Here is a 57,671-nt window from a genome sequence, read left to right as displayed (position 1 = left end):
AGATTTCTGCCAGCGGTTTTTCAAAAATCGGTTCACACACCGTACGGATAGCAAATTCAAAATCTTCCACATTGGTATCCGGCGGCACCCATCCGGAATCCACATGCAACTCAGCCACTTTACGGTAATCACGGTTAAAGAAGGCAATAAAGTTTTCCGCGAGATATCGCTTATCTTCTTTATTCAGTGAACCGACAATACCGCAGTCGATACCGATATACTGAGGATCGTCCGGATGCTCACGGCTGACAAAAATATTACCCGGATGCATATCCGCATGGAAGAAACTGTCGCGGAAAACCTGCGTAAAGAAGACCTGAACGCCACGCTCAGCTAACAGCTTCATATTAGTGCCCTGCTCATGCAGAGCCGCAATATCAGAAACAGGAATGCCGTAGATACGCTCCATGATCAGCACATTTTCACGGCAGAGATCCGGATAAACCTCCGGCACATAGAGCATCGGGCTGTTTTCAAAATTACGCCGCAGCTGAATGGCATTAGCCGCTTCGCGTTGCAGATTCAGCTCATCCAGCAGTGTTTTTTCATACTCACGGACAACTTCTTTCGGCCGCAGTCGTCTGCCGTCCGGTAACAGGGGAACCATGTTCGCCAGGCGGTACATCAGATGAATATCGGCCTGAATCACCGGCAGGATATCCGGACGGATCACTTTTAGTACCACCGCCTGTCCGTTTTCTCTCAGAACCGCAGTGTGCACCTGAGCAATCGAGGCGGATGCCAGCGGTGTGATGTCAAAATCATCAAACCAGGTTTCCACCGGCCCTTCCAGGGCATCTTCAATGGTTTTTTTTGCCAGATTGCCGTCAAATGATGAAACGCGATCCTGCAGCAGCGCCAGCTGGTCAGCAATGGCCGGCGGGAACAGATCCCGGCGGGTGGAAAGCATCTGCCCGAACTTTATCCATACCGGTCCCAGCTCCTGAAGCGCCAGACGCAGACGCTCACCCAGCACTTTGTCTTTATGCTTGTTCGGCATCCAGAACAGTGAACGGCGCCAGAGGCGGATAGCCCAGCTCAGGCGGTTTTTGGGGATCAGCTCATCCAGCCCGTAGTTCAGGAGGGTACGGATGATAAAATAGAGGCGTTTTATTTCACTCGGTCTCATACCCGCTCCCTGTTCTTTTTTCCAGACGGGCAAGGCGCGCCTCAAGTTCATCTGCGGTTTGTGCGGCATCCGCAACTTCATCACAGAAATGAGCGGCTTCCAGCGCGGAAGGAGCAAGCGCCCACTCACGGGTGACCGCACCGGTCAGATATTCCTGCTGGCGGCATACCGCCCGACGGATAAACTGCCCGCCTTTTACGGCAATCTGAGTCAGTGTCTGCGCGGCAATATCACCGGTATACGGTGCCAGATAATGTGCCGGATCCCATTCCGCCATATCCAGCAGCGCTGAAAAGTGCTGAATGACCTGCATATCGCCGTCAATAATGACATCACCCTGCCGGATAAGTGCAGAAAGCTGTTGTTTATCCTTCAGTTTCAGCAGAGTGAGAAAACGGGTTTGCAGCACACAGTCCGCCGGGTCTTCCCAGCGGGAAATCACATCCAGCTGCTTTTCACTGAAGATCAGCGTGAACTGCATATCCGGCTCTGTCAGCCGGAGAGTCAGTGTTTTGCCGGTCAGACGGGCGCGGGCCGGTTTCAGTACCGTTTCGCTGTACAGCAGCCGGTTGAGTACCGTTTCCAGAAATCCGGCAACCACAGGATAAAGTGCCTGCGGACTGACAGGAGACGGGATATTTTCTGCAAACGTATCGGCCATATCAGAATTTGAATCCTTTATGCAGCGCCACAATGCCGCCGGTCATATTGGTATAGGAAACATGCTCAAATCCGGCATTTTCCATCATGCCTTTCAGGGTTTCCTGATCCGGATGCATACGGATAGATTCGGCAAGATAGCGGTAGCTGTCCGCATCATTCACAACCGCCTGCCCGATACGCGGCAGCACGTGGAAGGAGTATGCGTCATATACTTTACTCAGCGGTTCAATCACCGGTTTGGAGAATTCCAGCACCAGCAGACGACCGCCCGGTTTTAACACACGGAACATGGAGCGGAGTGCTTTGTCTTTATCAGTGACATTACGCAGCCCGAAAGAGATGATGATGCAGTTGAAGTAATCATCCGGGAACGGCAGTTCTTCGGCATTCGCCTGAACATAATTCACATTGCCGACAACCCCGTGGTTACGCAGCTTTTCCCGGCCCATTTTCAGCATGGAGTCGTTAATATCCGCAAGGATCACTTGCCCGTTTTCGCCGACCATACGGGAGAATTTTGCAGTGAAATCACCGGTTCCGCCGGCAAGATCCAGCACCCGCTGACCACGGCGGACACCACTGGCATCAATAGTAAAACGTTTCCAGACACGATGGATGCCGAAAGACATCAGGTCATTCATCAGATCGTATTTTGCGGCAACAGAATGAAAGACGTTTGCCACCATACCTGCTTTTTCGTTTCTGTTTACAGTGCGAAAACCAAAATCGATTGTATCCCGGGATTGCTCTTCCATTCTCTTCTTGCCTGTTTTGCCTGTGTGCATGAATTAGTGATCGGAAAAGTGTATCAGCCTTTACCGCAAAACCCTATGCCCATTGTGTTGTTCTGCGAAATTAGCCGCCACCTCCGGCGGTTCATCCCCAGCGGTATCCTGCTGTTCACTGAGACGGGCTTTCTGCACCAGAATTTCATCCAGCGGGCGTTTTACCTCAACGCCCAGCTCACGGAAGCTTTCTGCCTGTGACAACAGATTTCCGCGGCCGGTGGTCAGTTTTTTCATCGCCCCGTGGTACGTGCTCTGGGCTTTATCCAGCGCCTGGCCGATGCCGTCCATTTCCTCGGTAAACAGGCGAAGTTTGTCATACAGACGGGCGGCACGCTGTGCGATCGCCTGACTGTTTTCATGCTGATGTTCATAACGCCAGAGATTGGCGATTGTCCGCAACGCCACCAGCAATGTTGACGGGCTGACCAGCATGATATTGCTTCTGAGGGCTTCGTCCAGTAACACACTTTCCTGCCCGACCGCTGCCAGAAATGCCGGTTCGACAGGGATAAACATCAGTACATAATCCAGCGAGTTAATCCCGCTGAGATCCTGATATTCTTTGCGGCTCAGGCCGCGGATATGCTGACGCACAGAGTTGATATGTTCCGTCAGTGCCGCCTGGCGGGTTTCCGGAGTGTCGCTGTTGAAATAACGTTCATAAGCCACCAGCGACACCTTGGCATCCACAATCACCTGTTTGTTCTGCGGCAGGTAAATCACCACATCGGGCTGATAACGGCTTTGTTGTTCATTTTTCAGACTGACCTGGGTGGCAAATTCATGGCCCTCGCGCAGACCGGAGGCTTCAAGAATACGGGCAAGGATGGTTTCCCCCCAGTTACCCTGCATTTTATTGTCGCCTTTCAGGGCATTGGTGAGATTGACTGCTTCCTGCGCCATCCGCAGATTAAGCTGTTGCAGGCGCTGAATTTCATGTGTCAGGGTGTGGCGTTCGCGGCTTTCCTGGCTGTAACTTTCCTGTACCTGCCGGTTAAAGTTATCCAGCTGTTCACGGAAGGGACGCAGCAGCATGGACAGACTCTGGCGGTTGAGTTCATCTGTCCGGCGGCCGCTCTGTTCAAAAATACGGGCGGCCAGGTTTTCAAACTGAGTATTCAGCCGCTGCTCACTGTTAAGCAGCAGCCGCTGTTTTTCTTCGGCGGCCAGGCGGCTTTCTTCCAGCCGGGTGGCCAGCTCACGGATTTCCGCTTCCTGCTGTGCGCTGATATGACGGGCATTTTCCAGTGACTGCTCACTCTGCTCCCTGGCCTGCTGCCAGTATGCAGCCTGACGCCGGGTTTCATCCAGCAGAGCCAGTTGCGCAATATTATCCTGTAACAGCCGGTTTTTGTCCGCCAGCCGCTGTTGCAGACTGAACCAGACCACACCGCCGCCCAGCAGAATACCGCTCAGAATGCCGATAAAACCATAAAGCCACTGAATATCCACGATGGCCGTCTCCTCCGCGAGTCACTTACGCCGCTTACGGTAAAATAGCACTGTACAGATGTCCACTGTCTTTTTACTGTCCGCCGTTTTTTTCGGCGCGTCACGCAAAAATCAATGTAATCCGGTGAAAATGCGGCGCTATCCGCCCATCAGTCCGGCCATCCATTTCAGCCCGAACGCGCCGGGGGCCAGCAGGCCGAATGCCCAGATCACGGCAGAAGACAAGTTCGCCAGCTGAAAATGACGCTGCGGCATCGCGCAGATCCCGGCCACCAGCGGTACCACGGCACGGAACGGCCCGAAGAAGCGCCCGAAGAAGACACCCCATATTCCCCATTTTTCAAAGAACTGATGCCCTCTGACCAGGGTTTGCGGGGAGCGTGAAATCGGCCACATATGACGGACATTGTCCTTGTAGTAGTAGCCGATGTAATAGGAGATCCAGTCGCCGAAAAAGCCACCGGTGGCCGCCGCGAGGAAGACCGGCAGAAAATTCAGCCCGCCTTCCCCGATCAGTGCCCCGACCCCGAGCAGAATCACCGTTGCCGGAAACAACAGGGAAAGAAATGCGAGAGATTCACCGAATGCCAGCACGAAAACAATCGGCAGTGCCCAGAACTCATGTTCACGGACAAACGCGGTGACGGTGGTGATAATATCTGCCGGTGCCAGAAAATCCCCCTTACTGTCTGATCTTATTCAAGGAAATGGTTGCGGATTTTGTCGCGGACTGCTGTTGTCAGCCCGATATCTTTCGCCAGCCAGGTATCAATACTGCCATAATGCGAATGAATGCTTTTCAGTGCAGTATTCAGGAAATCAGGCTGTACGGAGTAAACATAGGCGAATTTCTCCACCACCGCTTCCGGCATATTTTTCGCGTGTTCCGCCAGAAGTTCATGGCGGTAAGGTGCCAGTGTGTCATTGGTCAGCAGGTAATCTTCCATCACCATATCGGTATCCGCGCCGAGTGCAAACAGCACCAGTGCCGAGCCCACACCTGTCCGGTCTTTGCCGACCGCACAGTGCTGCACAATGCCGCCTTTTTCCGGGTTGCGCAGCATATCACCGAGTGCATGATACGCCGGGTTGCCCAGCGGCAGCAGTTCATAGAGGCGCAGCATAAAGGCTTTCGGGTCAAACTCCGTCAGCGCTTCATTGCCGAGCTTCTCAAGGTTAGCATCCACTTCCTTTGACATCGGATTTGCCGGTGCGTTCGTGTACAGAGCGCCATTCCACAGACGGTCCGGTTTATCAGCAATTTCACCACTGTCGCGGTAATCCAGGATCTGAAACAGATTCTGCTCTGTCAACCGGGTTAAGTCGTTGTCGCTCAGGCGATCCAACGCCCCGGCACGGAACAGAAGGCCGGGTTTGATTTTACTGCCGTCCGGCAGCACTTTGTTTCCCAGGTCACGGAAATTGATCCCGCCGTCGAGCGGCAGTACGGAAGGATGCGGTAATGGCTGTCTGGTCATTGATACCTCTTTATCATTATTATCAGTATGTTCGGCACGATCACTGTATCAGATTTACAGAATGAATGATTAAAAAAAAGCCGCACCACCGGAAAACCCGGCGATACGGCTTGATTCATGAAACCGGTAACGATCAGATGAGATGACGGGCGGCTTCCACCACAATATCCAGGGTATTGGATTCGGTTTTCTTCATCTTCGCTTCGTCAGGAATTTCCTGCTGGGTACGGTTAACGATAACGCCCGCAACCATCCCGGCACGCAGTCCCTGGCTGGCGCACATGGTCAGCAGTGTGGCGGATTCCATTTCAAAGTTCATCACGCCCATTTCCTGCCACTCTTTCATTGATCCTTTGAACCGGCGGGTCACACGGCCGCTGAAGGTATCATAACGCTCCTGGCCCGGATAGAAAGTATCAGAAGAAGCGGTCACACCAATATGAACTGTTGCTTTGGCTGCTTTCGCTGCATTTACCAGCGCGGTGGTGCATTCAAAGTCAGCCACGGCCGGGAATTCCATCGGCGCAAAGTGCAGGCTTGCACCATCCAGGCGCACGGCAGCCGTGGTCACAAGGACATCCCCGACATTAATGTTTTCCTGAATTGCACCGGTGGTACCGATACGCAGGAATGTGCGGATCCCCAGCTGTGCCAGCTCTTCCACCGCGATAGAGGTAGACGGACCGCCGATACCGGTTGAGCAGACGATGACCGCTTTGCCGTCCAGTTCGCCGCGCCATGAGGTGAATTCACGCAGAGACGCGAGATGAACAGGGTTGTCCATCAGGCGGGCAATTTTTTCGACCCGGTTCGGATCGCCCGGTACGATAGCCAGCGTCGCACCCTGTAAATCTGCTTTAGTCAAACCTAAATGAAATACATCAGCCATCCTGAACTCCTTAGCGAAAAAATGATTATTGAGGACACTGTAGCGTGTCACCACACAAAATTTAGTGATTATTATCACTTCATTGATACGCAACGATGAATCAATTACATAAAAATGCAATTCACATCACACAAACAGCGGTTTATGCTGAAAATGTCGCCGGACTGCTCTGTGAAAAAGAAAAACACAGGTTGATTTTTTATCCGCCTCACTCTACTATCCGCACCATTCCGGTACGCGATGCGTGCTGACCTGTCACTTTCAGAACGTAAGGAGGTTCATATGACAACATTACTGTGCACTCTTTGCGGGCTCTTGCAGAACTGATTATCACACCGGTATTACAACGTTATTTCCCCGTATTACCCGTCCCTGTTACCTCTCTGTTTCTTCCTGACTGCCCGCCATAAACCAGAATTTTCACTATTTTCCGGAATGGATTATGGGCAATTATATGCATTTTGTCGCGCCGGGCGTCTCTTATATCGCCTCTGATGCGACGTGGATCGAAAGTAACGCGATTCAACAACTGATCACCACCGCACAATTACCGGGTATGACGGCGGTTGCCGGTATGCCGGATCTGCATCCCGGCAGAGGCTATCCGGTGGGTGCGGCATTTTTCTCTGAAGGCCGTTTTTATCCCGCACTGGTCGGTAACGACATCGGCTGCGGTATGGCGCTGTATCAGACTGAGCTGAAAATCAGCAAACTCAACGCGGACAAAGCCGAAAAGCAACTGCGCAGCATGCATGACCATGCAGATGCAGACTGGCTGGCAGAGCATGTGAGCGATCACTTCGCTTCACATCCGTTTGCCGCCTCTCTGTCTTCTGTCGGCGGCGGAAATCATTTTGCTGAGTTTCAGCAAATCGATAAAGTCTGTGATGACGGGCTGTTTGCTGCGTCCGGGCTGGATAAACAGCGTGTGATACTGCTGGTTCACAGCGGTTCACGCGGGCTGGGGCAGATGGTTCTGCGTCATCATGTTGAGCAGTTCAGTCACGACGGGCTGACAGAGAACACGCCGGAAGCGGCGGAATATCTGGCCGCACATCAGCAGGCGCTGGATTTTGCACAACACAACCGGGCGCTGATTGCGCTGCGGATGATGCAGCAGCTGCGTACCAACGGTGAGGTGGTACTCGATATCAATCACAACCTGGTGGAAGCCTGCACGGTGAACGGCCGTGACGGCTGGCTGCACCGGAAAGGGGCCACCCCGGTGGCTCATGATTATGTGGTGATCCCCGGCTCGCGCGGTGATTACAGTTATCTGGTGAAACCACAGGCAACCGCTGACAGCCTTTACTCTCTCGCGCACGGCGCGGGACGTAAATGGATGCGCACCGAGTGCAAAGGACGCCTTTCTCACCGCTATACCCCGGCACAGTTATCCCGCACCGATCTCGGCAGCCGGGTGATCTGTGCCAGTAAGCAGCTGATTTATGAGGAAGCACCGCAGTCCTATAAATCCATTGAAACAGTGATTGAAAGCCTGTCAGGTGCCGGGCTGATTACCGTGGTGGCACGGCTGAAACCACTGCTGACCTACAAAACGAGCGGAGAGTGCTGCTGATGTTATTACAGTTTTCTGCCGCTCACGGCCCTGAGGAGTGCTGTCTGGCGGTGAAGCACGCTCTGCGTCTCTTTTTGCAGGAGGCCGCACAGTCATCGGTCACCGTGACCATTGCGGAGGAAATGCCGTCACCGCACGGCCTGCATTCCGCCCTGCTGTCACTGGACGGAGAGCATGCGGATACTCTGGCGGATCGCTGGTGCGGGACATTGCAGTGGCAGTGTGCCAGCCCGTTCCGCCCGAAACACCGGCGTAAAAACTGGTTTATCGGCATCCGCCGTTTTACTGCGCCGCAGGCGGTATCAGACAGTGAAATCATCTTTGAACGTCTGAAATCACAGGGACCGGGCGGTCAGCATGTGAATAAGACTGAATCCGCTGTCCGGGCCACGCACATTGCCACCGGTATTACGGTTAAAGTGCAGTCTGAACGCAGCCAGCACGCCAACAAAAAACTGGCCTGCCGCCTGATTGAATGGCATCTCAGCCAGTATCAGCAACAGCAGTCCGCATCACTGAACGGCGAGCGTCACCGGTCACATCACCAGATCGAACGCGGCCGGGCAACACGCTGTTTCAGCGGGCCGGATTTCCGTCCGCTCCGCTGACAGTACGTAACACAAAGCCGGTCATCACTGACCGGCTTTTTTCTTCTTTTATATAAATAAACTCAGCGGGATGTCAGCGGATTTTCCCGCAGACGGCGTGCCGCTTCCACCATGTTCGCCAGGGCTTTGCGGGTTTCATCCCAGCCGCGCGTTTTCAGGCCGCAGTCCGGATTGACCCACAGACGCTCCACGGCAATCTTATCCGCCGCTTTGCGCAGCAGGGCTTCAATCCACTCTACTTCCGGCACATTCGGCGAGTGAATATCATAAACACCCGGCCCGATTTCATTCGGATAATCGAAATCTTCAAATGCTTCCAGCAGTTCCATATCCGAGCGTGATGTTTCAATGGTGATCACATCCGCATCCAGCGCCGCAATAGAATCCATGATGTCATTGAATTCGCAGTAACACATATGGGTGTGGATCTGAGTGTCATTCTCCGCGACTGCGGCATTCAGCCTGAAGGCATCCACCGCCCAGGTGAGATACTCCGCCCATTCTGCCCGGCGCAGCGGCAGCCCTTCGCGCAGTGCCGGCTCATCGATCTGGATAATACCAATTCCGGCTTTCTGCAAATCATCCACTTCATCACGCAGCGCCAGAGCAATCTGTTTGGCAATGGTTTCACGGCTGACATCCTCGCGCGGGAATGACCAGCAGAGAATGGTCACCGGCCCGGTCAGCATGCCTTTCACCGGCTTGCTGGTAAGGGATTGCGCGTAAGTCGCCCAGTCAACGGTGATCGGTTCCGGACGGCTGATATCCCCGATAATGACCGGTGGTTTCACACAACGCGAGCCGTAGCTCTGCACCCAGCCATTCTGCGTAAAGACGTAGCCGTCGAGATGCTCGCCGAAATATTCCACCATGTCATTACGTTCCGCTTCACCGTGAACCAGCACATCCAGTCCGAGCCGTTCCTGCTCATTAATTGCCTGCTTAATATGCTCAGAGATATTAGTGCGATAGAACGCTTTATCGATATTCCCTTTTTTGAAATTCAGACGCAGCCCGCGGATTTCCGTGGTTTGCGGGAAAGATCCGATTGTGGTGGTCGGCCACAGCGGCAGATTAAAACGGCGGCGCTGTTCCTCTGCACGTTCGGCATACGGCGCGGCGCGTTCGCTGTCGCGGGCGGTTATCGCAGCCAGCCGGGCAGCCACCGCCGCATTGTGAACACGGGAAGAATCGCGGCGGCGGGTAATCGGGGCACTGTATTCCGCCAGCGCGGCAATATCATCTGCCGAGCCGCTGTTGACCGCACGGGTCAGCAATGCCAGTTCCTCACATTTCTGCTGTGCGAAAGCAAACCAGCTTTTGACTTCTTCATCCAGTTTGGTTTCATCCCGCAGATCAATCGGGCTGTGCAGCAATGAGCAGGATGTACCGATCCACAGGTCGCGTTTTCCGGCCAGCGGGGCGATTACATCATATTTTTGCCGCAGGTCGGCACGCCAGACATTGCGCCCGTTAATCAGACCGGCAGAGAGCAGCCAGTCCGCCGGTAATGCATCGTGGATAGCCTGAATATCATCACCGCCCGCGACGAAATCGACGTGCAGCCCCTGCACCGGCAACTCACGGATCAGCGGTAAGTGATGACTCACTCCGTCAAAATAGGTGGTCAGCAGCAGTTTTGCATGTCCCTGCAAAGCATCATATGCCGTGCGGTAAGCATCCTGCCACTCCGGCGGCAGATCCAGCACCAGCGCCGGTTCATCAATCTGAATCCACTCGATACCGCGCTGCGCCAGTTTTTCCAGCACAGTTTTATAGGCTTCTAACAGTGACGGCAGTAATGATAAGCGGTCAAACTGAGCACCTTTCACTTTACCGAGCCACAGATAGGTCACCGGGCCGAGCAGCACCGGTTTCACCGCAAAGCCCTGCTCCAGTGCCTCATCCACTTCATCAAACAGCTGCGGCCAGCTCACGGTGAAGGTTTGCCCGCGCTGAAACTCCGGCACAATGTAGTGATAGTTGGTGTTAAACCATTTGGTCATTTCTGCCGCAGCCGCCGGTTCACCGGAAGGCGCACGGCCGCGGGCGATACGGAACAGGGTATCGAGGTCAATGTTCCCGTCTGCACCGGCATGACGCGGCGGCACATTGCCGAACAGCAGGCTGGTGCCGAGAACATGATCGTACCAGGCGAAATCCCCGGCCGGTAACAATTCAACCCCGGCCTCTTTTTGCAGCTGCCAGTGACGGCGGCGTAACTCACGACCGGTATCGCGCAGCTCATCCTGTGAAATCTGCCCTGCCCAGTAACCTTCAAGCGCTTTTTTCAGTTCTCTTTTCAGACCGATACGCGGAAAACCCAGAGTGTGATTATGTGTCGTCATAAAAAATCCTATCATTTAGCCATCCAGATGTTTACACATCCATAATCAACGGGTACTGTATAAGAAACAAGCGCAAATTCTTCATCGCTAACCTGAAGGTTCCTCATGATAGAAATAAAACATTTAAAAACGATTCAGGCACTGAATCAGTCAGGGTCGCTCGCGGGAGCAGCAGGTGCGTTGCATCAGACACAATCCGCCCTTTCCCATCAGTTCAGTGAGCTGGAACACCGGCTCGGCTACCGGATTTTTATCCGCAAAACCCAGCCGCTGCAATTTACCCCGCAGGGACAGGTACTGTTACAGCTGGCGGAGCAGGTACTGCCGCTGGTGAAAGATGCTATCCGTGAATGTAATGAGCCGGGACTGACAGCGCTGCGCGTGGCGATTGAGTGCCACAGCTGCATTCAGTGGCTGACCCCCGCTCTGGCGCATTTCCGCGAGAGCTGGCCGCAGATTAATGTCGATTTCACTTCCGGGGTCAGTTTTGATCCGCAGCCGGAATTGCTGAAACGCGAACTCGATGTGGTGCTGACATCCGATATTGATGAGCAGCACAACGGGAAGCTGACATACACGCCGCTGTTTGATTATGAGGTGAAGCTGGTGGTGGCACCGGATCATCCGCTGGCCCGCCGTCTGCATATCCAGCCGCAGGATCTGACAGCAGAAACCCTGCTGATTTATCCGGTGCAGCGTCAGCGCTTTGATATCTGGCGGCGTTTCCTGCAACCTGCCGGTATTTCCCCGCAGATAAAAACCGTGGATAACACCCTGCTGATGATCCAGATGGTGGCCGCCCGTATGGGGATCGCCGCCCTGCCGCACTGGGCGGTGGAGAATTTTGAAAGACAGGGGATGGTGGTGACCAAAACCTTAGGGGACGGATTGTGGAGCCGGCTGTATGCCGCAAACCGCAGCGGGGAGCAGCGTCAGCCGGCTGTTGAGTCGTTTATTCGTGAGACGCGTCAGCACGCGGTGGACAATCTGCCTTTTGTAAAGACGGCTTCAGTATCCACACCCGGTGTACCCACAGGGATGCCACAATCAGGGTTGCGCCAATGCTGAACGTGAGCCAGTTTGGATGCTGCTGCCAGATGGCAAAGTTCACCAGTAACCCCGCCGGAACCATCATGTTGTTCATGATCGCGAGTGTTCCGGCGTCCACCTGCGTGGCACCGTAGTTCCACATAAAGTAACCGATCCCGGATGCCCCGATCCCCAGCCACAGCAGGACACCCCATTGTAACTGCGTGGACGGCATTTTGGCGAAATTACCGAACAGCAGCCAGCCCGCCAGCGCCACCACACAGGCACCGAGGTAGAACCAGGAAAACGCCGTGCGCTGCACCAGCGGATGCACTTCCATCAGCCGCTTGTAACCGACCTGGCCGATGGCAAAGAAGATATTCGCCAGCTGCACCAGAATCAGCCCTGTCCAGAAAGAATCACTGAGATGGTCATAGCGGATCACCGCCGCACCAATCACCGCCAGCAGCGAACTGAACACATAACCCCAGCGCAGCCCGCGCCGCTCCAGCAGATCATAAATCAGCGTCACATACAGGGGTGTCAGCACGGTAAACAGCAGGAATTCCGCGACTGTCAGGTAGTTGTAGGCATGAAAAACAAAGAGATACATAATACCAAGCTGACAGGCACCCACCGCCATATACATCAGAATGACTTTCGGGGCGATCCCGCGCCAGCGCAGAAACGGCAGAAAAACCAGTGCCGCCAGCGACACACGGACTAACACAGAGAACCAGCTGTCCACCTGACCGGCGAGATACTCGCCAATCAGGCTGAACGATGCGGCCCACAGGATCGTGGTAATAATCAGTAACGGCATCGGTTATGTTTCTTTCTCAACCAGCAGGGCTTCCAGCAGATCCAGGTCATGCAGCAGCAGTTGCAGGGTTTCATTGCTGATATTACGGGTCGCACGCTGGTGATACAGCTCCCCGCGCTCGGCACGCAGTGCGGTCAGACGGAAACGGCGCTCCAGATCTTCCACCTGGAGATTATATTCCATCTCATCATCACCGGCAGTACGCCGCCTGAGATGCCCGGCCACCCTGGAGGCCACTTCACTGATGGCTTCCGCATCCAGAGCCTCGTCCGAACTGGCGGACAGACGCTCTTCCATCTTGCCGATACTGACAATCGCCACTTCCGCCATCGCTGCTTTCGCCGCGCGGATTTCATTGGCATCCGCCTGTTTATCACCGACATGCATCCCTTTGAGCAGGAACGGCAGCGATACCACCCCCATAAAGAGCGAGAAGATAATCACCCCGGCGGCGATAAACACCATCTGATAACGCGCTGGGAACGGTGTGCCGTCCGGCAGGAACAGCGGGATAGAGAGCACACCCGCCAGCGTTATCGCCCCGCGTACCCCGGCGAATGATGCCAGCCACAGTTCACGGGTGGTGTAGAAAGTGAAATCCAGCGGCTTGCGTTTTAAGGTCAGGCGGCTGACGGTTTTCATCATCCACAGCCAGCAGAAACGCAGTACCAGCAGGGCAAAATAGATAACGATAACCGCGGTAAACAGCATCCAGGTTTCCACGGTCGGATCCAGTTCTGCCTCAATGACCGACACCTGCCAGATCCCCGGCAATTGCAGGCCGAGCATAATAAAGACCAGGCCGTTAAAGACGAACTCCAGCATCCCCCAGACATTATCCGCACGCAGACGCATCGCCAGCGGCGCATTGCGGATCACGCCGGATTTGCTGATGGTCATCCCCGCCGCCACGGCGGCCAGGATACCGGACACACCAATGTGTTCCGCAATCAGATAAGAGGCAAACGGCAGGAGCAACATAAAGACGATTTGTGTGGCCGGGTCATCCCCGCTCCAGCGGCTCATCAGACGCAGCGATTTACTGTACAGCCAGGTGACAGCCACCCCGGCCAGCAGACCGCCGATAGCGACTTTGAAGAATTCCAGCGTGACCCCGGTAACCGAGAAAATCATCGTGCCCATGACAATCGCCACGGCAAATTTCAGCGCGACCAGGCCGGAGGCGTCGTTCATCAGCGCCTCCCCTTCAAGAATGCCCATCATCTGTTTCGGAATACGCCCTTTACCGACAATCGACGACAGCGCCACAGCATCTGTCGGAGACAGCACTGCCGCAAGGGCAAAGGCCGGGATCAGCTCAATCCCCGGCATCAGCCAGTAGATCAGATACCCGATGCCTATAACAGTGACCAGCACCAGGAACAGCACCAGGATGAAGATTTCCCGCCCTTTCTGCATAAATTCCCGGGTCGGGGTTTTCCAGCCGTCAACAAACAGCAACGGCGGTATCAGCAGGACGAGAAACAGTTCAGGGTCGAACGTGACATGCAGACCAAACTGCGGGAAGGCAAGCAGAGCCCCCATCGCGATCTGAATGATGGGTAACGGAATACGATACGGGATCATTTTGGTGAGAACACCGGACACCGACACGACCAGAATCAAAATAAGAATCGTAAAGAATATTTCCATATTACCCTTACTGAACTTAGGGCTTCATCAGCCCGCTGACAAAAAGATACTGTTAATAACGGCAAAAAAACCGCAATAAGAGCCCGGAGGAGAAAAAATTACCGCCGGTTGCCACTATCATACAAAAAAAGCAGTGGCGGATGCGTTATCCGCCACTGCTATTTTATCTTCTCAGGCCATTAATTCGGGCAATTAATTAGTATTTTGAGACAAATCGTATAAATAAAGCGTATCGTCACCACCAGCTTCCGTTACGTGGTGATTTATCACTTAAATTGCCCAGCCACCAGCATAAAACGCCACCAATGCAGCTGCGATAAGAACAGTGCCGATATTCAGCTTACGCCATTCTCCCCCGGCGATACGGCCGATAACCAGTGAGGCGAAACCGAGCATAATCCCGGTCACAATGTTACCGGTCAGCACAATAAACACCGCACACAGTAAACCGGACATAGAGCCGACAAAGTCACCGAAATCCAGTTTGCTGACATTGCTCAGCATCAGCAGGCCGACATACATCAGTGCCGGTGCTGTGGCATAGGCAGGAACCAGATAAGAGAGCGGAGAGAGGAACAGGATCAGCAGGAACAGCACACCGACTACCGTCGCGGTCAGACCGGTACGCCCGCCCGCAGCGGCACCAGCCGCAGATTCGATATACACCGCCGCAGGAGCCGCGCCGACAACACCGGCCACAATGCTGCTGACTGAGTCAGTTGTCAGTGCTTTGCCGCCATTAATGATCTGATTATCTTTATCCAGCAGATTTGCCTGACCGGCAACCGCGCGGATCGTACCTGTCGCATCAAACACCGCCGTCATCACCAGTGCCAGAACTGTCGGCAACACCAGCGGCTTCAGTGCGCCCATGATATCCATACTGAAGAAGAGTGACAGCCCGTCATCACCAAGAGACGGTAATTTGAAAAAGCCCTGATATTTCACATTCGGGTCAAAAATCAGCCCGATAACGGAAATGGCGATAATAACCAGCAGTACCGCACCCGGGACTTTCAGACGCTCCAGGCCGAAAATCACCGCCAGACCGGCCAGTGCAATCATTACAGGGAAAGAGGTGAAATCCCCCAGCACCACCGGCATACCCGCGTTCGGGTTTTTGACCACAAGGTCAATATTGGTGGCGGCGATCAGCAGCAGGAACAGGCCGATACCAATCCCCGTGCCGTGGGCAATACCCATCGGAATATTGCGCAGGATCCACGTGCGGATACCGGTGACAGAGATCAGAGTAAACAGCACCCCCATCAGGAACACCGCCCCCAGCACAACCGGGATCGGGATATTCTGACCAAGTACCATACTGAATGCGGTAAAGGCGGTCAGGGAAATCGCACAGCCGATAGCCATCGGCAGGTTCGCCCACAACCCCATCAGCAGGGAGCCGAATCCGGCCACCAGACAGGTGGCGATAAAGACCGCCGTATGCGGGAAACCCGCCTGGCCGAGCATACCCGGCACAACAATCACCGAGTACACCATCGCCAGGAATGTGGTCAGCCCGGCCAGAACTTCACGGCGGACAGTAGTGCCGCGCTCAGTCAGTTTAAAAAATTGGTCTAATTTGCACCCGCTTTGCGGCTGTGTCGCAGACATGTCATCACCTGTGTTAATGAATTTTGTGTCACATCACGTAAACGATTGCGTTTTCAGAAAAAATCCGCCGGTTTCCGGATAAAAAAACCGGACACACATAACGCAAACGTTTGGCTTTTTACAGAGAAAAGATGTGATTTTTTGAGGCAAACGATTATCTTAGGAAAAATCCTGATAATCAAGGCCAAATCCGGGAATTTTTTCACCTCTGTGCCGCTGACGGGTTATCATCATCCGTCCCGGTACCTGATGACGGAATATATGATGAAACTGACTGCTTTTTTCCTCCCTGTGAGCCTGTTCTGTTCTGCATTACCGGCAGCACAGGCGGCGATCACTCCGCTCAGCCCCGACACCTGCCGTGCCATGACCGCACTTGGTATGATCACAGCAGAAAACCCGGTGCCCTGCGAACGGCTGGTCAATGTGGACGTCCGGTTTATCACCTTTGAGGGCGAAACCCGCACCGGTACAATTACTGTCGCCGATATTATCGCCCCTGAAACGGAAGCGCTGTTTGATGAGTTGTACCGGCAGAAATTCCCGCTGCACAGTGTGCTGCCGATAGAAGCCTTCGGCGGGGATGATGAGTCATCCATGGCTGCCAATAATACGTCGGCATTTAACGGCCGCCGTCAGGCAAGTCAGAAAGCCTGGTCAAAACACGCTTACGGCATGGCGATCGACATTAATCCGCAGCAAAACCCTTACCGCTTCCGCGAGAAAAACGGGCGTGTGACCATCAGTCCGCCGCAATCCGCCGCAGCGCTGACCAACAGAGAAAATATCCGTGACGGAAAAATAGAAACGGTGCTGCCGCTGGTCTTCAGCCACGGTTTTCTCCGCTGGGGCGGGGAGTGGAAAAACCCGGTGGATTATCAGCATGCGGAGGTCGGCAGTTTTACTTTTATCAATCACCTGCTGTCCCTGCCGCTGCCGGAGGCGCAGGCGCAATACAGTGCCTATGCCGCCCGTTACCGTGATTGTTTCAGTAAAAGCAAAACCCCGGACGAACAGCTGCGCGCCCGGCAATGTGCTAAAAAAGTGCTGCGCTGACGGCTGTCAGTGCACCAGATTGCTGATAAGCAACGTCAGCCCGGCCAGCAGGATCACTATATTCAGAAAACGGAAAAATGCCTCTTTCGGGATGCGCATGGTGATATGCCGCCCGAGGACAATTCCTGCCACCATCGCAGGCAGGAACAACAGCGCGGTAATGGCGATTTCGCTGCTCCAATAGATGCCCATGATCAGAAAAATAATCACCCGGGTTAATGTACTGAAACCAATCAGAGTGGTCTGCGTGATACGAAAACGGTTTTTATCCTCAATCCGCCCGGCAAAATAGATGGCATAAACAAACCCGCCCGCCCCGAACAGCGCACTCAGAATACCGCCGCCGATCCCGAACGGAATAATGTATTTCTGCGGGTAATGCCGCACAGCCTTCTTAATAAAGAGGGAATAGAGTGCATAGAGAACAATAAAAGCCCCGAGGAACACCGCCAGCAGATCCGGATGCGTTTTCAGCAGGATCGCAGCACCAATCAGACTGCCGCTTATCATCAGCGGCACCATCCATTTCAGCTCGGCAAAATCGGCTTTGCGCCCGTCGCGGGTGACATTAATCACCGCCGCGCCCAGATCCATCAGCGCCAGCATCGGCACAATATGTGAGACAGGAATAAAGAAGGCCAGTACCGGGCCTGAGATCAGCGCAGAGCCAAAGCCGACCATACCGAAGACCAGGTAACCGAAGAAGAGAACCGTAAAACAGATGAAAAAATCTGCCCATGGCAGGGTATAGATCATGGTGAGCACCCGTTTAATGACATATGTTAATTATCACCATGCCGGACGCTTTCATCTGATAGTATCACCTGTCAGACCTGTTTTTCCGGAAAATCACGGCTTACCGTTGTACAACAAGTGTGCAATACTAACAGGCTTTCCCTGCAAATTTCATTGGTATCAATTACATTATGCTAAAAACCAGTGCCCACATCGGCCAGAAGGTCAAACTGCTGCGTCAGGCGCGTAACCTGTCGCTCAATGATCTTTCAAAACTCTCCGGCATCTCGAAAGCCGCGCTCTCCAAACTGGAATCCGGTGATTCCAATCCGCGTATCGATACACTGGAGGCCATTGCCGTCGCACTGCGTTTTCCGCTGGGGGATCTGTTTACCGCCAGTAATGAAGGTTATCCCCGTTACGAAAAAAATAAAGTCTTTAAAGGGGAATATGCGGAAGATTTTAAATTCCGTGTCGGCATGGGGAATATTTCGGAGATCTGGCACCTGAAGATGATCCGCGGTGCGATTATTAACAGCCCCGCGCACAGCACCGGCACCCATGAGCATATTCTTATCCATCAGGGTACGCTGATGATGCGCTTTAATGACGATCAGACTGTGCTGCTGGAACCGGGGGATTTCTATGCGTTCTCCTGTGATATTCCCCACTCTTATATCTGCATGGAAGGCGAGCTGAGCGGCACACTGATTATGTCCTATTCCCATATCGGCCAGACATCGCCGTAACCGCAGACAAAAAACCGGGCTTATCTGCCCGGTTTTATCACTCTACTGAATGTATTTATTCAGTTGCTCAAAGATACTGATATCTTCGTTGTATTTCACGTCCTGCACGTCTTCCAGTTTTTCCACCTGACTGACCATCTGGCTTAGCCGGTCATCCGATTTCACCAGCAGCCAGATATGGCTGTGATCCTGTCCCGGCAGCGGCAGACACAGAATACCGTCCACGTTAAACGCCCTGCGGGCAAACAGACCGCAAATGTGTGTCATAACACCGGGGTGGTTGCGGACAACCAGTTCCAGAGCGATAGGCTGATTATTTTTTTCCATGATTCTGTTCTCCGTCATCACGCTGAGACCATATCGATATTGGCATCACCCGGCAATACCATCGGCCACACTTTTTCACTGACATCGATTAATGCGTGGATCAGACACGGCCCGGGGCGATCAATCGCCGCCTGCAATGCAGCATGCGGATCACTCTCTTTATTCAGATCACAGGTGTGTAATCCGAAGCCTTTGGCAATTGTCACAAAATCAGTCTGATACGGATAGGCAGATGCCACAATATGCTCGTTGAACATCAGCGTCTGCTGCTGGTGAACCATCCCCAGCGCCTGGTTGTTCATCAGAATAATTTTGATATCCAGGTTATGCTCGGCGGCGGTCGCCATCTCCTGAATATTCATCATGATACTGCCGTCCCCGGTGAAGCAGACGATCTTGCGTGACGGCTCTGCCAGTGCAGCTCCAATCGCCGCCGGTAAACCAAAGCCCATTGTTCCGAGTCCGCCGGAGGTCAGCCACTGACGCGGACGGCATAACGGATACGCCTGCGCCACCCACATCTGGTGCTGACCGACATCAGTGGTGATGATGGCATCATTATCCACCGCATCCGCCACAGCAGCGATCAATCCGAAATGACTTAACGGATCGGATTTATTAATCTGCTCCAGCGGAAATTCCTGTTTGATCTGCGTGATATGATCATTCCACGCCTGACGGGTATTCACCTCAATCTGCGGCAGCAGCATGGCGAGAACCTGTCCGGCATCCGCGTTGATCGCGATATCCGGTTGTTTGATCTTGCTGATCTCCGCACGGTCGATATCCACATGGATAATTTTGGCATCCGGGCAGAACTGTTCGGCCTTGCCGATCGCGCGGTCATCAAAGCGCGCCCCGACCACAATCAGCAAATCCGATTCCTGCAAAATCATATTGGTATAACGCGCGCCGTGCATCCCCAGCATTCCCAGATAGAGCGGATGCTGCTGCGGGATGGTGCCCAGTCCCATCAGTGTCATGGTGGTCGGCAACCCTGCACGCTCGGCGAAGCTCTGCACCAGCTGCTGGGACTGCGAAGCGACAATACCGCCGCCGATATACAGAATCGGGCGTTTTGCCTGATTAATCATCGCGGCAGCTTCAGTGACTTTTTCCGCATCAAACAGCGGCAACGGATCTTTCGGCATGATTGGCGGCAATTCATCAATCTCAATGATGGCGGCCTGAACATCTTTCGGCACATCCACCCATACCGGGCCCGGACGGCCGGATTCCGCAATACGGAATGCATCGGCGATAATGCCCGGCAGATCCTGAACATTGCGCACCAGGTAGTTGTGTTTGGTGATAGGGATAGACATGCCGTAAGTGTCCACTTCCTGGAAGGCATCGGTACCGATCATCGGCGAGGACACCTGCGCGGTGATACAGACCAGCGGAACAGAATCCAGTTTGGCATCCGCAATAGCGGTCATCAGGTTGGTCGCGCCCGGCCCGCTGGAGGAGATACACACCGCCGCTTTGCCGGTGGTGCGGGCGATACCCTGTGCGATAAACCCGGCGCCCTGCTCATGACGGGCGAGGATATGCCGGATCCGGCTGTTACCCAGTGCATCATACAGCGGCAGCGCCGCGCCGCCCGGAATACCGGATACAGAGGTGATCCCGTGCTGTTCTAACATGCGGATAATTAATTCCGCCCCCGTCCTCCGGGTTTTTGCCTGAGTCTGCTGTGAAGCTCCCATAACATCATCCTTTTCTTAACAACCGGTTCAGTTTCGCGGAGCCTGACATAAAAAAACCCCGCTCGGTTTACGCCGGCGGGGTTAGTGATCCTGTTGCTGATCCCAGCCCGTTACGGCGCGCTGCCGACGACCACCACCACCACTACCACACGCACGACGACAACCGCGTCTGATAGCGCGGTTGTTAGTAGTACGTTTTGCGGACGGGTGAATGGTTTCACGGGATATCTCTCAACAGTAAATTGTGTATGAATAAATTCGGTTCGTACTTTAAAAAAACATAAGAATGAAATCTGTACAAGCCTTTTTTCATTTATTTTTTATTCAGCCGCTGAATTGTGATCACCATCACTGATAAATCACTGGCATAAAAACAAAAAACAACTAACCAATTGATTTGTCACAATATATTAAAATAATCAATTTACTGCAGCAGTGTGAAATAGCACTATTTCACAAGGGAAACAGCGATAAAAAAGGGGTGGCATGGCATTATCCGGAGCTATAAAACTCAATTTCAGGAAATTGCAGCGGAATATATTGCTGTGAAATAACCTGAAGCAGCTTGTGTTCACATTATCGCTGCCAGTCACTAAAAATCGTTTCTTTATCTGTTTTATTGCTCAATGGGGCAAAAACAGGCTTTACTCATCCGGCCAGTCAGGAAACAGAACATCATTTTAATGTGAATTATTTGTTACAAATTGACTTTTAAATTACATTGAAATTACAAAACAGGCTAAAATAACCGTTTTTATGTGATATAAATCACATATAATTACTGTCGTGATTGTCACGTTTCAGGTTTACCGATAAAACGTAATCCGACACATGCTCTTTAAGCCTCTTATCATATTTTAATAAAAATTGAGTATATAACTTATTGATACCCAATGATTCTATTGGGTTTTTCTTTAATAAGCGCAAACATACATCCGATTACGACAGACACTTATAATAAAAATACCCGTTATGATGAAAAATCAGACGAACAGGACAAAAACAGGACTTATAAAAACATAAGCTACACTGCCTGTTAACCCCGGGCAATCTCATGTGTTCATCCAACGGCATGAGACATCACCCCTTACTGTCACCGACATAAGGGGTATTTTTTTGTCTGTTCCGGGCCGGATTCAAAAACTCCGGGCAAAAAAATACCCCGCAGATACAGGGTACTTTCAGCGGATCCGGATCAGAACGGAATATCGTCATCGAAATCCATTGGTGGTTCATTGCTTTGCGGCGCTGCTGCTGCCGGCTGCTGTGCCGGGCGCGGGTTACCGCCGCCGCTGAACTGCTGGCCTTGTTGTGGCTGCTGTGGCTGACCCCAGCCGCCGCCCTGAGACATATTGTCGCCACCGCCGCTGCGGCCGCCCAGCATCTGCATGCTGCCGCCGATATTCACCACGACTTCTGTGGTGTAACGCTCCTGGCCGCTCTGATCCTGCCATTTGCGGGTCTGGAGTGAACCTTCGATATAAACCTGTGAACCTTTTTTCAGATATTCACCGGCAATTTCTGCCAGTTTGCCGAAGATCACCACACGGTGCCACTCGGTCTTCTCTTTCATTTCGCCGGTTTGTTTATCACGCCATGATTCTGATGTCGCCAGTGTGATGTTGGTAACCGCACCGCCGTTAGGCATGTAACGCACTTCCGGATCCTGACCCAGGTTCCCGATAAGAATGACTTTGTTGACGCCTCTGCTGGCCATGAAATGCTCCCGATGAAATTTGTCTGTAACAATATAAGGATCTAGTCTAACACGTCCGGATAATTTTTATGAAGTCGATCTGTCCGCAACATATTTCCTTTTCAGATTTGCGTGTCTTCTCTAAAATCTGCTGCGCAAAATGCAATCAGCTGTCAGGCAAACGCTGCTGACATTATACACAGATTTCTTCTGGTACTGGATATCCATTCAGTAAATTATGTGCAATAATATCAGGCTGAATAAATTGTTCGCTATCTGAAACTCCCGGGAAGTGGTACATGGATAATATCGATATACGGGGCGCCCGTACCCACAATCTGAAGAATATCAACCTCATTATTCCGCGTGATAAACTGATTGTTATCACGGGGTTATCCGGCTCCGGGAAGTCGTCCCTTGCCTTTGATACCTTGTATGCCGAAGGGCAGCGCCGCTATGTGGAATCTCTGTCCGCCTATGCACGTCAGTTCCTGTCGCTGATGGAAAAACCGGATGTGGATCATATTGAAGGGCTTTCCCCGGCAATTTCCATCGAGCAGAAATCCACTTCCCATAACCCGCGTTCCACCGTGGGGACTATCACCGAGATCCATGACTATCTGCGTCTGCTGTTTGCCCGTGTGGGCGAGCCGCGCTGTCCGGATCACGATATTCCGCTGACAGCACAAACGGTCAGTCAGATGGTGGACAATGTGCTGACCCTGCCGGAAGGCAAGCGCCTGATGCTGCTGGCGCCGGTCGTCAAAGAACGCAAAGGCGAACACACCAAACTGCTCGATAGCCTGGCGGCGCAGGGCTATATCCGTGCGCGGATCGACGGGGAAATCTGTGATCTCTCCGATCCGCCGAAACTGGAACTGCAGATCAAACACACCATCGAAGTGGTGGTTGACCGTTTCAAAGTCCGGGATGATCTGACACAGCGCCTGGCGGAATCCTTTGAAACGGCACTGACACTGTCCGGCGGTACGGCTATTATCGCCGATATGGAAGATAACAGCGCCGAAGAACTGGTATTTTCGGCGAATTTCGCTTGCCCGGTCTGCGGATACAGCATGAGTGAGCTGGAGCCGCGCCTGTTCTCCTTCAACAACCCGGCGGGTGCCTGCCCGACCTGTGACGGTCTGGGTGTTCAGCAGTTTTTCGATCCGGATCGCGTGGTGCAGAACCCGAATCTGTCACTCGGCGGCGGGGCTATCCGCGGCTGGGATCGCCGTAATTTTTATTATTATCAGATGCTGATGTCTCTGGCGGATCATTATAAGTTTGATATTGAATCCCCGTATTCAGAGTTACCGGCCAAAATTCAGAAAGTGATCCTCAATGGTTCAGGTCGTGAATCCATTGAGTTTAAATATTCCAATGACCGGGGTGATGTGACAGTCCGTCATCATCCGTTCGAAGGTGTGCTGCACAATATGGAGCGCCGTTATAAAGAGACGGAATCCATGGCCGTGCGCGAGGAACTGGCCAAATATATCAGCAACCGTCCGTGTATTTCCTGCGGCGGCACCCGTCTGAAAAAAGAAGCCCGCTTTGTGTTTGTCGATAACACCACACTGCCGCAGATTTCTGATTTCAGTATCGGGCATGCGATGGATTTCTTTAATAACCTGAAATTCAGCGGCCAGCGCGCGAAAATCGCCGAAAAAGTGCTGAAAGAGATTCAGGATCGCCTGAAATTCCTGGTTAACGTCGGTCTGAATTACCTGACCCTCTCCCGCTCCGCAGAAACCCTGTCCGGCGGCGAGGCACAGCGTATCCGTCTGGCCAGTCAGATCGGTGCCGGTCTGGTCGGCGTGATGTATGTGCTGGATGAGCCGTCAATCGGCCTGCATCAGCGTGATAATGACCGCCTGCTGGAAACCCTGATTCATCTGCGCAATCTCGGGAATACCGTGATTGTGGTGGAGCATGATGAGGATGCTATCCGCGCCGCTGATCATATTATCGATATCGGCCCGGGCGCGGGTGTTCACGGCGGGGAGATTGTGGCTCAGGGATCGCTGGAGGATATTATCGGCACGCCGGATTCCCTGACCGGGAAGTTCCTCAGCGGTGAGCGCCGGATCACCATCCCGGAAAAACGCAATGCGGCAGATCCGGCCAAAATGCTGACTATCACCGGTGCCAGCGGCAACAACCTGAAAAATGTGACCCTGAATCTGCCGGTCGGGCTGTTTACCTGTATTACCGGGGTTTCCGGTTCAGGGAAATCCACCCTGATCAATGACACCCTGTTCCCGATTGCCCAGACACAGCTCAACGGCGCGACCACCATTACGCCTGCGCCATATAAGTCTGTCGAAGGTCTGGAGCATTTCGATAAAGTCATTGATATCGACCAGAGCCCTATCGGCCGGACCCCGCGTTCAAACCCGGCGACCTATACCGGCGTGTTCACCCCTGTCCGCGAACTGTTTGCCGGCGTACCGGAATCCCGCTCACGCGGTTACACGCCGGGCCGGTTCAGTTTCAACGTTAAAGGCGGCCGCTGCGAAGCCTGTCAGGGTGACGGCGTACTGAAAGTGGAAATGCACTTCCTGCCGGATGTGTATGTGCCGTGCGACCAGTGCAAAGGCAAACGCTATAACCGCGAAACCCTGGAAGTGAAATACAAAGGGAAGAATATCCACGAAGTGCTGGATATGACTATCGAGGAAGCCCGTGAATTCTTCGATGCCGTCCCGGCGCTGGCGCGTAAATTACAGACCCTGATGGATGTCGGCCTCTCTTATATCCGCCTCGGGCAATCGGCAACCACCCTCTCCGGCGGTGAAGCGCAGCGGGTGAAACTGGCGAAGGAACTGTCCAAACGCGGCACCGGGCAGACACTCTATATCCTCGATGAGCCGACCACCGGTCTGCACTTCGCGGATATCGAACAGCTGCTGGCGGTACTGCATCAGCTGCGCGATCAGGGCAACAGTATTGTGGTTATCGAACACAACCTCGATGTGATTAAAACTGCAGACTGGATTGTGGATTTAGGCCCGGAAGGCGGCAGCGGCGGTGGTGAAATCCTGATCGCCGGTACCCCGGAAGAGGTGGCAGCATGTGAACGCTCACACACCGCCCGCTTCCTGAAGCCGATCCTGAAAAGAGGCTATTAATTTTCTCCCGCCTCTGAAAATACCGCAGCGTTTACTGCGGTATTTTTTTGTCCGCTTTCCGTTCTGGTGAAATAATAAGCAACCCGTGATAAAATAAAGTATCAGGCAACCACCGGAAACAGGAGGCGGATATGGCAAGCGGATGGGCAAGTGATTCTGCTGTTCAGGAGCAGATTGATGCCACACTGGATGATGCGGTCGCGCGGGTGCGCAGCCAGCTGGCGACAGGGGAAAGCGCGCTGTTTTGTGAAGAGTGCGGTGACCCGATCCCGCAGGCACGGCGTGAAGCAATACCCGGTGTGCAGTTGTGTGTGAATTGCCAGGCAGAAGCAGATAAAAAGCAGGCCGCATTCAGCGGCTATAACCGGCGCGGCAGTAAAGACAGTCAGTTGCGCTGAGACAGGCGCGGAACAGAATTATTCCGCGCATCATCATTTTATTGCAGAGGATTAACGGCTGACCGCCGCAAAAGCCCGCGCAATCACATCCACATTATGACGGTTCACCCCCGCCATACAGACACGCCCGGAACCGACCAGGTACACCGCATGCTGCTCACGCAGTGCAGTAACCTGCACCGGACTGAACCCGGTGTAACTGAACATTCCGCGCTGATGCAGCAGATGGTCAAAGTTTTTCTCCGGCAGTGTGTTTTTCAGGGTATCCACCAGCACTGTCCGCATCTCTGCGATCCGGCTGCGCATTGTCTCCACTTCCGCCAGCCACTGTGCTTTCAGCGCAGTATCATTCAGCACTTCAGAAACCAGTTTTGCCCCGTAAGACGGTGCGCTGGAATAGACACGGCGCACACCTGCTTTCAGCTGACCCAGCACCCGCTCTGCTTCCTGCTGTGTCGGGCAGAGAACAGACAGCCCGCCCACACGCTCACCGTACAGCGAGAAGATTTTTGAGAATGAGTTACTGACGAAACACGGTACCTCTGCCGCCGCCATGGCACGGATAGCATAAGCATCCTCTTCCATCCCGCTGCCGAAGCCCTGATAAGCAATATCCAGGAACGGGATCAGCTCCCGCTTTTTCACCACCGCGACAACTTTATCCCACTGTTCCGGTGTCAGATCGGAACCTGTCGGGTTATGGCAGCACGGATGCAGTAAAATGATGCTTTTTGCCGGTAACATCTCAAATGTTGCCAGCATCTCGTCAAACTTCACGCCTTTGGTCTGCGGATCAAAATACGGATAATAATGAGTTTTAAATCCGGCACCGGCAAAGATCGCCTGATGGTTTTCCCATGTCGGATCACTGAGCCAGACATCCGATCCCGGGAAATAACGGTACAGGAAATCCGCGCCGATCTTCAGTGCACCGGATCCGCCCAGCGTCTGGATCGTCGCCACACGGCCTTGGCGGATAAGCCCGCTGTCATCGCCCAGCAGCAGCGTCTGTACCGCGCTGCGGTAAGGGGCAAAACCTTCCATCGGCAGATACAGGGAGGCCCCGCTATCCTGTGCGTTATAGCGCTGTTTTGCCTGTGTGATGCTGTTCAGTTGCGGAGTCACCCCGGAATCGTCGTAATAGAGGCCAATACTGAGATTGACCTTCTCCTTCCGGGGATCCTGTTTGAAATGCTCAACGAGCGTTAAGATCGGGTCGCCGCCGTAGGCGTCTACATGTTCGAACACAAGCGATACTCCTGATTGTCATTTTTCTCACTATCAGAACATATCGCGTCACATTTTATTCGTCCAGATATTCCATCGCCACGCGGGAGGTCAGCTTGGTGATCAGTTCATAGGCGCTGATACCACTGGCTTCTGCGATTTGCTCCACCGGCAGTGAATCCCCCCATAAAATGACTTCATCACCCGCTTTATCACTACAATCCGGCCCCAGGTCGATAGTTATCATGTCCATGGAAACACGCCCGGCAATGGGAACACGGCGTCCGTTAATCACCACCGGTGTGCCGGATGGCGCACTGCGCGGATAGCCGTCACCGTAACCAACCGCGATCACACCCAGACAGGTGTCACGATCACTGACCCAGGTGCCGCCGTAACCGACCGCTTCCCCGGTCTTATGTTTACGTACAGCAATCAGGCGGGATTTTAGGGTCATCACCGGTTTCAGGCCGTAATCACCGGCTTCGGTACCGCTTTTCGGCGACACACCGTAAAGAATGATCCCGGGACGCACCCAGTCGAGATGCGCCTGCGGCCAGTACAGGATACCACCGGAGGCGGAAATTGATTTTTCCCCCGGTTTATCGGCAGCAAATGCCATAAAGCGGGCGATCTGTGCTTCTGTCGGCTGCGCATCGTCTTCATCAGCACGGCTGAAATGGCTGATGATATTCACCGGCTGCTGCACGTTTTTGCAGTTGCACAGCCGCTGATAAAACGCTTCCGCTTCTTCCGGACGCACGCCGAGACGGTGCATGCCGGTATCAATTTTCATCCAGACTTTCACAGGATCCGATAACTGCGCCTGCTCCAGCGCGACTAACTGCTCTTCAAAATGCACTGCCACTTCCAGACGACTGGCAACAATAACCGGCAAATCCGTCGCATCGAAGAAACCTTCCAGTAAGATGATAGGTTTAACAATGCCACCGGCGCGCAACGCGTGCGCTTCACTCAGACGCGCCACCGCAAACGCATCCGCCTCATTGAGTTCACGGGCGATTTCGACTAATCCGTGGCCGTAGGCGTTTGCTTTGACCACCGCAACATGACGGCTGTCCGGCGCAAGCGCACGGATCCGCTGCCAGTTGTGGCGCAGCGCACCACGGTCAATGACGGCTGTTGCCGCTTTCATAGGGGTTCCTTGGTTAGGGGTTGTTGATGTTTTGTTTGTTGTCAGGGTTATTATTCCGTCCGCATTATATTCAGACGGTTTATTCATCGTCATAACTCGGCCCTGCATAGTTATCAAAACGCGACCACTGGCCGTTGAAGGTCAGACGGACGGTTCCGATAGGGCCGTTACGTTGCTTACCGATAATAATTTCAGCCACACCTTTCAGATCACTGCTTTCGTGATACACCTCGTCACGGTAGATAAACATGATAAGGTCGGCATCCTGCTCGATAGAGCCGGATTCACGCAGATCGGAGTTTACCGGGCGTTTATCGGCACGTTGTTCCAGACTACGGTTCAGCTGGGACAGTGCAACCACCGGCACCTGTAATTCTTTGGCCAGTGCTTTCAGGGAACGGGAAATCTCAGCGATTTCCAGGGTACGGTTATCAGAGAGAGACGGCACCCGCATTAATTGCAGGTAGTCGATCATAATCAGGCTTAAGCCGCCGTGCTCACGGAAAATCCGCCGTGCGCGGGAGCGGACTTCGGTCGGGGTCAAGCCGGAAGAGTCATCAATATACATATTGCGCTTTTCCAGCAGAATACCCATGGTGCTGGAGATCCGCGCCCAATCCTCATCATCGAGCTGCCCGGTACGGATACGGGTCTGGTCAACGCGGGAAAGGGAAGCCAGCATACGCATCATGATCTGGTTGCCGGGCATCTCAAGGCTGAAAATCAGCACCGGTTTTTCTTCGGTCATGGCGGCGTTTTCACACAGGTTCATGGCGAAGGTGGTTTTCCCCATGGATGGACGCGCCGCAACAATAATTAAATCCGAAGGTTGCAGACCGGCGGTCTTTTTATCCAGATCCTGATACCCGGACGATACCCCGGTTACCCCGTCATGCGGCTGAGCATACAGCTTTTCGATCTTCTCGACGGTTTCTTCCAGAATCGCCTCGATCCCCTTCGGCCCTTCATCTTTATTGGCACGGTTTTCGGCGATCTGGAACACGCGGGATTCCGCCAGATCGAGCAGATCTTCACTGGAACGCCCCTGCGGATCATAACCGGCATCAGCGATCTCATTGGCGACAGAAATCATGTCGCGGATCACCGCACGTTCGCGGACGATATCAGCATAAGCATTAATGTTCGCCGCACTTGGTGTATTTTTCGAGAGTTCTGCCAAATAGGCAAACCCGCCGACATTTTCCAGCTCTCCGCCGGTTTCCAGTGCTTCAGACAGCGTGATCAGGTCAATCGGTCGTCCCTGCTCGAGCAGGCGCTGCATCTGACTGAAAATCGTCCGGTGCGGACGGCTGAAAAAGTCCTCGCCGGTCACACGTTCAGAGACATTATCCCAACGCTCGTTATCCAGCATCAGTCCGCCGAGAACGGACTGTTCGGCTTCCAGGGAATGCGGCGGTAATTTCAGCCCTTCCATCTGATGGTCACGGGGTTTGTCGGTCTTGGTGTCCTTGGGATATCTGGCCATGAAACTCTCTTACTTATCAGTGCGTCTGCCGGGGAGAATACCTGCGTCCCTGAACGGGACAGAGCGGGTAGTATAGCCCTCCTTTGCCGCTGATTGCACGAAGCTTGAGTAATTTTCAGTGACATGCAATTATGCCAAATACAATAAATCATATGATTAACTGTCCCGCTTACTGTTTCTGCGCTGCTTGCAGGTAAGTGGTCACTCTTTTTTTCCGAATGAGGTTCCCTCCATGGCTAAACGTATTGAATTTGATGCTCCCGGCGGCACCGATGTGCTGGTTTATCGTGACTTTACGCCGGCAGACCCGGCGCCGGGTGAAGTTCAGGTGGAAAACAAAGCAATCGGTGTGAACTATATTGATACCTACTTCCGCAGCGGCCTGTACCCTGCGCCGGTATCCCCTTCCGGTGTCGGCTCTGAAGCTGCTGGTGTGGTGGTGAAAACCGGTGCAAACGTAAAACACATTAAAGTCGGTGACCGCGTGGTCTACGGCCAGTCTCCGCTGGGTGCGTACAGTGAAATCCATAACGTACCGGAAGAAAAACTCGCCATTCTGCCGGACGGTATCAGCTTTGAAACCGCTGCCGCCTGCTTTATGAAAGGTCTGACCGCGTTTTATCTGCTGCGCAAAACCTATGAGGTAAAAGCCGGGGAAGTCTTCCTGTTCCACGCTGCTGCCGGTGGTGTCGGACAAATTGCCTGCCAGTGGGCCAAAGCGCTGGGCGCGAAGATGATCGGTACCGTCGGTTCTGATGAAAAGGCGCAGAAAGCCAAAGCTGCCGGTGCCTGGGAAACCATCAACTACAATAAAGAAGACATTGTTGAGCGGGTGCTGGCACTCACTGACGGTGAAAAAGTCGGTGTGGTGTATGACTCTGTCGGCAAAGATACCTGGCTGCCGTCACTGGACTGTCTGAAGCGCCGCGGCCTGATGGTCAGCTACGGCAACGCCTCCGGCCCGGTCACCGGTGTTGACCTGGGGATCTTAAATAAGAAAGGCTCACTGTATGTGACCCGCCCTTCCGTCTTTGGTTACATCACCAACCGTGAAGAGCTTAACGAAGCCAGCAAGGCGATTTTTGATCTGATCCTGAGCGGTAAACTGACTATTTCCATACCTGCGGATCAGGTTTATCCGCTGAAAGATGCCGCCCTGGCACACAAGCGCCTGGAAAGCCGTGCAACGACCGGCTCCAGTATCTTAATTCCTTAAGATATATATTATTTAATTAATAATAAAAATCCTCGTTATTAAATGAGGGTTTTTATTAATAAATACCTCTGATTCATATTAAATTTATATATTTATTTTTATTGATTGTTTAACACCGGATATTTATTCTTATTTCTCTTTCACTGATAAAAGGAATGACTATGAATAATACGGAAATAAATCATCTTGTTGATTTCATCTATCAGGATGGCAGAATCACAAACGCTGAATTCCAGATGATTCGTGATGAAGCGGATAACCGTTTTGATGCCCTTCTTGAATGTTATGGTAAAAACAACAGCTTATCAGCATTTCAGAAATCTGCAGATGTCACTGTACAATTAATGCAGGAAAGCTTTTTTATTCTGAAAAAGAAAGCTGAAACACCAGAACAGAAAGACGAAATAAAAGACGCATTCAATGCACAAATCAGTTATATCATCGCATGTTATAACCGCTTCTTTGATTCATTATAATTGAAATAAAATGAACTCTCTGTTCAGAGAGTTCATTATTCATCTGATCATTATTCAGTTATATTTTTTCGGGTAACAAATTCCAGTGCCGCTTCAATCACGCGCAGATCGGCTCCGGCTTTATGGGCATTTTCACTCAGATGACGACGCCACTGGCGCGCCCCCGGAATGCCCTGGAAAATTCCCAGCATGTGGCGGGTGATATGGCCGAGATATGTTCCTGTCGCCAGTTCCGCCTCAATATACGGATACATCGCTTCCACCGCCGCGACCGTATCGGTCACCGGCAGCGCCGCATCAAACAGGGCATTATCGACCTGTGCCAGAATTGACGGGTTCTGATATGCCTCACGCCCGACCATCACACCATCCATATACTGCAGATGGGTTTTCGCCTCTTCCAATGTTTTAATACCGCCGTTAAGCGCCATAATCAGGTGAGGGAAATCCTTTTTCAGCTGATACACACGCGGATAATCCAGCGGCGGAATTTCCCGGTTCTCTTTCGGGCTCAAACCGGAGAGCCAGGCTTTACGGGCATGGATAACAAACATCTCACAACCGCCGCGATCCGCCACCGTGCCGACAAAATCACACAGAAATTCATAACTGTCCTGATCATCAATCCCGATCCGGGTTTTAACCGTAACAGGAATATCTGTCACATCCCGCATCGCTGCGACACAATCCGCCACCAGTGAGGCGTTACCCATCAGACAGGCACCGAACATTCCGTTCTGCACACGGTCAGACGGACAGCCGACATTCAGGTTGATTTCATCATAACCGCGTTCCTGTGCAATTTTCGCACACTGGGCCAGTGCCGCCGGATCACTGCCGCCGAGCTGCAATGCCACCGGGTGCTCCGCCTCGTTATACGCCAGATAATCCCCTTTTCCGAACAGAATTGCTCCGGTTGTCACCATTTCGGTATACAGCAGCGCGTGGCGGCTGAGCTTACGGTGAAAATAACGGCAATGGCGATCAGTCCAGTCCAGCATCGGTGCCACGGAGAAACGGTTAAGGTTCTTATAGCCGCTCGCGGTGCGCAACCGCTGGTTTTCTTTGGTTTTTTCTGTTGGGGTGTTTTGGTGCATTTCTGTTCTTTCGGGTGAATTTATGCTTTATCGGATCTCAGCAAAGCCCTCTGATTTCCGGGTCCTGCTGAAAGATATAAACCAGCCGTTAATGATACCACAGAGAGCAGACAATATGCTGCTGCAAATGAAATCCGCGCCAACAATTCCTGCATCTGGATATTGACTGCTTTAACACTATGTATATTCCGGATTAATAATCCGGACACCGGAATATCACACCTGTATTATCCGAAACGATAAAAAATGAGAATGCAGTCTCTTTTATTACACTGAGTTGTTAATTTAATAACTTAATTAAGTTATTTTCTTACATTCCATAAAAAATAACACCCGGCATTTACTTATGTCAAATAAATAATAATCTCCAAATAAATCAATAGCAAAACACGCATCATTATTCTGAAAATACTTTATTAATTTAATTTTCCCGTATTAGTCAAAAATAAAGAACCAATATATCAATATAATTTATCATGGTTTACATAATTCTGATTAAAATTAATTTTCATTACTAAAATACAGGTATTAGTGCTATTTAACGTGTTTTTAAGTTATTACCTTCAAATATATGACATATTAAATAATTAACAGTGATATCAATCGTCATATTTATTACTATATTTCCAACCAATCAATAACAGGTAATATTTCATATTATGTACGCCGGCATTCCGGTTCGTGATCTCATGGATATATAAATAAAATGAACATATACGTTATTACAACTGCAACTGTATTGTTGTCATTCAGTGCGGTTTCCTCTCCGGTACTTAATGAAAAAACAAAAGGTGATTTAAAAATACATGATTTAGGCACATTCCATCCTGAGAATGAAGGCACTTCATATATAACCGGTATGTCTTCTGACGGGCGTCTTATCACAGGTAATACATCCTCTGAAATCGATTATGATTCACCTCATGGATTTTATTACGATACTGACACCTCAAAAAAGATAAGTATCGATTCTTTCCGCAGTGATAAAAGCGGTATGACAATAACATCCGGAATATCTGCCGATGGCAGTGTCATTACCGGCTCTGCTGAAACCGATGACGGCGGGATGCAGGCATTCCATTTCCGCCATGCCGGAAGAAAAATGACCAGACTCGGTACATTACGCACCGGTAATACCGGTGATTCTTATGTCAGAGCTGCCAGCGCTGACGGACGGGTTATCGCCGGTATTTCTCAGACGGATACGTCCGCGACAGGGCAGGCATTCCGCTATAAAGAAGGGGATACCGGAATTACCGGGCTCGGCACGCTGCGCAGTGATAACTCCGGATCATCTGATGCCAGGCTGATATCTGCAGATGGCCGTGTGATCGCCGGAGATTCTAACGTCGACGGCAGTGATATTATCCGGGCGTTCCGTCACAACGACGGTGACGCAAGACTGACTGCGCTCGGTACATTACGGGCAGATGGTGAGGGTAACTCATGGGCGATGGCCATCAGTGCTGACGGACGCACCATTACAGGGCACGCCACCACCGAAAATAGTGAAATTCAGGCATTCCGCCATACTGAAGGCCGGACAGGTATGACGTCACTCGGCACATTACGTCAGGATAACAGCGGCAACTCCTACGGACGGGTAATGTCTGCTGACGGAAAAGTGATCGCAGGAGCAGCAGATACCGATAACCATTCACGCCAGGCCTACCGGCTCAGTGAGAATGACACGAAAATGATTTCACTCGGTACATTACGCAGCGATAACAGCGGGGATTCTGATGCACTTGCGATATCGCCTGACGGCCGTGTCGTCGCCGGTAAAGCAGAAACCGATAACGGTGATGAGCAGGCCTTTGTGTATCGCTCAGGTGACCAGAAAATGACCGGCCTCGGCACATTACGCTCAGATGGTACCGGACGTTCTGAAGCAAACCGGGTATCTGCTGACGGCGAGGTTATTGCCGGTATTTCACAGTCAGATACCGAGTTCCGGCGGGCAGTTTTGTGGGTCCGCGATAAGGTTACAGAAGAGGAAGTGATTATAGACGAAGGCAAAACCGGAGACGCTATTGCGGAAACGGGTAAAACTGCGTTTTCTGTCCTGGATCTGTATCAGAGCGCATTATATTCCCTGTCAGAAAGCCGCTGTCAGATTGGCGATAGTAATTATTGCGTCGGGGCTTTCTCACAGTTTGATAATGTCCGCAGTAATCACCGGGTCGCTACCGGCATATTTGGTGCTTTCCGTTTCCCGGCTGAAAACTGGGTCGCGGGTGCTTCACTGAACTTTGCCAATAATACCCGGCTGACAGACGGATATGATACCCGCGGCAGTAACAATCCGGGCGTGGGGGCTTATATCCGCTATCAGGAAAACAAAGACAATACCGGGTCCGGGGCAGAGTTATCCGGTGCATTTTTAAATCAGGATGTCACCATTACCCGTAATCACCTGAAAAATACGGAAGCCGGCCGCGGTGATTCATCGATAAAAGCGTATCGCTTTAAAGCAGCCGTTAATTATGGCGTTAATCTCAGTGAGACAACGCAACTGATTCCGAATGCGGCAATCAGTCACCATAATGTAACCCGAGACGGATACACGGAAAACAGTAATACCAATCTGGCGGCAACATATGGCCGGATGGGTAACAAAAGTACTGATTTGCGTACCGGTCTCGATATACGACAGGCTCTGACGCCGGATATTGATCTCTATGGTGGCGCCGGAATAGATATTAACCTGAATAATCAGCGCGATGCATTTACCAGCCGGGTAAATTACATCGGTACTTATACATTTGATAACGGTAATTCACGTAATGTGAAGCCATATGCATATGCTGAGGTTAATATTAATATGACAGCGAACTCAGCAATAGGTATCAATATCGGCTGGCATCAGACAGATTATACTAATGACGCTGCTCAGGCCGGTCTGAACTATTCTTATCGCTGGTAATGCAGACTGATATTCCCCGGAACCCGGTTCCGGGGAATATCATTATGAAATACGCCCTTCTTTTTTACTCACCCGGTATGCATTCCATGCCAGCAGAGCACCGCACAGCATAACTACCGCCAGCGCAGCTTTCGGCGGTAACGGCGATGCAATAGCCAGAAGTCCGAAGACAGCTCCGCCGGCCATCTGAACAAATCCGGCCAGAGCCGAGGCAACACCGGCATTATCAGAATAAGGTTCCAGGGCATAGCTGGTTGCCGGTCCCATAATAAAGGCCAGCCCTGCACAGGCGGTTGCCACAGGCAACATATAGACCAGCCAGTGATGCTGCATTTCTCCCGGCAACAATACCAGGCCCGATACCAGTCCGGCACACCCCAGCGCCATCAGCATACCACCGAAAACCAGACAGACAGGCCGTCCGGCTCTGCGGATAACCCGGTTGGCGATCATACTGACTGCCATGATCCAGAATCCGTTAGCACCGAACACAACCGAAAACTGTAACGGACTGAGCGCCGCATCACCCATCAGAACAGTTGGTGCCAGCGATACATAAGTCAGTGCCATTCCCATGGTCCCGGCATTCACCAGGGAAAAAATCAAAAACCGCTTATTGAACAACACAGAAACCAGGCTCTTCAGCGGGTTCTCTTTATGCTGAGCACTGCTTTCCGGCCGGGTTTCCGGCAGATATTTTGCCGTCAGAATCAGCAGAATAAAGGCATACAGCGCCAGGAAACCAAAGGGCAGCCGCCAGCCGTAATATTCCGCCATAATACCGCCCAGCAGCGGTGCCAGCGCCGGAACAATATTTAATGTCCCGTTTAAAAAACCGAAAGCACGCGCTGCTTCGTTGCCGTTGAAACAATCGCGGACACAGGTAAAAGCAACCACTGAGGTACAGCAGACACCCGCTCCCTGAATTAACCGGGATGCGATAAACATCACCGGAGTCACCGCAAAGGCGGCAGTCAGAGAACCGGCGATATACAATACCATGCCCGCCATCGCCATCGGTCTGCGGCCGAATTTATCCACCAGGTGTCCCGAGATCAGCTGACCGGCGCCTAATACAAGAATAAACAACGAGATAGTTGACTGAATCAATGATTCACTGCTGCCCAGGCCTTTTGCAATTGCCGGAATAGCCGGTAAATAAAGATCAATACCCAATGGTCCCAATAACACGATAACTAACAATAAAAGCAATAAATTCCGCATACCGTTAAATTTCACTCATCACCTGTCGACAGCAAAAAATACACGTAATTGTTGTTTTTTACAACTATCATTTATAACTAAGCCAGTGAATTAAAAGAAAAAATAATGCTGTATATTTCATTATATAGTGAAATTATAATCAACCGGATTTTTTATTTAATGAAGGGATAGATTTCCGCCAACATGACTTATTTTATAAGTAAACAAAATAACACATATCAATACAATTATTGACAAACATTATCGCCTGATTTTATGTATTTTATGGAAATATTAAGATATTTTGACCTTTGCATTTTCTCATAATGTCCTCAGAAAATTTAACAAACTATCTTCAGCCATATTGTAAGACAACAATCACACTTCCGGATTGTCAGTCATTCCGCTAAAGCATGAAAAGGTAGTTAAATCACCCATTTTGAACTCAAAATCAGCATCAATATCTTTATATTAGGTATAATCCCGACTAAATATCAGAATATTCCGCTTACTCATCATTCATGTAAGATGTTAAAACCCGGATATTCTTTGTAACAACATGAAATTGCTGAGGTTATAGTGTTTATACGTAGTATTTTTATCTTTATTGTTTCTTGTTTGTTGATTTTTTGTATCTATTACATATTAAAAGGGTATCGATTATACTTTTTAAAGAAACTATTTGAGGAAATAAATACGTCAAGTTAAATTTTAACATTATTAATGACAACCGTTTATCTTCATAATTTATGACAATATATGATAAATATGAGTTGGCAATGTTTATTGGCGGCAAAATAAAATGTCAGCGTCTGAAAAACTGTCTGACAGGCAAAGAGCTTTCAATAAAAATTAATATCTCACAACAGCAGCTATCCCGTTATGAAACGGGAGCGAGTTTAATTCCTCTGGATAAATTGTTAATGCTCGCAGACGTCCTGAATATTAGTGTTAGTTATTTTTTTGATGAAATGGGTTGTGATGAAGAATAAGTTTAATTTGACAAACATTAATATATTATTGTTTAACCAGACTGACAGATGATAATGAGTAATAAAACAGATAATAACCTGAACACCAGCATTAACGAGATGTACAAGCTCATCGGCGGGCAAATCCGCAAAATGCGCAGGATCACCGGTGTTACATCAACAGAACTGGGCAATCTGATTGGTGTATCACAACAGCAAATCTCCCGTTACGAAATCGGCAGCACGAAAATTTCACTGGAAATCATTCTGAGGATCTCCCAGGTCTTCGGCGTTTCTCCTTACTACTTTATAGAAGACAGTCTGCTGTTCTTTACCCGCCAGCATCTGCCTGATGATGATAACGTCATCCCCCGCAGTACTGACGCCGGCGTGAATACGGAGCCGGATACCCAGCAACCGGAACGCTGAGAGAGTTACAGCACCGCTGACGCGGTGCTGTCTGTTTATACCGGCTGAGTGGTGACATCCAGCCACTGTGCGTTTGTCAGTGCCGCCAGGCGCGCAGGTGTCAGCCGGACAGCGGAATTAGCCGACCCCGCCGCAGGTAATACCGTGTCATACTCACGGAGTGAATGATCCGCATAAACGGTCAGCGGTACCGGCAGCCCGAACGGACAGACGCCCCCGACCGGATGGCCGGTGAAATGTACCACTTCCTCTGCATTCAGCATTTTGGCTTTGCAGCCAAACTGTGTTTTGAATTTTTTATTATCCAGCCGGGCGTCCCCTGCCATCACAATCAGAATTGCGCTGTCATCCGTCAGCTTAAAGGAGAGAGTTTTGCAGATTTGACCGGGGCGGACACCGTGAACTTCCGCTGCCTGAGTGACTGTGGCAGTCGGCTGTGTGGTTTCAATAATCGTGACATCCGGGGCATGCGTGCCGAACCAGGCACGAACCGTTTCGATACTCATTCAGAACTCCGTTTTATTATCATGTGCTTTTTATGTGTTTGCACCAGCAGCTCACCATAATTTGCCCTGAATTGGCAGCCCTTTTTTGACAAAATAGCGCGGATACCGGTTATTCTGCCGGAATTCATGTTAGAGTGGGCTGTTCATATATTTATTGATTAACGGAAGGTGATGTCATGCAACCTGTTGATATTCAGACTGTATTAAAAAAAGCAGAAGCGCTGTGTCTGTCACGCAGTGTGCGCATGACGTCTCAGCGAAAATCAATTCTGCAGCTGATTGCCGGCCAGCCCGGAGCCATCAGTGCTTATGAGCTGCTGGATCTGCTGCGCGAAACCGAGCCGCAGGCAAAACCGCCGACAATCTACCGCGGCTTGGAATTTCTGCTGGAGCAGGGATTTATCCACAAAATTGAGTCCACCAACAGCTTTGTGATGTGCCCGCATTTTGATAAACCCAGCCATACTTCAGTACTGTTTATCTGCGATCGCTGTAACAGTGTGACAGAGCGGGACGGAGAGACGATTGATTCACAAATCAGTCAGCTGGCAGACGCTGCACAATTTCATATCCGCCACAGTGTGATTGAGGCGCACGGATACTGCCGCCCTTGTTATGATATTGAATCCTGTACCCGCAGAGATAAATGTCTGCATGACCATGAGCATGACGAGCCGCGTAAACGCGGACGCTGAAAAACAAAAACCACAGTGTCCGTCTCCGGCGTACTGTGGTTTTTAAGCGGATACCGTTTCAGGCGGCAGTCCCGGAAATCAGTGCCAGTCGTTATTACGGATCACACCCACTGCCAGACCTTCAACAGTAAAGTTCTGTTCCCGTAAATCCACCACGATCGGGCTGAATTCTTCATTTTCAGCGTGCAGCTCAATCTTGCTGCCCACTTTCTTAAACCGTTTGACCGTCACTTCATCTTCGATACGGGCAACCACCACCTGGCCGTTATGCACGTCCTGGGTTTTATGCACCGCAAGTAAGTCACCGTCCATAATACCGATATCTTTCATTGACATACCGTTTACCCGTAGCAGGAAATCTGCACTCGGTTTAAACAGCATCGGGTCAATCTGATAACGGCTTTCGATATGTTCCTGCGCTAATAAAGGCTCACCAGCCGCCACACGGCCGATTAATGGTAAACCTTCATCCTCTTCTTCTTCCAGAAGCAGACGGATCCCCCGGGACGCCCCGGAGACAATCTCAATGACGCCTTTACGCGCCAGGGCTTTCAGGTGCTCTTCCGCCGCATTCGGAGAGCGAAAACCCAGGCGTGCCGCAATTTCTGCACGCGTCGGTGGCATGCCCGTCTGCGAAATATGGTCACGAACAAGGTCATAGACCTGTTGCTGCCGTGCCGTCAGTGCTTTCATTTCGCCCCCTGTTTGTTTATACAGTCAGACTGTGAGTATATACAGGTATTCCGGGATTGGGAACCATAACATGAGGAAAATACGTGTTACGCCGCAGGTTTCACAAAAAATCTTCTGTTAAAGGCGCTGGAACCAGCTGATAAACAGCATTATCCAGACAAACAGCCCCAGTAATGCGGCGATAAATACGGCGGCGGACCCCATATCTTTGGCCCGGCCGGACAGTTCATGATATTCCGTACCGATACGGTCAACCACGGCCTCAATCGCACTGTTGATAAGCTCAATCACCAACACCAGCACCACCGAACCAATCAGCAGAATCCGCTCAACAGCGGTAAAAGAGAAAGCAAAGGCAATAATGACGGCCGGGATCAGCGTCAGCAATTCCTGGCGGATAGCGGCTTCGTTTTTCCATGCCGCGATGAGTCCTTTCTTTGAATAACCCGCCGCTTTAATTAATCGTATAAATCCGGTATTTTTTTTCATTTCCGTCACTGTTAATAATGTGATTATCTGACTGACCACCGCCGTTTTTCCGCGATTTTATTGCTGCCGCAACACAGATCTGGCTTCGCCTTTCTGGTATGCTGAACGCGAATTGTCAACAAGAGGCTTCATACATTTATGTCACTTTGGCGTAAAATATACTATAACGTATTGAATTTACCATTAAAACTATTGGTAAAAAGCAAGCCGATCCCGACGGATCCGGTCAATGAGCTGGGGCTGGATACACAACGTCCGACACTCTATGTTCTTCCTTATCACTCTAAGGCGGACCTGCTGACACTGCGCCGTCAGTGTCTCGCACAGGGCATGCCGGATCCGCTGGAAGATAATGTCATCGGTAATACCACATTGCCGGGCTATGTCTTTATTGATGACGGCCCGCGTGTGTTCCGTTATTACTCCCTGAATCCGCGTAAGGATTCCGTCCATATTTTCCATGCGTATCTGGATCTGCACCGCAATAATCCTGCGCTGGATATTCAGATGCTGCCGGTCTCTGTGATGTTTGGCCGTTCACCGGGCCGCGAGGGGCACCACGGTGTGCCGCATCTGCGTCTGTTAAACGGGATCCAGAAATTTTTCGCCGTACTCTGGCTGGGACGCGACAGTTTTGTCCGCTTCTCACAGCCGGTGTCTATGGGCGCAATGGCCTCTGAACACGGCACCGACACTATTATCGCTAATAAACTGGCCCGTGTCGCCCGTATTCACTTCTCCCGCCAGCGCATGGCGGCTATCGGCCCGAAACTGCCGGTGCGTCAGGAACTGTTCAATAAGCTGCTGAAATCCAAAGCGATTGAAAAAGCCGTTGAAGATGAAGCGAAAGCCAAAAAAATCACCATTGAAAAAGCGCGTCAGAATGCGGTTTCCATGATGAACGAAGTGGCCGCTAACTTCACCTATGACGCCCTGCGCGTGGCTGATCGCGTGCTCGGCTGGACCTGGAACCGCCTGTATCAGGGGCTGAATGTCCATAATGCGGAGCGGGTGCGCCAGCTGGCACAGGACGGCCATGAGATAGTGTATGTGCCCTGCCACCGCAGCCATATGGACTATCTGCTGCTCTCCTATGTGCTCTATCATCAGGGGCTGGTACCGCCGCATATCGCGGCCGGGATTAACCTCAACTTCTGGCCGGCGGGGCCGATTTTCCGCCGCCTCGGCGCTTTCTTTATCCGCCGCAGCTTCAAGGGCAACAAACTGTACTCCACGGTTTTCCGTGAATACCTGAGTGAACTGTTCTCACGCGGTTATTCCATCGAGTACTTTGTCGAAGGCGGCCGTTCCCGTACCGGGCGTCTGCTGGAGCCGAAAACCGGCACATTGTCGATGACGCTTCAGGCCATGCTGCGCGGTGACTCGCGGCCAATCACCCTGGTGCCGGTCTATATCGGCTATGAGCATGTGATGGAAGTGGGTACTTACGCCAAAGAGCTGCGCGGTGCCACCAAGCAAAAAGAAGGTTTTATGCAGATGGTGCGCGGCCTGCGCAAACTGCGTAACCTCGGCCAGGGTTATGTGAACTTCGGGCAGCCGATTCCGCTGTCACAATACCTGACAAAACAGGTACCGGAATGGCGCGAAGCGATCGACCCGGTCGAGCCGCAGCGTCCGTCCTGGCTGACACCGACCGCAACATCTCTGGCTGATAACATTATGGTGAGCATCAATAATGCTGCTGCCGCTAATGCTATCAACCTGTGTACCACAGCTCTGCTGGCTTCCCGCCAGCGCGCACTGACCCGCGAACAGCTGATCGAACAGCTCGACTGCTACCTCCAGCTGCTGCGCAATGTGCCGTATTCCCCGGACAGCACCACCCCGGCGAAGAGTGCGGAAGAGCTGCTGGAACACGCATTGCAGATGAATAAGTTCGAGGTTGAGAAAGACAGCCTCGGGGATATCATCATTCTGCCGCGTGAAAACGCGGTACTGATGACCTACTACCGGAATAACATTCTGCATATGCTGGTACTGCCGTCTCTGGTGACCAGTATCCTGATCCATCACCGCCGCGTCAGCACCGATACACTGCGTGAACATGTCGGGATGATCTATCCGCTGCTGAAAGCTGAGCTGTTTATGCGTTACAGTCAGGAAGAGCTGCCGGCGATCCTCGACACCATCATTGATGAGCTGTGCCGCCAGCAACTGATTTGCCGCCGTGATGAGAATATGCTGGTTATTAATCCGGCCCGTATCCGTCCGTTACAGCTGCTGGCAGCCGGGATCCGCGAGACACTACAGCGTTATGCGATCACCCTGTCGCTGCTGAATGCCACCCCGGAAATCAGCCGTTCGGCACTGGAAAAAGAGAGCCGTATGCTGGCACAGCGTCTGTCGGTTCTGCACGGTATCAATGCGCCGGAATTCTTCGACAAAGCCGTGTTTGCCACCCTGGTCGGCACACTGCGTGAAGAAGGCTATATCAATGACAATGATGATGTGATTGAAGCCAACGCCGGTGAGTTCTACAACGTGCTGGCAGAGCTGATGTCGCCGGAAGTCCGTCTGACTATCGAAAGTGTCAGCCTGGAGCCGGAAGAAGCCATACCGGCGGAAAGTGACAACAGCAATCCGGCTGACTGACAGCGGTAAATGCTGAGTACAAAAACAGGAGACCGGATAACCAGTCTCCTTTTTTATTGCCGGTTAACAAGGTGAAGTCCGGTATTAAACATACAGATAAGAGGAAAAGATAATGGGTATTGCCGTTCTGCTTACAGTAATTATGCTTGCATTACTATTGATTCTGTTTTGTGTAGCTGCTATCCAATACCGGACGAATAAAGCTGATATTTGTTTTCTGATCCTGCTGCTCTCCGGCACAGGATCGGTTGCTGTATTGGGTTATTTATTATATGTGCTTCATCTGGTACGGGTTTTTTAGGTATCTTGTTCCGGAGTTATTACATATATCCGCACTTACAGATAACTGACCAGCATGCCGAGAAACAGAATAAACCCGACATAGTTATTATTCATAAAGGCCTGAAAACACGGGTCGCGTTCACGATCGGCCATCAGCCGCTGCTGATAGACAAATAACGCTCCGGCCAGCAGCAGGGACCAGTAGAAAATCCCGGACAGATTAACCATCAGCCCTATCCATAACAGCATCAGAATCATCACCAGCTGCAATATGCCGATAATCATCTTATCAAAGCGCCCGAACAGGATAGCCGTAGATTTCACGCCGATTTTCAGGTCGTCGTTGCGGTCCACCATCGCGTACTGAGTGTCATACACCACAGACCAGACAATATTGACCGCAAACAGCAGCCAGCACTCTGCCGGCAGCGATTCACTGACCGCCGCAAACGCCATCGGAATCGACCAGCCAAAGGCCGCCCCGAGCACCACCTGCGGCAGATGGCTGACCCGTTTCACAAACGGATACACCCAGGCCAGCGCCAGCCCGGCGACTGACAACCAGATGGTCATGGTATTGAGGGTCAGCACCAGTCCGAATGACACCAGGACCAGTACCGCAAACAGAATTTTGGCTTCTTTTTCCGTGACATCACCGCGTGGCAGCGGCCGGTTTTTGGTGCGCTCCACCGAGCCGTCAAATTTCCGGTCAGCAAAATCATTAATCACACACCCGGCGGCACGCATACTGAATACACCAATGGTAAAGATAATCAGAATGTGCCAGTCCGGGACGCCCCGGGCCGCTATCCATAACGCCCAGTAGGTCGGCCAGAGCAGTAACAGTGAGCCTATCGGGCGATCTGTCCGCATCAGTCGGCTGTATGCCTGCCACTTGCTGCGTACCATGCTTCGTTCCACGTTATTCTTCTCCGAGATATTCACTTATGCGGGGTATGCCGGAGAGGCCGGCAGAAAAACTTCAGTCAGCAGCAGCGGTTTACCGGCCAGGCACAACCGCGAACAGCGGGCCCAGTGGGTTTCCGAGAGCCCGAAGCGGATATAATCCCGCGTCAGACAACCGCTGGTAAAGAGATAGCGCCCGAGCGGCACATTTCCCATTTTCAGTAACTGCTGCTCTTCCCCTGTCAGCGTCTCCTCCGGCACTACTGTCCGGCCGGTCAGCCAGGGAACCCCGTCACCATATAACACCACCTCCCGTAACCAGTAACGTGCACTGCCGGGCAGATGCATCTGCTCTTCTTCAGTCAGCTCTTCACGGGAGATATATTTTTCACAATACGGTTTTACCGTCACTTCATTGCAGTGCTGTTCAAAGCGCCGCGTCATTGACCCTAATTCTGATAACCAGTCCAGCACCCCGGCAGGGATCGTTTCCGCATTATCAAACCAGCGGATGGGGGGTGTTATCACTGTTTGTGTCATGAATATATCCGGTTATCAGGGGCATAATATGCGTTCTGATACACTTTAACAAAACCCGGCAGGAAATGAGCGCGTTACTGAAAATTTTTTGCTAAAAATAAAGCCGCTCTGCACAATGCAGAGCGGCTTTGTTTATAAAATGCTCGGTTAACGCGAAATCAGCACTAACGCCAGTTTTTAAACCGGTTAATCAGGCCGTTGGTTGAGCTGTCGTGGCTTTCAACCGGCTTATCATCCGCCAGTTCCGGCAGAATCCGGTTTGCCAGCTGTTTGCCCAGTTCGACGCCCCACTGATCAAACGTATAGATATTCATGATCACGCCCTGAACAAAAATCTTATGCTCATACATGGCGATCAGTGCCCCGAGGCTGAACGGAGTAATGGATTTCAGCAGGATGGAGTTTGTCGGGCGGTTACCCTCAAAAACTTTAAACGGTGCGACATAATCCATTTCTGCCGGATTTTTGCCCTGTGCGGCAAATTCCGCATCCACCTGTCCGCGGGTTTTGCCGAAGGCCAGTGCTTCGGTCTGCGCGAAGAAATTCGACAGCAGTTTGCTGTGATGATCTCCCAGCGGATTATGGCTTTGTGCCGGTGCGATAAAATCACACGGGATCAGTTTAGTACCCTGATGGATCAGCTGATAAAACGCATGCTGCCCGTTGGTGCCCGGCTCGCCCCAGATAACCGGCCCGGTCTGATGAGAAACCACCTTACCGTTACGATCCACGTATTTCCCGTTGGACTCCATATTGCCCTGCTGGAAATAAGCCGCAAAGCGGTGCATATACTGATCATAAGGCAGAATCGCCTCGGTTTCCGCACCGAAGAAATTGTTGTACCACAGGCCAATCAGCGCCAGCAGCACCGGGATATTCTGCGAGAATTCAGTTTCGGTGAAATGCTTGTCCATGGCATACGCACCATCGAGCAACTGCGTGAAGTTGTCATAACCGACAGAGAGCACGATAGACAGACCAATCGCCGACCACAGGGAATAGCGCCCGCCGACCCAGTCCCAGAACTCAAACATATTGGCGGTATCAATACCGAACGCCGCCACCGCGTCCGCATTGGTGGACAGCGCGGCAAAGTGTTTCGCCACATGAGCCGGGTCTTTGGCCGCAGCCAGGAACCAGTCACGCGCGGAATGGGCGTTGGTCATGGTTTCCTGAGTGGTGAAGGTTTTGGAGGCGATCAGAAACAGTGTGGTTTCCGGATCCAGTTCTTTCAGGGTTTCAGCGATATGGGTGCCGTCAACATTGGAGACAAAATGCATGCCCAGATGATTTTTATACGGGCGCAGCGCCTCTGTCACCATATAAGGGCCGAGATCAGAACCGCCGATACCGATATTCACCACATCGGTAATTGACTTGCCGGTATAACCTTTCCACTCCCCGCTGATGATCCGCTCACTGAACACGCGCATTTTTTCCAGCACGGCGCGAACCTCCGGCATCACATCCTGCCCGTCAGTCATTACCGGGGTATTGTCACGGTGGCGCAGCGCGGTGTGCAGAACCGCACGGTTTTCTGTCCGGTTGATCTTCTCACCGGAAAACATACTGCGGACAGCCCCACGCACATCACACTCTTCAGCCAGTGCCTGCAGCTTATCAAGAGTTTCCTGTGTGATACGGTTTTTGGAATAATCCACCAGCATGTCTTCGCCGAACGTGGCAGAAAAACGGCTGAACCGGTCGTTATCCTGCGCAAATAAGTCGCGGAGATGCACAGTTTTCATTGTGTCGTAATGCTGTTCCAGCGCCTTCCAGGCCGCAGTATCAGTGGGGTTAATATTTTTCATTGCAGCTCTCTTTTCATTGAAAACCAAAACTGAATCGTGTCAACAAAGTGTACTCTGTCCTGACGATAAAGGTGTTATGCATCTGTCATTCCGTGATATTGCTCAAAAAACAGAAACAAAACCAGCGCCGGAGCGGAATATCGCAAAAAACGATAATTTGCCTGTCATTATGAAAGATATTGATTATCCGTTAATCAATATTGACTCATTCCGGCAATCCCGATAATTCTATCAGTGTAACACAGCTCACATTTTTCACTTTACGGGATAAGGGAATTCATTATGGCGTCAGTATCTTCCGCGCCTGCTCAGCAGGTCATCGCAAAATTCGGTGGTACCAGTGTGGCAAATTATGACGCCATGCAGAAAAGTGCCGGGGTCGTTCTGCAGACCCCCGGTGTGGCACTGGTGGTGTTATCCGCCTCCGCCGGGATCACCAATGCATTAATCGAATTAGCTCAGGGATGCCCGCGCGCGCAACGTGAAAAATGTCTGAAACAGGTTCGTGACACACAATATGAAATCCTGTCCCGTCTGCCGGAGAACGCGGTGGTGCACAATGAGATTGACCGCCTGCTGGGCAATATCACCACCTTATCGGATGCAGCGGCACTGGCAACCTCCAGCGCTCTGGTGGATGAAATTGTCAGTCATGGTGAGATTATGTCGACGCTGCTGTTTACCGAAGTGCTCCGGAAACAAGGCGCACAGGCGCAATGGTTTGATGTCCGTGAGGTCATGCAGACAGATGACTGCTTCGGCCGGGCAGAGCCGGATACCGCAGTATTGCGCACGTGCTGTGATCAGCTCCTTGCCCCGCGTCTGTCACAGGGCCCGGTGATCACCCAGGGATTTATCGGCCGGGAAGCGGCAGGGCGTACCACCACGCTCGGACGCGGCGGCAGTGATTACACTGCGGCACTGCTGGCGGAGGCGCTCGGCTGCCAGCGTGTGGATATCTGGACAGATGTGCCCGGGATCTACACCACGGACCCGCGCATTGTTCCGGATGCCTATCCGATTGATCATATTACCTTTGATGAAGCGGCGGAAATGGCAAACTTCGGAGCGAAAATCCTGCATCCGGCCACTCTGCTGCCTGCCGTGCGCAGCGGGATCCCGGTATTTGTCGGCTCCAGTAAAGAGAGCGGCGCGGGCGGCACGCTGGTGTGTGATAATGACCCGAATCCGCCGCTGTTCCGCGCCCTGACATTACGCCGCCAGCAAACCCTGCTGACACTGCACAGCCTGAAAATGCTGCATGCGCGCGGCTTTCTGGCGGAAATCTTCACTATTCTTTCCCGCCATAATATTTCCGTGGATGTGATCACCACGTCAGAAGTCAGTATCGCCCTGACACTCGACACGGTCGGTTCCACACACACTAACGGAACACTGCTCAGTGATGAGCTGACCGCCGAGTTATCTGCACTGTGCCGTATTGAAGTGGAGCAGAATCTGGCGCTGGTCGCGGTTATCGGTAATGAACTGACCCGTGCACACGGGCTGGGTAAAACGATCTTCAGCGCCCTTGAGCCGTTTAACATCCGCATGATCAGTTATGGTGCAAGCGGACACAACATGTGCCTGCTGGTCCCGGGCAATGATGCCGAAGATATCATCCGCGCCCTTCACCGCGATCTGTTCTGATCCCCTCCTTTTTCAGATAAAAAAACGCCTGACGTGGTCAGCGTCAGGCGATCAATCACACGAAACAGAGATCAACATGAAACACAAGTGACGAGTATTGCCGATACATACATACCGTATACTGTCCGCTGTATAACGATATTGAAAGCTCCCAATATGAAGAAGAGTAAGACGATCACGGGAGGAAACATAAATAACAGTGAATTATTTATCGCTATTAATCATATCCCTCATGAAAAATTATACGGTAACCCGCCAACCTTTCCATTAACAAAACTCATATTTGCACAAAACAATATAAACAATTTTTATCAATAACTATCAGAGCTATTTATACTGATTTTAATTACCAATTATGTATTATTGCTTTAATAATAATTAATTTTATTTACCAGTTTCGGAAGTAATAATTCATATCTAGTGTTATTATTGCGTAACAAAAATTACTGAATTATCAGCAAACCTGATAACCGCCATGTTCTGCCGCAAATAAATTAAACTCACGCCAGCCTCTCAGGGCATATTCCAGTGTTTTGTGGCTGATTTTGCACAGTGATGCGATGTTACTGACCACCATATTGTTATCTTCCAGCATGTGATCAGTCAGAACACCGGCAATAAGCAGGCATTCTTCCGGCATGATCCGCCAGGCATCCTGTGTGGCAAATTTATGGACAGGCACATACCCCTCTTTCGGGCTGCGCCGGCTCAGCAGCGCCAGTTCGTCGGCTCTCGCCTGTTTAAAGGCAGCGATTTCATCCGGTGACGGTACCGGTTCCGGCAGTTGCTGCTGATATAAGAAGTGATAGACCTCTGACGCCCGGGCGGGTGTCAGCTCGCTTTTCAGCCAGATTCGGTTAAAACAGTCATCGTCCAGCACATCATCGGTATCCAGGATATCCGTGATCTGCATGATATTCAGTGCAGCGTTGAGGATACTTTCATCCAATTCATAATAATGAGGCTGATCTGCTTTCGGCAGCGAATACGCGGGCAGGCACCCGGCAGGTAAAGCATCCTGAATATAGAAACGGTACATTGTCTCATCACTCCCTTTTATGGCTGAATCTGATATGCCCGGTCACGGCTGTTGTCAGCCATAGTACGGGATAATTACTTATCTATAAATGGGGATGAAAAAAACAATGACAAGAGCAGGCTGTCACATTCCGTGATAATTGAGAAAACGATTGAAAGGATCCCGGCCGGTTATCCTGTTTTATTTCAGATTATGGTGTGGTGTCCGGTACTGCGAATACAGGAAGTGTCGCTTCACAACTCACCGGAACAGTGACATTCAAAATGATATCGGCTCCGGTATCAGATAACGGGTTATCAGAGCGGACACAATGAAACTCTATCTTTTTTTCCACACTTTTTGACGGATGACACAATGCAGGGCAGTCAGGTAACGACCGTCTGCTGAAGCAAATACGATCATCTATTTCCTCAACTTTGATCTTGTAGAGTATCGCGCAGGGTAAATCAGTCTCAGCACGGCAGTTACCGGCAAATACGCTGCATAAGACAAAAGTGGCGGATATCATTAACGGCCTGAAAACGGGGAGTGTCATACCACCTCCCCGGCCCGGCTACCGGCAATGATAAATACTGAGCTCATACGATTCTCCTTCTGTTCTGATAATGGCATACAGTGATACTGCATGACTCACTATACGCAGAACAGTACCCGGCAGTTAATGCAAACCGGGACAGGAGACTGACACGCGATAATACTCAGTCTTCCGGGTCATACCCCAGGTTAGGGGCCAGCCAGCGCTCAAGCTCTTTCACCGGCATACCTTTGCGGGCGGCATAATCCTCAATCTGATCCCGCTGGATCTGAGCCACCGCAAAATAGCGGCTCTGCGGATGACTGAAATACCAGCCGGATACCGATGCCCCCGGCCACATAGCGTAAGACTCCGTCAGACGCATGCCGGTATGACCTTCAACATCCAGCAGTTCCCAGATTTTGCTTTTCTCCGTATGCTCCGGACAGGCCGGATAGCCGGGTGCGGGGCGGATCCCCTGGTAGTTTTCGCGGATCAGCGAGTCATTATCCAGGTTTTCATCCGGGCTGTAGCCCCAGACGGTTTTACGCACCTGCTCATGCAGATACTCCGCAAACCCTTCCGCCAGCCGGTCAGCGAGGGCTTTCACCATGATTTTATTGTAATCATCGTGTGCCGCATCAAACTGAGCAGCCAGTGTATCCTCCTCAAGCCCGCCGGTGACCGCAAATGCCCCGAGGTAATCCGGAATCCCCGGCGGGGCGACAAAATCCGCCAGGCAGGCATTCGGGAAACCATCTTTTTTCTGTGTCTGCTGGCGCAGATGACAGCTGTATAACTGAATTTCTTCGCGGGATTCGTCACGGTAAACCGCGATATCATCCCCGATCCGGTTAGCCGGGAAGATCCCCGCCACGCCACGCGGTGTCAGTGCGCCGGTTCTGTCCAGCTCATCCAGCATCGCGTTTGCCTCTTTAAACAGGCGGCGGGCTTCTTCACCGACGACATCATCTTCCAGAATACGCGGGTATTTTCCGGCCAGCGACCAGGTCATAAAGAAAGGTGTCCAGTCAATATAACGGCGCAGTACCGAAATCGGTGCAGTGACAGTTTTCACCCCGGTAAATGCCGGGCGCGGCGGCGTATAATTATCCCAATCCGCCGCAAACGCATTTGCCCGCGCCTGTGCAAGTGTCACCGGTGCTGAGCGCGGCTGACGGCGGGCATACTGATCGCGGACAACCTCATATTCTTTGCGGGTGCGGGCAACAAATTCATCCCGTTGTTTATCGGACAGTAATGCTGCCACCACCCCGACTGTCCGCGAGGCATTCTGTACATAGGTCACCGGGCCGCTGTAATTCGGCTCAATTTTCACCGCCGTATGGGCTTTGGATGTGGTGGCACCGCCGATCAGCAGCGGCAGGGAAAACCCCTGACGTTCCATCTCTTTGGCCACATGCACCATTTCATCCAGGGACGGCGTGATAAGCCCGGACAGCCCGATAATATCCACTTTTTCCTCAATGGCTGTGCGGAGAATTGTTTCACAGGGCACCATCACCCCGAGGTCAATAATTTCGTAGTTATTACACTGCAATACCACACCGACGATATTCTTACCGATATCATGCACATCGCCTTTGACTGTCGCCAGCAGGACTTTCCCGGCACTGGAGCCGCTGGTTTTCGCTGCCTGAATATATGGTTCCAGATACGCCACCGCCTGTTTCATCACCCGGGCGGATTTTACCACCTGCGGCAGGAACATTTTTCCCTCACTGAACAGATCGCCGACCACATTCATACCGTTCATCAGCGGACCTTCGATCACTTCAATCGGGCTGTCAGCCCGCAGACGGGCGGCTTCGGTATCCTCAACAATAAATTCCGAGATCCCTTTCACCAGCGCATATTCCAGACGCTTTTCCACATCCCACCCGCGCCATTCCGCGAGCTGCGGCTGATCATTTTCCCCTTTGCTGCCGCGATATTCTTCTGCCAGCGCCAGCAGCCGGTCTGTGGCATCCTCGCGGCGGTTCAGAATGACATCTTCCACCGCATCACGCAGTGCAGATGGTAAATCATCATAAATAGCCAGTTGCCCGGCATTCACAATTCCCATGTCCATACCGTTACGGATGGCGTAATAAAGGAAAACGGCATGAATCGCTTCCCGTACCGGATCATTGCCGCGGAATGAGAAAGAGACGTTGGAGACCCCGCCGGAGATCAGTGCATGGGGCAGTGTCGCCTTAATGTCCTTACAGGCTTCAATAAAATCAACCGCATAGTTGTTATGCTCAGGAATACCGGTTGCCACCGCAAAAATATTCGGGTCAAAAATAATATCTTCCGGCGGGAATCCCACCTGTTCGGTCAGAATGCGGTAAGCCCGCTGACAGATTTCTGTCTTGCGCTGCCGGGTATCCGCCTGACCGGTTTCATCAAAGGCCATCACAATCACGGCAGCGCCGTAACGCAGCACTTTTTTGGCATGATCGATAAAAGCTTCTTCTCCCTCTTTCAGGGAAATCGAGTTCACAATGCCTTTACCCTGGATACATTTCAGTCCGGCCTCTATCACCTCCCATTTTGAGGAGTCGATCATAATCGGTACGCGGGCGATATCCGGCTCACCGGAAATCATATTCAGGAAACGCACCATGGCAGCCTGTGAATCCAGCATGCCCTCATCCATGTTGATATCAATGATCTGTGCACCGTTCTCCACCTGATTACGGGCCACATCCAGTGCTTCCTGGTAATTACCTTCTTTAATCAGCCGCTTAAACCGTGCGGAACCGGTGATATTGGTTCTCTCCCCCACGTTGACGAACAGGGAGTTTTCGTCGATGGTCAGCGGCTCCAGCCCCGCCAGACGGCAGGCCACGGGGCGATCGGGGATAACACGCGGCGGAATATCTGCCACCGCCTGTGCAATAGCACGGATATGGTCAGGCGTGGTACCGCAGCAGCCACCGACAATATTCAGCAGACCAGACTGTGCCCACTCACTGATATAGCCCGCCATATTGGCAGCATCCAGGTCATAACCGCCGAACGCATTCGGCAGACCGGCATTCGGATGAGTACTGACATAGCAATCCGCGATACGGGACAACTCCGCCACATACTGGCGCAGTTCAGCAGGCCCCAGCGCACAGTTCAGCCCGAAAGAGATAGGACGGATGTGCCGCATGGAGTTATAAAAGGCTTCGGTTGTCTGACCGGTCAGTGTCCGGCCGGAGGCATCCGTGATCGTACCGGAAAGCATTACCGGTAATTTAATCCCCAGCGCCTCAAATTCAGTTTCAACGGCATAAATCGCTGCCTTGGCATTCAGGGTATCGAAAATTGTTTCGATCATAATGATGTCTGCCCCGCCGCGGACCAGTGCCCGCACAGAGCTGCGGTAAGCCTCAACCAGCGCGTCATAGGAGACATTACGGTAAGCCGGATCATTCACATCGGGGGAGATGGATGCCGTCCGGTTGGTCGGCCCCAGAATGCCGGCCACATAACGGGGCTTTTCCGGTGTTTTGCGTGTCCATTCATCAGCACATTCCCGCGCCAGTTTTGCGGCGGCTTCATTGATTTCATCAGACAGAGATTCCATCTGATAATCCGCCATGGAAATAACTGTGGAGTTAAAGCTGTTGGTTTCAATTATATCCGCACCGGCTTCCAGATAGGCGTGATGAATCTCGCGGATAATATCCGGCTGCGTAATGGATAACAGATCGTTATTTCCCTTCAGATCCACCGGCCAGTCAGCGAAACGCTCACCGCGGTATTCCTTTTCGTTCAGTGCATAGCGCTGGATCATTGTTCCCATCGCACCATCAAGAATCAGGATCCGTTGATTAAGCGCTTTTTTTAATACACTGATTTTATTATCCATTTATCTGACTCCGCTCTGCAATGCCCGTTTAAATAGCCGTCTGAACGTCTATACTACCACAACTTTCCCTGAGTGCATTAACGTGCAACCTGAGCGTTTTTCATGTTGCTGTGATCCGCAGAGGTACTCAACCCTCTTTTTCTGATTATTCGATCCGCGCCGAAAGCTTTCTCGTTTCAGCTAAATTTGAGGTGGATCATATTCAGGAAAGAGAATTGCTCATAAAAGTTGCAATCCGTTGCTGATCTGTGCCAATGTTACCGGTAACAAATGAGTTCATGATACTGCAACAGGCAGATAATCAGCACGGAGCCATGACTATGACACATTCTGCGTACCCGCCGGTTCATCCGCGACTTTCAGAAATTACCGCCCGTATTACGACGCGTTCCCGTGTATCCCGTGCCCGGTATCTGGAAAAAATCAGCGCCGCACGCAGTAAAACCGTTCATCGTGCTCAGCTGGCCTGCGGTAACCTGGCTCACGGTTTTGCCGCCTGCCAGCCGGATGAGAAACAGCAGCTGCGTAATATGACGCATAACGATATTGCAATCATCACCGCTTACAATGACATGTTGTCAGCACATAAGCCGTATGAATTTTATCCGGAACAAATCAAAGCGGCACTGCACAGCGTGGGTGCCATCGGCCAGGTTGCCGGCGGGGTTCCCGCCATGTGTGACGGCGTGACCCAGGGACAGGATGGTATGGAGCTGTCCCTGCTGAGCCGTGATGTGATTGCAATGTCTGCCGCTGTCGGGCTTTCCCACAATATGTTTGATGGCGCACTTTACCTCGGGATCTGCGATAAAATCGTCCCGGGGATGATGATGGCGGCACTCTCTTTCGGCCATCTTCCATCAATCTTTATTCCGGCGGGGCCTATGACCAGCGGTCTGCCGAATAAAGAAAAAGTGCATGTCCGTCAGTTATTTGCTGAAGGGAAAGTTGATCGCCGGGCGCTGCTGGATGCAGAAGCGGCCTCTTATCATTCAGCCGGAACCTGTACTTTTTACGGCACTGCTAATTCCAATCAGATGGTGATGGAAATCATGGGCCTGCATCTGCCGGGCGCGTCCTTTATTCATCCTGATACCCCGCTGCGTACCGCACTGACAGATGCCGCCGCCCGCCAGGTTGTCCGCTTTACCGAAAACAGCGGCAATTATCTGCCGGTCGGGCAACTGGTGGATGAAAAAGTCGTCGTTAACGGCATCGTTGGTTTGCTGGCAACAGGGGGCTCCACCAATCTCACTATGCACCTTATCGCGATGGCTGCGGCTGCCGGGATTATCATCAACTGGGATGATTTTTCTGAGTTGTCGGACATTATCCCGCTGCTCAGCCGGATCTACCCGAATGGCCCGGCAGATATCAACCAGTTCCATGCCGCAGGCGGATTACAGCTGATTATCCGTGAGCTGCTCAGCCTGGGGCTGCTGCATGAAGATGTTCATACTGTCGCCGGTTTCGGCTTATCCCGTTATACACAGGAGCCGTGGCTGGATAACGGTGAACTGAAATGGCGGGAAGGCGCGCTCAGCTCGCTTGATGACAGTGTGATTGCATCCGGAAATGCACCGTTTTCGTCTCACGGCGGCACCAAAGTACTGACCGGAAATCTCGGACGTGCGGTGATGAAAACCTCGGCAGTGCCTGCCGATAACCAGATTATTGAAGCCCCGGCCATCGTGTTTAACAGCCAGCATGATATTGTGCCCGCGTTTGAGGCCGGAAAACTGAACAAAGATTGTGTGGTGGTGGTGCGTTTCCAGGGGCCGCAGGCCAACGGAATGCCGGAACTGCACAAACTGATGCCGCCGCTGGGCGTGCTGATGGATAAAGGTTACCGGGTGGCTCTGGTAACAGACGGTCGTTTGTCCGGCGCATCCGGCAAAGTACCTTCCGCTATTCACGTTACCCCGGAAGCGTATACCGGCGGGCTGCTGACCAAAGTCCGTGACGGCGATATGATCCGGGTGAACGGGCAGACCGGTGAGCTGACACTGCATGTTGATGAGACGGTTCTTGCAGCACGTGAAAGTGTCATCCCTGACCTCAGCGCAGAGCGGGACGGCTCAGGCCGTGAATTATTCAGTGCATTACGCACGCAACTCTCAGGTGCGGAAGAAGGTGCCTGCTGTATTCGTTTTTATAAAAGTGAGAATGACGATGAATGATCAGATGTTAAGCGCGCAATCCGTTTTAAATGCAGGACCGGTTGTGCCTGTCATTGTTATCCGTGAACTGCATCAGGCAGTACCGCTGGCCCGTGCGCTGGTCGCGGGCGGGATCCGCGTTCTGGAAGTCACACTGCGTACAGAGTGTGCAATTGAGGCCATCCGCGCCATTGCGGAAGAAGTACCGGAGGCGATTGTCGGTGCAGGTACTGTGATTAATCCGGAACAACTGAAAGCCGTCACTGACGCCGGTGCACAGTTTGCTATCAGTCCCGGCCTGACAGAATCTCTCTTACAGGCAGCCGATCAGGGCTCCATTCCGCTGATCCCCGGGATCGCCACGGTTTCTGAGTTGATGGCCGGTATGGCTTACGGACTGAAAAATTTTAAATTCTTCCCGGCTGAAGCAAATGGCGGGGTGAAAGCGCTGAAAGCGATTTCAGGTCCCTTCCCGGATATCCGTTTCTGCCCGACCGGAGGGATCTCCCTGAATAACTACCGGGATTACCTCGCACTCAGCAGTGTGGCCTGTGTCGGTGGTTCATGGCTGGTGCCGGAAGATGCACTGCGTGACGGAGACTATGACCGTATTACTGCACTGGCGGCACAAGCCGTTGCTGGTGCCGCTGCATAAAGACATCGTGAATTAAGTCTGCCTTTTGCCACCGTTCGCGGTGGCTTTTTTTATCAGTCTGCCGTCGGATTCATCACACTCAGGTCGTACGGTGTTATCTGATAAACACAATAATTCAGCCAGTTAGCATAAAGAAGATGGCCGTGTCCGCGCCAGCTGGATACCGGTGTTTTCGATGGATCGTTATCCGGAAAATAGTTCACCGGGATAGCAGGATCCAACCCGGCATCCGAGTCACGCTGATATTCCCCTGCCAGGGTATCGGCATCATACTCTGCATGGCCGGTGACATAGACCTGGCGTTTATCTTTGCTGGCAAACAGATAGGCTCCTGCTTCTTCAGAGGCAGCCAGGATATCGAGATCGGTATTTTCGCGGATCATCGCTTCAGGGAATGCCGCATAGCGGGAGTGGGGCGCGGAAAACTGCCCGTCAAATCCTCTGGTCAGCAGTGCATGCGGCATCAGTGTGGTATGGGTATACACCCCGGAAATCTTTTCCGGCAGCGTTTGTTTCGGGATATTGTAAAGCGTGTTCAGCCCCGCCTGTACTGCCCAGCAGACAAAAAGTGTTGATGTGACGTGTGTCTGCGACCAGCGGATAATCTCATCCAGTTCCGGCCAGTAATCCACATCCTGAAATTCAACCAGGCCGAGTGGTGCACCGGTGATCACCAGACCATCAAAATTCTGTTCTTTTATATCGTCAAAGTCACAATAAAAGGCATCCAGATGCGCCTTGGGTGTATTCTTTGATTCATGGTGACTGATACGCAGCAACTGAATATCAACCTGAAGCGGTGTGTTGGAGAGCAGACGCAGAAATTGCAGTTCTGTTTCAATCTTCTTGGGCATCAGATTTAAAAACAGCACTTTCAGTGGCCGTATATCCTGAAATTGTGCCCGTGATGATGTCATCACAAAGATATTTTCATCACGCAGATCGGTAACAGCAGGAAGTTCATCAGGGATACGGATTGGCATAGCGGCGGGCTCTCCTTGTTATTTTAGACATCCGGACATCCAAAACTAACGAAAAAGAGAGGTTCTGTCGAGGGAAAAACAGCAAGGTGAATTTATTTCATACAAAAAACAAAACCCCGATAGTTTCCTATCGGGGTTAATGTTTGTTGGCGGAACGGACGGGACTCGAACCCGCGACCCCCTGCGTGACAGGCAGGTATTCTAACCAACTGAACTACCGCTCC

At 51.8% G+C, this 57,671-nt stretch carries 47 protein-coding genes and 1 tRNA gene (1 of these 48 running past the window's edge); 18 read left to right on the top strand and 30 right to left on the bottom strand.

The window, feature by feature from the left end:
• The 7 genes from ubiB to udp all read right to left on the bottom strand — a co-directional run.
• Positions 1 to 1,129, bottom strand: partial view of a ubiquinone biosynthesis regulatory protein kinase UbiB gene (gene ubiB, locus AB7038_RS16995; protein ID WP_072872461.1) — the 5' portion only. Its footprint begins 509 nt before the window's first position; 1,129 of the gene's 1,638 nt are visible here — the first part of the coding sequence; its start codon is at positions 1,127 to 1,129; its stop codon lies beyond the left edge, outside the window.
• Positions 1,116 to 1,790, bottom strand: a complete 675-nt coding sequence (locus AB7038_RS16990; RefSeq protein WP_368890260.1) for an SCP2 domain-containing protein — start codon at positions 1,788 to 1,790, stop codon at positions 1,116 to 1,118. The genes ubiB and AB7038_RS16990 overlap by 14 nt, the downstream gene beginning before the upstream one ends.
• A 1-nt stretch (position 1,791) precedes the next feature.
• Positions 1,792 to 2,547, bottom strand: a complete 756-nt coding sequence (gene ubiE, locus AB7038_RS16985; RefSeq protein WP_004238233.1) for a bifunctional demethylmenaquinone methyltransferase/2-methoxy-6-polyprenyl-1,4-benzoquinol methylase UbiE — start codon at positions 2,545 to 2,547, stop codon at positions 1,792 to 1,794.
• 60 nt (positions 2,548 to 2,607) lie between these two features.
• Entirely contained in the window at positions 2,608 to 3,987 is a 1,380-nt protein-coding gene (gene rmuC, locus AB7038_RS16980; RefSeq protein ID WP_439958108.1) for a DNA recombination protein RmuC, read from the bottom strand.
• Between the two features lie 183 nt (positions 3,988 to 4,170).
• Positions 4,171 to 4,704 (bottom strand): DedA family protein, encoded by a 534-nt coding sequence (locus AB7038_RS16975; RefSeq protein WP_072872458.1) that lies wholly within the window; start codon positions 4,702 to 4,704, stop codon positions 4,171 to 4,173.
• 23 nt (positions 4,705 to 4,727) lie between these two features.
• Entirely contained in the window at positions 4,728 to 5,510 is a 783-nt protein-coding gene (locus AB7038_RS16970) for a tyrosine-protein phosphatase (protein ID WP_349467948.1), read from the bottom strand.
• 133 nt (positions 5,511 to 5,643) lie between these two features.
• Positions 5,644 to 6,399 (bottom strand): uridine phosphorylase, encoded by a 756-nt coding sequence (gene udp, locus AB7038_RS16965; RefSeq protein ID WP_004238238.1) that lies wholly within the window; start codon positions 6,397 to 6,399, stop codon positions 5,644 to 5,646.
• 442 nt (positions 6,400 to 6,841) lie between these two features.
• Here udp and AB7038_RS16960 point away from each other — a divergent pair, with 442 nt between their 5' ends.
• Complete coding sequence (locus AB7038_RS16960; protein WP_368890258.1) at positions 6,842 to 7,978, top strand: RNA ligase RtcB family protein; 1,137 nt, start codon at positions 6,842 to 6,844, stop codon at positions 7,976 to 7,978.
• Positions 7,978 to 8,586: a peptide chain release factor H gene (gene prfH, locus AB7038_RS16955; protein ID WP_369453690.1), complete on the top strand. Its 609-nt coding sequence runs from the start codon at positions 7,978 to 7,980 to the stop codon at positions 8,584 to 8,586. The genes AB7038_RS16960 and prfH overlap by 1 nt, the downstream gene beginning before the upstream one ends.
• Positions 8,587 to 8,648: 62 nt before the next feature.
• Here the strand turns inward: prfH and metE are convergent, their stop codons facing one another.
• Complete coding sequence (metE, locus tag AB7038_RS16950) at positions 8,649 to 10,934, bottom strand: 5-methyltetrahydropteroyltriglutamate--homocysteine S-methyltransferase (RefSeq protein ID WP_368890256.1); 2,286 nt, start codon at positions 10,932 to 10,934, stop codon at positions 8,649 to 8,651.
• Positions 10,935 to 11,039: 105 nt separating this feature from the next.
• Between metE and metR the strand changes: the two genes are divergently transcribed.
• The gene (gene metR, locus AB7038_RS16945) at positions 11,040 to 12,002 is read left to right on the top strand and encodes an HTH-type transcriptional regulator MetR (RefSeq protein WP_369453689.1); all 963 of its coding nucleotides are present in this window, start codon (positions 11,040 to 11,042) and stop codon (positions 12,000 to 12,002) included.
• Here metR and AB7038_RS16940 read toward each other — a convergent pair.
• From AB7038_RS16940 to AB7038_RS16930, 3 genes are all read right to left on the bottom strand, one after another.
• Complete coding sequence (locus tag AB7038_RS16940) at positions 11,887 to 12,786, bottom strand: carboxylate/amino acid/amine transporter (RefSeq protein ID WP_369453688.1); 900 nt, start codon at positions 12,784 to 12,786, stop codon at positions 11,887 to 11,889. The two genes, metR and AB7038_RS16940, sit on opposite strands and share 116 nt — an antisense overlap.
• A gap of 3 nt (positions 12,787 to 12,789) precedes the next feature.
• A complete protein-coding gene (locus tag AB7038_RS16935; protein WP_004238243.1) occupies positions 12,790 to 14,439 on the bottom strand; it encodes a Na+/H+ antiporter in 1,650 nt (549 codons plus the stop codon).
• A gap of 270 nt (positions 14,440 to 14,709) precedes the next feature.
• Positions 14,710 to 16,056: an NCS2 family permease gene (locus tag AB7038_RS16930; RefSeq protein ID WP_072872454.1), complete on the bottom strand. Its 1,347-nt coding sequence runs from the start codon at positions 16,054 to 16,056 to the stop codon at positions 14,710 to 14,712.
• A 261-nt stretch (positions 16,057 to 16,317) separates the two neighbouring features.
• Here AB7038_RS16930 and AB7038_RS16925 point away from each other — a divergent pair, with 261 nt between their 5' ends.
• Positions 16,318 to 17,112: a M15 family metallopeptidase gene (locus AB7038_RS16925; RefSeq protein WP_368890254.1), complete on the top strand. Its 795-nt coding sequence runs from the start codon at positions 16,318 to 16,320 to the stop codon at positions 17,110 to 17,112.
• 6 nt (positions 17,113 to 17,118) lie between these two features.
• Here AB7038_RS16925 and AB7038_RS16920 read toward each other — a convergent pair whose 3' ends face one another.
• The gene (locus tag AB7038_RS16920; protein ID WP_369453687.1) at positions 17,119 to 17,868 is read right to left on the bottom strand and encodes a sulfite exporter TauE/SafE family protein; all 750 of its coding nucleotides are present in this window, start codon (positions 17,866 to 17,868) and stop codon (positions 17,119 to 17,121) included.
• A 170-nt stretch (positions 17,869 to 18,038) separates the two neighbouring features.
• Here AB7038_RS16920 and AB7038_RS16915 point away from each other — a divergent pair, with 170 nt between their 5' ends.
• Positions 18,039 to 18,596, top strand: a complete 558-nt coding sequence (locus AB7038_RS16915) for a helix-turn-helix domain-containing protein (RefSeq protein ID WP_072872452.1) — start codon at positions 18,039 to 18,041, stop codon at positions 18,594 to 18,596.
• Positions 18,597 to 18,638: 42 nt separating this feature from the next.
• On the opposite strand, the gene ilvN is transcribed toward AB7038_RS16915, so the two are convergent.
• The 3 genes from ilvN to AB7038_RS16900 form a co-directional block, all read right to left on the bottom strand.
• Positions 18,639 to 18,923, bottom strand: coding sequence for an acetolactate synthase small subunit (gene ilvN, locus AB7038_RS16910; protein WP_004238249.1), 285 nt, complete (start codon positions 18,921 to 18,923; stop codon positions 18,639 to 18,641).
• Between the two features lie 17 nt (positions 18,924 to 18,940).
• On the bottom strand, positions 18,941 to 20,632 hold the full coding sequence (ilvB, locus tag AB7038_RS16905) for an acetolactate synthase large subunit (RefSeq protein WP_369453686.1): 1,692 nt from the start codon (positions 20,630 to 20,632) through the stop codon (positions 18,941 to 18,943).
• Between the two features lie 1,195 nt (positions 20,633 to 21,827).
• Positions 21,828 to 22,349: a single-stranded DNA-binding protein gene (locus AB7038_RS16900; RefSeq protein WP_032099136.1), complete on the bottom strand. Its 522-nt coding sequence runs from the start codon at positions 22,347 to 22,349 to the stop codon at positions 21,828 to 21,830.
• Between the two features lie 278 nt (positions 22,350 to 22,627).
• On the opposite strand from AB7038_RS16900, the gene uvrA reads away from it, so the two are divergent.
• Together uvrA and AB7038_RS16890 are read left to right on the top strand one after the other, a co-directional pair.
• Positions 22,628 to 25,462: an excinuclease ABC subunit UvrA gene (uvrA, locus tag AB7038_RS16895; RefSeq protein ID WP_369453685.1), complete on the top strand. Its 2,835-nt coding sequence runs from the start codon at positions 22,628 to 22,630 to the stop codon at positions 25,460 to 25,462.
• Positions 25,463 to 25,593: 131 nt separating this feature from the next.
• A complete protein-coding gene (locus AB7038_RS16890) occupies positions 25,594 to 25,860 on the top strand; it encodes a DksA/TraR family C4-type zinc finger protein (RefSeq protein ID WP_004241544.1) in 267 nt (88 codons plus the stop codon).
• A 51-nt stretch (positions 25,861 to 25,911) separates the two neighbouring features.
• Here the strand turns inward: AB7038_RS16890 and AB7038_RS16885 are convergent, their stop codons facing one another.
• The 3 genes from AB7038_RS16885 to dnaB form a co-directional block, all read right to left on the bottom strand.
• Positions 25,912 to 27,108, bottom strand: a complete 1,197-nt coding sequence (locus AB7038_RS16885) for an amino acid aminotransferase (RefSeq protein WP_369453684.1) — start codon at positions 27,106 to 27,108, stop codon at positions 25,912 to 25,914.
• Between the two features lie 55 nt (positions 27,109 to 27,163).
• Complete coding sequence (gene alr, locus AB7038_RS16880; protein ID WP_368890250.1) at positions 27,164 to 28,243, bottom strand: alanine racemase; 1,080 nt, start codon at positions 28,241 to 28,243, stop codon at positions 27,164 to 27,166.
• A 79-nt stretch (positions 28,244 to 28,322) separates the two neighbouring features.
• On the bottom strand, positions 28,323 to 29,729 hold the full coding sequence (gene dnaB / locus AB7038_RS16875; protein ID WP_015422419.1) for a replicative DNA helicase: 1,407 nt from the start codon (positions 29,727 to 29,729) through the stop codon (positions 28,323 to 28,325).
• A 232-nt stretch (positions 29,730 to 29,961) separates the two neighbouring features.
• On the opposite strand from dnaB, the gene AB7038_RS16870 reads away from it, so the two are divergent.
• Both AB7038_RS16870 and AB7038_RS16865 read left to right on the top strand, forming a co-directional pair.
• Positions 29,962 to 30,945, top strand: a complete 984-nt coding sequence (locus AB7038_RS16870; RefSeq protein WP_369453683.1) for a quinone oxidoreductase — start codon at positions 29,962 to 29,964, stop codon at positions 30,943 to 30,945.
• 161 nt (positions 30,946 to 31,106) lie between these two features.
• Complete coding sequence (locus AB7038_RS16865; protein ID WP_368890248.1) at positions 31,107 to 31,421, top strand: hypothetical protein; 315 nt, start codon at positions 31,107 to 31,109, stop codon at positions 31,419 to 31,421.
• A gap of 50 nt (positions 31,422 to 31,471) precedes the next feature.
• Here AB7038_RS16865 and dusA read toward each other — a convergent pair whose 3' ends face one another.
• Entirely contained in the window at positions 31,472 to 32,518 is a 1,047-nt protein-coding gene (gene dusA / locus AB7038_RS16860) for a tRNA dihydrouridine(20/20a) synthase DusA (RefSeq protein ID WP_368890247.1), read from the bottom strand.
• 994 nt (positions 32,519 to 33,512) lie between these two features.
• On the opposite strand from dusA, the gene AB7038_RS16855 reads away from it, so the two are divergent.
• A complete protein-coding gene (locus AB7038_RS16855; RefSeq protein ID WP_368890246.1) occupies positions 33,513 to 35,444 on the top strand; it encodes an autotransporter domain-containing protein in 1,932 nt (643 codons plus the stop codon).
• A gap of 42 nt (positions 35,445 to 35,486) precedes the next feature.
• On the opposite strand, the gene AB7038_RS16850 is transcribed toward AB7038_RS16855, so the two are convergent.
• Complete coding sequence (locus AB7038_RS16850; RefSeq protein WP_369453696.1) at positions 35,487 to 36,668, bottom strand: multidrug effflux MFS transporter; 1,182 nt, start codon at positions 36,666 to 36,668, stop codon at positions 35,487 to 35,489.
• Positions 36,669 to 37,426: 758 nt separating this feature from the next.
• Here AB7038_RS16850 and AB7038_RS16845 point away from each other — a divergent pair.
• Together AB7038_RS16845 and AB7038_RS16840 are read left to right on the top strand one after the other, a co-directional pair.
• The gene (locus AB7038_RS16845; protein WP_004241538.1) at positions 37,427 to 37,639 is read left to right on the top strand and encodes a helix-turn-helix domain-containing protein; all 213 of its coding nucleotides are present in this window, start codon (positions 37,427 to 37,429) and stop codon (positions 37,637 to 37,639) included.
• Between the two features lie 54 nt (positions 37,640 to 37,693).
• Complete coding sequence (locus AB7038_RS16840; RefSeq protein WP_369453682.1) at positions 37,694 to 38,047, top strand: helix-turn-helix domain-containing protein; 354 nt, start codon at positions 37,694 to 37,696, stop codon at positions 38,045 to 38,047.
• Between the two features lie 35 nt (positions 38,048 to 38,082).
• Here the strand turns inward: AB7038_RS16840 and AB7038_RS16835 are convergent, their stop codons facing one another.
• Positions 38,083 to 38,553, bottom strand: coding sequence for a YbaK/EbsC family protein (locus AB7038_RS16835; RefSeq protein ID WP_369453681.1), 471 nt, complete (start codon positions 38,551 to 38,553; stop codon positions 38,083 to 38,085).
• A 176-nt stretch (positions 38,554 to 38,729) separates the two neighbouring features.
• On the opposite strand from AB7038_RS16835, the gene zur reads away from it, so the two are divergent.
• Complete coding sequence (gene zur, locus AB7038_RS16830; RefSeq protein ID WP_369453680.1) at positions 38,730 to 39,248, top strand: zinc uptake transcriptional repressor Zur; 519 nt, start codon at positions 38,730 to 38,732, stop codon at positions 39,246 to 39,248.
• A gap of 78 nt (positions 39,249 to 39,326) precedes the next feature.
• Here zur and lexA read toward each other — a convergent pair whose 3' ends face one another.
• Together lexA and AB7038_RS16820 are read right to left on the bottom strand one after the other, a co-directional pair.
• Positions 39,327 to 39,941 (bottom strand): transcriptional repressor LexA, encoded by a 615-nt coding sequence (gene lexA, locus AB7038_RS16825; RefSeq protein WP_004238270.1) that lies wholly within the window; start codon positions 39,939 to 39,941, stop codon positions 39,327 to 39,329.
• 117 nt (positions 39,942 to 40,058) lie between these two features.
• On the bottom strand, positions 40,059 to 40,430 hold the full coding sequence (locus tag AB7038_RS16820) for a diacylglycerol kinase (protein WP_072872473.1): 372 nt from the start codon (positions 40,428 to 40,430) through the stop codon (positions 40,059 to 40,061).
• A gap of 138 nt (positions 40,431 to 40,568) precedes the next feature.
• Here AB7038_RS16820 and plsB point away from each other — a divergent pair, with 138 nt between their 5' ends.
• Both plsB and AB7038_RS16810 read left to right on the top strand, forming a co-directional pair.
• Positions 40,569 to 43,043, top strand: a complete 2,475-nt coding sequence (gene plsB, locus AB7038_RS16815; protein WP_072872440.1) for a glycerol-3-phosphate 1-O-acyltransferase PlsB — start codon at positions 40,569 to 40,571, stop codon at positions 43,041 to 43,043.
• 112 nt (positions 43,044 to 43,155) lie between these two features.
• Positions 43,156 to 43,344, top strand: coding sequence for a hypothetical protein (locus AB7038_RS16810; RefSeq protein ID WP_108655602.1), 189 nt, complete (start codon positions 43,156 to 43,158; stop codon positions 43,342 to 43,344).
• Positions 43,345 to 43,379: 35 nt separating this feature from the next.
• Here AB7038_RS16810 and ubiA read toward each other — a convergent pair whose 3' ends face one another.
• The 3 genes from ubiA to pgi all read right to left on the bottom strand — a co-directional run bounded on the left by ubiA (position 43,380) and on the right by pgi (position 46,582).
• Positions 43,380 to 44,234 (bottom strand): 4-hydroxybenzoate octaprenyltransferase, encoded by an 855-nt coding sequence (gene ubiA / locus AB7038_RS16805; RefSeq protein ID WP_004238273.1) that lies wholly within the window; start codon positions 44,232 to 44,234, stop codon positions 43,380 to 43,382.
• A gap of 36 nt (positions 44,235 to 44,270) precedes the next feature.
• Complete coding sequence (gene ubiC / locus AB7038_RS16800) at positions 44,271 to 44,771, bottom strand: chorismate lyase (RefSeq protein ID WP_072872438.1); 501 nt, start codon at positions 44,769 to 44,771, stop codon at positions 44,271 to 44,273.
• Between the two features lie 164 nt (positions 44,772 to 44,935).
• Complete coding sequence (gene pgi, locus AB7038_RS16795) at positions 44,936 to 46,582, bottom strand: glucose-6-phosphate isomerase (protein WP_368890242.1); 1,647 nt, start codon at positions 46,580 to 46,582, stop codon at positions 44,936 to 44,938.
• Positions 46,583 to 46,864: 282 nt separating this feature from the next.
• Between pgi and lysC the strand changes: the two genes are divergently transcribed.
• A complete protein-coding gene (gene lysC, locus AB7038_RS16790; RefSeq protein ID WP_369453679.1) occupies positions 46,865 to 48,232 on the top strand; it encodes a lysine-sensitive aspartokinase 3 in 1,368 nt (455 codons plus the stop codon).
• Between the two features lie 454 nt (positions 48,233 to 48,686).
• Here lysC and AB7038_RS16785 read toward each other — a convergent pair whose 3' ends face one another.
• A complete protein-coding gene (locus AB7038_RS16785) occupies positions 48,687 to 49,271 on the bottom strand; it encodes a hypothetical protein (protein ID WP_004238280.1) in 585 nt (194 codons plus the stop codon).
• A 698-nt stretch (positions 49,272 to 49,969) separates the two neighbouring features.
• Positions 49,970 to 53,650 (bottom strand): methionine synthase, encoded by a 3,681-nt coding sequence (gene metH / locus AB7038_RS16780; protein WP_369453678.1) that lies wholly within the window; start codon positions 53,648 to 53,650, stop codon positions 49,970 to 49,972.
• A 314-nt stretch (positions 53,651 to 53,964) separates the two neighbouring features.
• On the opposite strand from metH, the gene edd reads away from it, so the two are divergent.
• Positions 53,965 to 55,830, top strand: a complete 1,866-nt coding sequence (edd, locus tag AB7038_RS16775; protein ID WP_369453677.1) for a phosphogluconate dehydratase — start codon at positions 53,965 to 53,967, stop codon at positions 55,828 to 55,830.
• On the top strand, positions 55,823 to 56,464 hold the full coding sequence (locus tag AB7038_RS16770) for a bifunctional 4-hydroxy-2-oxoglutarate aldolase/2-dehydro-3-deoxy-phosphogluconate aldolase (protein WP_072872472.1): 642 nt from the start codon (positions 55,823 to 55,825) through the stop codon (positions 56,462 to 56,464). Before edd ends, AB7038_RS16770 begins: the two co-directional genes overlap by 8 nt.
• A gap of 53 nt (positions 56,465 to 56,517) precedes the next feature.
• Here the strand turns inward: AB7038_RS16770 and metA are convergent, their stop codons facing one another.
• On the bottom strand, positions 56,518 to 57,447 hold the full coding sequence (metA, locus tag AB7038_RS16765; RefSeq protein ID WP_004238285.1) for a homoserine O-acetyltransferase MetA: 930 nt from the start codon (positions 57,445 to 57,447) through the stop codon (positions 56,518 to 56,520).
• A 147-nt stretch (positions 57,448 to 57,594) separates the two neighbouring features.
• Positions 57,595 to 57,671 (bottom strand) — tRNA-Asp (locus tag AB7038_RS16760).

The organism is Morganella morganii (assembly GCF_041099235.1).
Classification (GTDB): domain Bacteria; phylum Pseudomonadota; class Gammaproteobacteria; order Enterobacterales; family Enterobacteriaceae; genus Morganella; species Morganella morganii_E.
The sequence above is the reverse complement of the archived record's forward strand: the minus strand, read 5'-3'. Positions and strand labels throughout refer to the sequence as shown.

What these genes read in the sequence shown, in the direction of transcription:
- lexA (WP_004238270.1), bottom strand. Translation starts at nt 39,941, where the DNA reads ATGAAAGCACTGACGGCACGGCAGCAACAGGTCTATGACCTTGTTCGT.
- metR (WP_369453689.1), top strand. Translation starts at nt 11,040, where the DNA reads ATGATAGAAATAAAACATTTAAAAACGATTCAGGCACTGAATCAGTCA.
- AB7038_RS16900 (WP_032099136.1), bottom strand. Translation starts at nt 22,349, where the DNA reads ATGGCCAGCAGAGGCGTCAACAAAGTCATTCTTATCGGGAACCTGGGT.
- ubiA (WP_004238273.1), bottom strand. Translation starts at nt 44,234, where the DNA reads ATGGTACGCAGCAAGTGGCAGGCATACAGCCGACTGATGCGGACAGAT.
- AB7038_RS16810 (WP_108655602.1), top strand. Translation starts at nt 43,156, where the DNA reads ATGGGTATTGCCGTTCTGCTTACAGTAATTATGCTTGCATTACTATTG.
- AB7038_RS16845 (WP_004241538.1), top strand. Translation starts at nt 37,427, where the DNA reads ATGTTTATTGGCGGCAAAATAAAATGTCAGCGTCTGAAAAACTGTCTG.
- dusA (WP_368890247.1), bottom strand. Translation starts at nt 32,518, where the DNA reads ATGCACCAAAACACCCCAACAGAAAAAACCAAAGAAAACCAGCGGTTG.
- AB7038_RS16835 (WP_369453681.1), bottom strand. Translation starts at nt 38,553, where the DNA reads ATGAGTATCGAAACGGTTCGTGCCTGGTTCGGCACGCATGCCCCGGAT.
- AB7038_RS16785 (WP_004238280.1), bottom strand. Translation starts at nt 49,271, where the DNA reads ATGTACCGTTTCTATATTCAGGATGCTTTACCTGCCGGGTGCCTGCCC.
- AB7038_RS16820 (WP_072872473.1), bottom strand. Translation starts at nt 40,430, where the DNA reads ATGAAAAAAAATACCGGATTTATACGATTAATTAAAGCGGCGGGTTAT.
- alr (WP_368890250.1), bottom strand. Translation starts at nt 28,243, where the DNA reads ATGAAAGCGGCAACAGCCGTCATTGACCGTGGTGCGCTGCGCCACAAC.
- AB7038_RS16940 (WP_369453688.1), bottom strand. Translation starts at nt 12,786, where the DNA reads ATGCCGTTACTGATTATTACCACGATCCTGTGGGCCGCATCGTTCAGC.
- ubiC (WP_072872438.1), bottom strand. Translation starts at nt 44,771, where the DNA reads ATGACACAAACAGTGATAACACCCCCCATCCGCTGGTTTGATAATGCG.
- AB7038_RS16855 (WP_368890246.1), top strand. Translation starts at nt 33,513, where the DNA reads ATGACAATAACATCCGGAATATCTGCCGATGGCAGTGTCATTACCGGC.
- AB7038_RS16920 (WP_369453687.1), bottom strand. Translation starts at nt 17,868, where the DNA reads ATGATCTATACCCTGCCATGGGCAGATTTTTTCATCTGTTTTACGGTT.
- ilvB (WP_369453686.1), bottom strand. Translation starts at nt 20,632, where the DNA reads ATGGGAGCTTCACAGCAGACTCAGGCAAAAACCCGGAGGACGGGGGCG.
- AB7038_RS16960 (WP_368890258.1), top strand. Translation starts at nt 6,842, where the DNA reads ATGGGCAATTATATGCATTTTGTCGCGCCGGGCGTCTCTTATATCGCC.
- dnaB (WP_015422419.1), bottom strand. Translation starts at nt 29,729, where the DNA reads ATGGCCAGATATCCCAAGGACACCAAGACCGACAAACCCCGTGACCAT.
- AB7038_RS16770 (WP_072872472.1), top strand. Translation starts at nt 55,823, where the DNA reads ATGAATGATCAGATGTTAAGCGCGCAATCCGTTTTAAATGCAGGACCG.
- AB7038_RS16925 (WP_368890254.1), top strand. Translation starts at nt 16,318, where the DNA reads ATGATGAAACTGACTGCTTTTTTCCTCCCTGTGAGCCTGTTCTGTTCT.
- AB7038_RS16990 (WP_368890260.1), bottom strand. Translation starts at nt 1,790, where the DNA reads ATGGCCGATACGTTTGCAGAAAATATCCCGTCTCCTGTCAGTCCGCAG.
- zur (WP_369453680.1), top strand. Translation starts at nt 38,730, where the DNA reads ATGCAACCTGTTGATATTCAGACTGTATTAAAAAAAGCAGAAGCGCTG.
- pgi (WP_368890242.1), bottom strand. Translation starts at nt 46,582, where the DNA reads ATGAAAAATATTAACCCCACTGATACTGCGGCCTGGAAGGCGCTGGAA.
- metE (WP_368890256.1), bottom strand. Translation starts at nt 10,934, where the DNA reads ATGACGACACATAATCACACTCTGGGTTTTCCGCGTATCGGTCTGAAA.
- uvrA (WP_369453685.1), top strand. Translation starts at nt 22,628, where the DNA reads ATGGATAATATCGATATACGGGGCGCCCGTACCCACAATCTGAAGAAT.
- AB7038_RS16930 (WP_072872454.1), bottom strand. Translation starts at nt 16,056, where the DNA reads ATGTCTGCGACACAGCCGCAAAGCGGGTGCAAATTAGACCAATTTTTT.
- AB7038_RS16970 (WP_349467948.1), bottom strand. Translation starts at nt 5,510, where the DNA reads ATGACCAGACAGCCATTACCGCATCCTTCCGTACTGCCGCTCGACGGC.
- lysC (WP_369453679.1), top strand. Translation starts at nt 46,865, where the DNA reads ATGGCGTCAGTATCTTCCGCGCCTGCTCAGCAGGTCATCGCAAAATTC.
- metA (WP_004238285.1), bottom strand. Translation starts at nt 57,447, where the DNA reads ATGCCAATCCGTATCCCTGATGAACTTCCTGCTGTTACCGATCTGCGT.
- AB7038_RS16865 (WP_368890248.1), top strand. Translation starts at nt 31,107, where the DNA reads ATGAATAATACGGAAATAAATCATCTTGTTGATTTCATCTATCAGGAT.
- AB7038_RS16850 (WP_369453696.1), bottom strand. Translation starts at nt 36,668, where the DNA reads ATGCGGAATTTATTGCTTTTATTGTTAGTTATCGTGTTATTGGGACCA.
- prfH (WP_369453690.1), top strand. Translation starts at nt 7,978, where the DNA reads ATGTTATTACAGTTTTCTGCCGCTCACGGCCCTGAGGAGTGCTGTCTG.
- plsB (WP_072872440.1), top strand. Translation starts at nt 40,569, where the DNA reads ATGTCACTTTGGCGTAAAATATACTATAACGTATTGAATTTACCATTA.
- metH (WP_369453678.1), bottom strand. Translation starts at nt 53,650, where the DNA reads ATGGATAATAAAATCAGTGTATTAAAAAAAGCGCTTAATCAACGGATC.
- AB7038_RS16870 (WP_369453683.1), top strand. Translation starts at nt 29,962, where the DNA reads ATGGCTAAACGTATTGAATTTGATGCTCCCGGCGGCACCGATGTGCTG.
- edd (WP_369453677.1), top strand. Translation starts at nt 53,965, where the DNA reads ATGACTATGACACATTCTGCGTACCCGCCGGTTCATCCGCGACTTTCA.
- AB7038_RS16915 (WP_072872452.1), top strand. Translation starts at nt 18,039, where the DNA reads ATGCTAAAAACCAGTGCCCACATCGGCCAGAAGGTCAAACTGCTGCGT.
- ilvN (WP_004238249.1), bottom strand. Translation starts at nt 18,923, where the DNA reads ATGGAAAAAAATAATCAGCCTATCGCTCTGGAACTGGTTGTCCGCAAC.
- AB7038_RS16935 (WP_004238243.1), bottom strand. Translation starts at nt 14,439, where the DNA reads ATGGAAATATTCTTTACGATTCTTATTTTGATTCTGGTCGTGTCGGTG.
- udp (WP_004238238.1), bottom strand. Translation starts at nt 6,399, where the DNA reads ATGGCTGATGTATTTCATTTAGGTTTGACTAAAGCAGATTTACAGGGT.
- ubiE (WP_004238233.1), bottom strand. Translation starts at nt 2,547, where the DNA reads ATGGAAGAGCAATCCCGGGATACAATCGATTTTGGTTTTCGCACTGTA.
- AB7038_RS16890 (WP_004241544.1), top strand. Translation starts at nt 25,594, where the DNA reads ATGGCAAGCGGATGGGCAAGTGATTCTGCTGTTCAGGAGCAGATTGAT.
- AB7038_RS16840 (WP_369453682.1), top strand. Translation starts at nt 37,694, where the DNA reads ATGAGTAATAAAACAGATAATAACCTGAACACCAGCATTAACGAGATG.